This window comes from Streptomyces cyaneofuscatus (assembly GCF_042718795.1).
Lineage (GTDB): Bacteria > Actinomycetota > Actinomycetes > Streptomycetales > Streptomycetaceae > Streptomyces > Streptomyces cyaneofuscatus_A.
The window spans coordinates 1-43,783 of record NZ_JBHXOX010000046.1; the positions used below are offsets into that span (position 1 = coordinate 1).

General features: G+C 72.3%; 36 protein-coding genes, 2 pseudogenes and 2 riboswitches. Of the genes and pseudogenes, 21 read left to right on the plus strand and 17 right to left on the minus strand.

The genetic code is table 11. From position 1 onward, the window contains the following. The first annotated feature begins 130 nt into the window (after positions 1 to 130). Entirely contained in the window at positions 131 to 868 is a 738-nt protein-coding gene (locus ACFWRT_RS35380; RefSeq protein ID WP_380955226.1) for a glycoside hydrolase family 75 protein, read from the plus strand. Between the two features lie 18 nt (positions 869 to 886). Here the strand turns inward: ACFWRT_RS35380 and map are convergent, their stop codons facing one another. Beyond that, on the minus strand, positions 887 to 1,654 hold the full coding sequence (gene map / locus ACFWRT_RS35385) for a type I methionyl aminopeptidase (RefSeq protein ID WP_380955228.1): 768 nt from the start codon (positions 1,652 to 1,654) through the stop codon (positions 887 to 889). Between the two features lie 73 nt (positions 1,655 to 1,727). On the opposite strand from map, the gene ACFWRT_RS35390 reads away from it, so the two are divergent. From ACFWRT_RS35390 to ACFWRT_RS35400, 3 genes are all read left to right on the plus strand, one after another. Further along, positions 1,728 to 2,024, plus strand: a complete 297-nt coding sequence (locus tag ACFWRT_RS35390; RefSeq protein ID WP_380955229.1) for a helix-turn-helix domain-containing protein — start codon at positions 1,728 to 1,730, stop codon at positions 2,022 to 2,024. A 28-nt stretch (positions 2,025 to 2,052) separates the two neighbouring features. Beyond that, positions 2,053 to 2,433 carry a PPOX class F420-dependent oxidoreductase gene (locus ACFWRT_RS35395; protein WP_380955230.1) on the plus strand — a complete coding sequence of 127 codons (381 nt, stop codon included), beginning with the start codon at positions 2,053 to 2,055 and terminating at the stop codon, positions 2,431 to 2,433. A 206-nt stretch (positions 2,434 to 2,639) separates the two neighbouring features. Further along, the gene (locus ACFWRT_RS35400) at positions 2,640 to 3,986 is read left to right on the plus strand and encodes a hypothetical protein (RefSeq protein WP_380955232.1); all 1,347 of its coding nucleotides are present in this window, start codon (positions 2,640 to 2,642) and stop codon (positions 3,984 to 3,986) included. A gap of 27 nt (positions 3,987 to 4,013) precedes the next feature. On the opposite strand, the gene ACFWRT_RS35405 is transcribed toward ACFWRT_RS35400, so the two are convergent. Beyond that, complete coding sequence (locus ACFWRT_RS35405; protein WP_380955234.1) at positions 4,014 to 5,060, minus strand: aldo/keto reductase; 1,047 nt, start codon at positions 5,058 to 5,060, stop codon at positions 4,014 to 4,016. Between the two features lie 344 nt (positions 5,061 to 5,404). Here ACFWRT_RS35405 and ACFWRT_RS35410 point away from each other — a divergent pair, with 344 nt between their 5' ends. From ACFWRT_RS35410 to ACFWRT_RS35430, 5 genes are all read left to right on the plus strand, one after another. Continuing rightward, on the plus strand, positions 5,405 to 6,247 hold the full coding sequence (locus ACFWRT_RS35410) for a nitrilase-related carbon-nitrogen hydrolase (RefSeq protein ID WP_380955236.1): 843 nt from the start codon (positions 5,405 to 5,407) through the stop codon (positions 6,245 to 6,247). Beyond that, positions 6,244 to 7,527 carry an aspartate aminotransferase family protein gene (locus ACFWRT_RS35415; protein ID WP_380955238.1) on the plus strand — a complete coding sequence of 428 codons (1,284 nt, stop codon included), beginning with the start codon at positions 6,244 to 6,246 and terminating at the stop codon, positions 7,525 to 7,527. Before ACFWRT_RS35410 ends, ACFWRT_RS35415 begins: the two co-directional genes overlap by 4 nt. A gap of 212 nt (positions 7,528 to 7,739) precedes the next feature. After that, positions 7,740 to 9,140, plus strand: a complete 1,401-nt coding sequence (gene hydA / locus ACFWRT_RS35420) for a dihydropyrimidinase (RefSeq protein ID WP_380955240.1) — start codon at positions 7,740 to 7,742, stop codon at positions 9,138 to 9,140. Between the two features lie 10 nt (positions 9,141 to 9,150). Continuing rightward, positions 9,151 to 10,152, plus strand: a complete 1,002-nt coding sequence (locus tag ACFWRT_RS35425) for a TIGR03842 family LLM class F420-dependent oxidoreductase (RefSeq protein ID WP_380955241.1) — start codon at positions 9,151 to 9,153, stop codon at positions 10,150 to 10,152. Between the two features lie 75 nt (positions 10,153 to 10,227). Further along, positions 10,228 to 11,790, plus strand: coding sequence for an NCS1 family nucleobase:cation symporter-1 (locus tag ACFWRT_RS35430; protein ID WP_380955243.1), 1,563 nt, complete (start codon positions 10,228 to 10,230; stop codon positions 11,788 to 11,790). Positions 11,791 to 11,889: 99 nt separating this feature from the next. Here ACFWRT_RS35430 and ACFWRT_RS35435 read toward each other — a convergent pair whose 3' ends face one another. After that, on the minus strand, positions 11,890 to 12,651 hold the full coding sequence (locus ACFWRT_RS35435) for a hypothetical protein (protein ID WP_380955244.1): 762 nt from the start codon (positions 12,649 to 12,651) through the stop codon (positions 11,890 to 11,892). Positions 12,652 to 12,878: 227 nt separating this feature from the next. Here ACFWRT_RS35435 and ACFWRT_RS35440 point away from each other — a divergent pair, with 227 nt between their 5' ends. Continuing rightward, on the plus strand, positions 12,879 to 13,271 hold the full coding sequence (locus ACFWRT_RS35440) for a hypothetical protein (RefSeq protein ID WP_380955245.1): 393 nt from the start codon (positions 12,879 to 12,881) through the stop codon (positions 13,269 to 13,271). A 194-nt stretch (positions 13,272 to 13,465) separates the two neighbouring features. Further along, complete coding sequence (locus ACFWRT_RS35445; protein WP_380955246.1) at positions 13,466 to 15,007, plus strand: amidase; 1,542 nt, start codon at positions 13,466 to 13,468, stop codon at positions 15,005 to 15,007. 10 nt (positions 15,008 to 15,017) lie between these two features. Here the strand turns inward: ACFWRT_RS35445 and ACFWRT_RS35450 are convergent, their stop codons facing one another. Next, positions 15,018 to 15,356 carry a hypothetical protein gene (locus ACFWRT_RS35450; RefSeq protein WP_381121417.1) on the minus strand — a complete coding sequence of 113 codons (339 nt, stop codon included), beginning with the start codon at positions 15,354 to 15,356 and terminating at the stop codon, positions 15,018 to 15,020. On the opposite strand from ACFWRT_RS35450, the pseudogene ACFWRT_RS35455 reads away from it, so the two are divergent. The 5 genes and pseudogenes from ACFWRT_RS35455 to ACFWRT_RS35475 all read left to right on the plus strand — a co-directional run. Continuing rightward, positions 15,262 to 15,558 (plus strand): annotated as a pseudogene (locus ACFWRT_RS35455) (sensor histidine kinase); the annotation flags it as partial. The gene ACFWRT_RS35450 and the pseudogene ACFWRT_RS35455 overlap by 95 nt on opposite strands. A 2-nt stretch (positions 15,559 to 15,560) precedes the next feature. Beyond that, positions 15,561 to 15,782 (plus strand): annotated as a pseudogene (locus ACFWRT_RS35460) (response regulator transcription factor); the annotation flags it as partial. A gap of 105 nt (positions 15,783 to 15,887) precedes the next feature. Next, the gene (locus tag ACFWRT_RS35465; RefSeq protein WP_380955247.1) at positions 15,888 to 18,110 is read left to right on the plus strand and encodes an NADP-dependent isocitrate dehydrogenase; all 2,223 of its coding nucleotides are present in this window, start codon (positions 15,888 to 15,890) and stop codon (positions 18,108 to 18,110) included. A gap of 197 nt (positions 18,111 to 18,307) precedes the next feature. Next, entirely contained in the window at positions 18,308 to 19,903 is a 1,596-nt protein-coding gene (locus ACFWRT_RS35470; RefSeq protein ID WP_380955248.1) for a molybdopterin-dependent oxidoreductase, read from the plus strand. 71 nt (positions 19,904 to 19,974) lie between these two features. Then, positions 19,975 to 20,637 (plus strand): fasciclin domain-containing protein, encoded by a 663-nt coding sequence (locus ACFWRT_RS35475; protein WP_380955249.1) that lies wholly within the window; start codon positions 19,975 to 19,977, stop codon positions 20,635 to 20,637. 58 nt (positions 20,638 to 20,695) lie between these two features. Here ACFWRT_RS35475 and ACFWRT_RS35480 read toward each other — a convergent pair whose 3' ends face one another. The 6 genes from ACFWRT_RS35480 to ACFWRT_RS35505 all read right to left on the minus strand — a co-directional run bounded on the left by ACFWRT_RS35480 (position 20,696) and on the right by ACFWRT_RS35505 (position 28,159). Continuing rightward, positions 20,696 to 22,375: an FAD-dependent monooxygenase gene (locus ACFWRT_RS35480; protein ID WP_380955250.1), complete on the minus strand. Its 1,680-nt coding sequence runs from the start codon at positions 22,373 to 22,375 to the stop codon at positions 20,696 to 20,698. Between the two features lie 79 nt (positions 22,376 to 22,454). Then, positions 22,455 to 23,324, minus strand: a complete 870-nt coding sequence (locus ACFWRT_RS35485) for an oxygenase MpaB family protein (protein WP_380955251.1) — start codon at positions 23,322 to 23,324, stop codon at positions 22,455 to 22,457. Between the two features lie 64 nt (positions 23,325 to 23,388). After that, the gene (locus ACFWRT_RS35490) at positions 23,389 to 24,453 is read right to left on the minus strand and encodes a lipoate--protein ligase family protein (RefSeq protein WP_380955252.1); all 1,065 of its coding nucleotides are present in this window, start codon (positions 24,451 to 24,453) and stop codon (positions 23,389 to 23,391) included. A 95-nt stretch (positions 24,454 to 24,548) separates the two neighbouring features. Next, on the minus strand, positions 24,549 to 25,694 hold the full coding sequence (locus ACFWRT_RS35495; protein ID WP_380955253.1) for a bifunctional 2-methylcitrate synthase/citrate synthase: 1,146 nt from the start codon (positions 25,692 to 25,694) through the stop codon (positions 24,549 to 24,551). Between the two features lie 39 nt (positions 25,695 to 25,733). Beyond that, complete coding sequence (gene prpB, locus ACFWRT_RS35500) at positions 25,734 to 26,639, minus strand: methylisocitrate lyase (RefSeq protein WP_380955255.1); 906 nt, start codon at positions 26,637 to 26,639, stop codon at positions 25,734 to 25,736. Next, the gene (locus ACFWRT_RS35505) at positions 26,639 to 28,159 is read right to left on the minus strand and encodes an MmgE/PrpD family protein (RefSeq protein WP_380955257.1); all 1,521 of its coding nucleotides are present in this window, start codon (positions 28,157 to 28,159) and stop codon (positions 26,639 to 26,641) included. Before ACFWRT_RS35505 ends, prpB begins: the two co-directional genes overlap by 1 nt. Positions 28,160 to 28,374: 215 nt before the next feature. Here ACFWRT_RS35505 and ACFWRT_RS35510 point away from each other — a divergent pair, with 215 nt between their 5' ends. Then, positions 28,375 to 29,838 carry a short-chain fatty acyl-CoA regulator family protein gene (locus tag ACFWRT_RS35510; RefSeq protein WP_380955258.1) on the plus strand — a complete coding sequence of 488 codons (1,464 nt, stop codon included), beginning with the start codon at positions 28,375 to 28,377 and terminating at the stop codon, positions 29,836 to 29,838. On the opposite strand, the gene ACFWRT_RS35515 is transcribed toward ACFWRT_RS35510, so the two are convergent. The 5 genes from ACFWRT_RS35515 to ACFWRT_RS35535 are packed head-to-tail and all read right to left on the minus strand — an operon-like array spanning position 29,825 to position 35,298. Next, a complete protein-coding gene (locus ACFWRT_RS35515; RefSeq protein ID WP_380955259.1) occupies positions 29,825 to 30,634 on the minus strand; it encodes an enoyl-CoA hydratase in 810 nt (269 codons plus the stop codon). The two genes, ACFWRT_RS35510 and ACFWRT_RS35515, sit on opposite strands and share 14 nt — an antisense overlap. Beyond that, entirely contained in the window at positions 30,631 to 31,581 is a 951-nt protein-coding gene (gene mmsB / locus ACFWRT_RS35520; protein ID WP_380955260.1) for a 3-hydroxyisobutyrate dehydrogenase, read from the minus strand. Before mmsB ends, ACFWRT_RS35515 begins: the two co-directional genes overlap by 4 nt. Continuing rightward, complete coding sequence (locus ACFWRT_RS35525) at positions 31,578 to 32,648, minus strand: enoyl-CoA hydratase/isomerase family protein (RefSeq protein WP_380955261.1); 1,071 nt, start codon at positions 32,646 to 32,648, stop codon at positions 31,578 to 31,580. Before ACFWRT_RS35525 ends, mmsB begins: the two co-directional genes overlap by 4 nt. After that, positions 32,645 to 33,799, minus strand: a complete 1,155-nt coding sequence (locus ACFWRT_RS35530; protein WP_380955262.1) for an acyl-CoA dehydrogenase family protein — start codon at positions 33,797 to 33,799, stop codon at positions 32,645 to 32,647. The genes ACFWRT_RS35525 and ACFWRT_RS35530 overlap by 4 nt, the downstream gene beginning before the upstream one ends. Then, positions 33,796 to 35,298, minus strand: coding sequence for a CoA-acylating methylmalonate-semialdehyde dehydrogenase (locus ACFWRT_RS35535; protein ID WP_380955263.1), 1,503 nt, complete (start codon positions 35,296 to 35,298; stop codon positions 33,796 to 33,798). Before ACFWRT_RS35535 ends, ACFWRT_RS35530 begins: the two co-directional genes overlap by 4 nt. Positions 35,299 to 35,529: 231 nt before the next feature. Further along, positions 35,530 to 35,709: riboswitch (cobalamin riboswitch) on the minus strand. Positions 35,710 to 35,948: 239 nt separating this feature from the next. Here ACFWRT_RS35535 and cobF point away from each other — a divergent pair. Then, entirely contained in the window at positions 35,949 to 36,767 is an 819-nt protein-coding gene (gene cobF, locus ACFWRT_RS35540) for a precorrin-6A synthase (deacetylating) (protein WP_380955264.1), read from the plus strand. Positions 36,768 to 36,924: 157 nt separating this feature from the next. On the opposite strand, the gene ACFWRT_RS35545 is transcribed toward cobF, so the two are convergent. Then, positions 36,925 to 37,122: a hypothetical protein gene (locus ACFWRT_RS35545; RefSeq protein ID WP_015612446.1), complete on the minus strand. Its 198-nt coding sequence runs from the start codon at positions 37,120 to 37,122 to the stop codon at positions 36,925 to 36,927. A 461-nt stretch (positions 37,123 to 37,583) separates the two neighbouring features. Further along, a riboswitch (cobalamin riboswitch) is annotated at positions 37,584 to 37,773 on the plus strand. A gap of 173 nt (positions 37,774 to 37,946) precedes the next feature. Here ACFWRT_RS35545 and metE point away from each other — a divergent pair. The 3 genes from metE to ACFWRT_RS35560 all read left to right on the plus strand — a co-directional run bounded on the left by metE (position 37,947) and on the right by ACFWRT_RS35560 (position 43,454). Beyond that, positions 37,947 to 40,271, plus strand: coding sequence for a 5-methyltetrahydropteroyltriglutamate--homocysteine S-methyltransferase (metE, locus tag ACFWRT_RS35550; RefSeq protein ID WP_380955266.1), 2,325 nt, complete (start codon positions 37,947 to 37,949; stop codon positions 40,269 to 40,271). A 239-nt stretch (positions 40,272 to 40,510) separates the two neighbouring features. Next, the gene (locus ACFWRT_RS35555) at positions 40,511 to 42,019 is read left to right on the plus strand and encodes a pyridoxal phosphate-dependent decarboxylase family protein (protein WP_380955267.1); all 1,509 of its coding nucleotides are present in this window, start codon (positions 40,511 to 40,513) and stop codon (positions 42,017 to 42,019) included. Positions 42,020 to 42,068: 49 nt separating this feature from the next. Then, positions 42,069 to 43,454: a lysine N(6)-hydroxylase/L-ornithine N(5)-oxygenase family protein gene (locus ACFWRT_RS35560; RefSeq protein WP_380955269.1), complete on the plus strand. Its 1,386-nt coding sequence runs from the start codon at positions 42,069 to 42,071 to the stop codon at positions 43,452 to 43,454. Positions 43,455 to 43,531: 77 nt separating this feature from the next. Here ACFWRT_RS35560 and ACFWRT_RS35565 read toward each other — a convergent pair. Further along, positions 43,532 to 43,783 (minus strand): electron transfer flavoprotein subunit alpha/FixB family protein (locus ACFWRT_RS35565; protein ID WP_380955270.1); only part of this gene is annotated, 252 nt, incomplete at its 5' end.

Consider the following 43,783-nt stretch of genomic DNA (forward strand, 5'->3'; position numbering starts at 1 on the left):
GTCGTACGCGGTGCACACCGCGTACGACCGGTCCCGCCGCCGGGGGAGGGGAGAGCCGGAGATCCCGCGCCGGCAGCCGAGGAGGAGCCGCACGGGTCCCTCCGGTCGACTGGAAGGGCCGTCCCCCACGATGCGCACCCGAACGTTCGCTCTGACCGCCGCCACCTCGGCCGCCTGCGCCGCCGCCCTGCTCGGCCCGGCGGCCCTGCCCGCCACCGCCGACGTGCCCGTACCTGACACCCCGCCGGACACAGCCGTCGCGGACACGGCGGTCGGTGCGGATCTGCCGGTGAGCGCCGACGAGCTGCTCGCCGAGGTCCGTTCCTGCCGGCAGATCTCGCGGGGCAAGTACCGCACGGACGCCAACCGCGCCAAGGCCACCGTCCCCGTCTGCGGCACCACGGACGCCGTGTTCTGGAAGGCCGACATGGACATCGACTGCGACGGCCGCAGGACCAAGGCCTGCAACACGAAGACCGACCCCTACTTCCAGCCGCAGACCGCGTTCACGACCTCGCGCGGCAAGCCGCTGGACTCGGCCCGGCTGCCGTTCGTCGTGGTGCCCGCGCCGGGCCGGATCTGGGACTACCGGAAGTCCGGGCTGACCGGCGGCAGCGTCGTCGCCGTGATCCACCGGGGCCAGGTGCGGTACGCCGTCATCGGCGACACCGGGCCCGCCGCGATCATCGGCGAGGGCTCGTACGCACTGGCGGAGGAGCTGTCCATCGACCCGCACCCGACGACCGGCGGGGCCGCGTCCGGTGTCACGTACATCGCGTTCAAGGACTCCCGCAGCTCACCGATCGAGAGCCGCGCCACGGCGGAGCGCCGTGGCGAGGCGCTGGCGAGGGCGTTCGTCGGCCGCTGAGAACTGTCGCGGGAGTCCTCAGAGCGCGGTGAGGACGCGCGGGCCGGCGTCCGTGATGGCCACCGTGTGCTCGGCGTGCGCGGCCCGGCTGCCGTCGGTCGTCCGCAGCGTCCAGCCGTCCGGGTCGTGGCGGAACTCGTCGAGGCCGCCGGCCAGCAGCATGGGCTCGATCGCGAGGACCATCCCGTGGCGCAGCGGCATGCCGCGCCCGGGCCGTCCCTCGTTCGGCACGGAGGGGTCCTCGTGCATCGAACGGCCGATGCCGTGGCCGCCGTACCCGTCGAGGATGCCGTAGCCCGCCTTGCGGCAGACCGTGCCGATGGCATGGGCGATGTCGCCGATCCGGTTGCCGACGACCGCCGCCGCGATGCCCGCCTCCAGCGCGGTGGTGGCCGCGCCGATCAGTTCGGTGTCGGCGGGGCGGGCCTCACCGACGGTGAAGCTGACCGCCGCGTCGCCCGCCCAGCCGCCGAGGAGTGCGCCCGCGTCCACGCTGACCAGGTCCCCGTCGCGCAGCGGTTCGGCGGAGGGGATGCCGTGCACGACGGCGTCGTTCACGGAGACGCAGATGACGGCCGGGAACGGGGTCGGCGCGAAGTGCGGCTGGTAGTTCAGGAACGGCGAGGAGGCCCCCGCCTCGCGCAGCACCTCGCGGGCCGCCTCGTCCAGCTCGCGCGGGGTCACGCCGATCGCCGCGACCTCCTGGGCGCGGGCCAGGATCCGCGCGACGACGCGTCCGGACTCGCGCATGGCTTCGATGGATGTGTCTGTCTTGATGTGCACCATGCCCATTACTATACCGGTCGGAGCGGTATAGTAATGACGGTATAAGAATGGTGAACCGTAGTAGAGTGGGCTCATGGTCCGTACCCCTCTCACCCCTGAAGAGCGCCTCCGCGGCGAACGGCTCGGCCGGCTGCTCCGCGAGGCGCGTGGGGAGCGCAGCATGGTCGCCGTCGCGGCGAGCGCCGGGATCTCCGCCGAGACCCTCCGCAAGATCGAGACCGGCCGCGCCCCGACCCCCGCCTTCTTCACCGTTGCCGCGCTCGCCGGGGCGCTCGGCCTCTCCATGGACGAGCTGCTCGGCCGGTGCGCCCTGGAGCCTGCCGAGTGCGCCGAGTCCGGCGAACCCGTCGTCGTACCCCTGATCGCGTAACGGGCGTCCGATGCGTAGGGTCGCGTCCGTGACTCTCCAGGACTTCGCGCGCAGCGAATACGTCAGCCTGACCACCTACCGCAAGGACGGCACGCCCGTCGCCACGCCCGTATGGGCCGCGGCCGAGGGCGAGGTGCTCTACGTGTGGACCCGCTCCGACTCATGGAAGGTCAAGCGGCTCCGGAACAACACCGACGTGCTCGTCACCGTCTGCGATGTACGCGGCAGGATCGCCGAGGGCGCCCCGAGCGCCGAGGGCACCGCGCGCCTCCTCGACGCCGACGAGACCGGCGCGGTGCGCAAGCTGCTGGCCCGCAAGTACACCTGGAAGTTCTGGCTCGTCGACTGGCCCGCCACCGTCGCCCGCCGCGGCAAGCGCCCGCACACCGGGATCGCCGTCACCTTCTGACGGCGGGTCTTGTGGGCGCGCGACGTCGGCCCCGTGCACCCGCCGCAGCGCGGACGAAAGCTGCGCGTAGCCGCCCCGTAACACACCTGCGGTCGAATGCCTCCGGACCGGAAGGCTCCGGTCGACGGTCGGCGAGGGCGACGATTGCGGTGACGGTGCATCAGCATGCGGTGGATGTAGGAACGTTCGCGCAGTACCTACGCGAGATGACGGCACGGCTCGACCCCGGACGCGGGTGGTACGGGGTCTTCACCCGGCGCGACCCGGAGGGCATGCGATCCTGCCTGGAGGGTGTGGAGATACCGCCCTGGGATGTGGTGGAGTCACTGTTCGCCGATCTCGCCGCGCTTCACGGCACGTACTTCGCCGAGCAGGCGTCGGTACGGGCCGCCGCGCTGTACTCCGCCTCCGCGGCCGCCCACGACCGGCGGCCCGGTGGGCGCCAGGAGCTGGTGCACCGGCTGGCGTTGATGATCCGCGAGCAGGGCCGGGCGGCGGAACGGCTGCGCGCGGCCGGGGCGGGGGGTGTGGACCCGGCCGACCCGGATGCGCTCGCCTGGGCCCACGACGACCACCGGCGCGCCTCGGCCCGGTGCGCGGAGCTGCGGGGGCGGCTGGCGGCGGTGACGGTTCCGCATCCGCGCCTTGAGGTGGGCGCGGAGCGGGAGGTGGTGCCGGATTCCGTACCGAACCCTGTGCCGGAGCCCGCGCCTGTGTCAGGGGGCGCTGAAGTGCTGGGGCGGTCCAAGTCCCGGTCCCGGTCGCGTAGACCCGCCGCCGCTTTCGGTCCCGGTTCCGCCTCCGCTCCTGAGCCCGCGCCCCGGCGCAAGAAGCCGCGCGGTGCCCGGTTCGCCGGTCTCGATGTGGACGACGAGGAGGCGACCGCGTACGCCCCCTCGCCCGTGCCCGCCCTGCCCGCGCCCCCGTCGGAGGGCGGCTCCGCCCCGCGCGGCGCCCGCTTCGGCGGGGGGCCGGCGGAGGCGGCGGAGGCGGCCCCCGCCCCGGCCGCCCTGCCGGACCCCGGGGCCGGAGAGGCCGTCGCCGCAGCCGTCGGGCGGCTCGTCCGGCTGCGGGCGGAGGGGCGCAGCGGCGAGGCCCATGTGGTGCTCTGCGAGGTGGCGGCCTGGCCCGCGCCCCGGCTGCCGGTGCTGGCGGTCGCCCTGTACCGGGCCGGCCTGGCCGCCGACTGGACGACCCTGCTCTGGGAGGCGTCCTCGCTGCCGCCCGCCGGGTTCGCCGCGGCGGCGGGGGCGCTGGCCGCGGCGGGCCGGGACGAGGACTGCGGGCTGCTGCTCCGGCAGGGGGTGGCCAGGCCCGCCGCCGAGGTCGCCGAGGCGGTCCTCGCCCTGGACGGCGCCGGCCGCGAGGGCGAGGCGCGGGCGCTGCTCGGCGCCTTCGTCCGCGTACGTACGCCGCAGGAGGCGGCCGAACTGGCGGGCGGCGACGGGAACCGGGTCCTGCCGCACCTGCTGGCGGCGGCCCGCGAGGTGTCGGTGGAACGGGAGTGGGACCTGGTCCACGCGCTGCGGGTGGCGGGGGTGCCGGGGGTGTGAGGGGCGGGGGCGGCCGCCGGTGAGGGCTCAGAGCACCCCGAAGGTCGTCCGCCGATAGGTCGAGCGCCGGTCCTCGATGGCCGTCCAGCGGTCCCCGTACACCGTCTCGCGCACCGACTCGTCCCGCAGGAAGTCGTGCGGGAAGCCCAGCGGCACCCGGCTCACCGTGTCCAGCCGGTCCACGGCGTCCACGTCCAGCTCCACGTCCAGGCAGCCGAGGGCGTCGGTGAGCTGGTCCGGGGTGGAGGGGCCCAGGATCGGGACGACGTTGCCCGGCCGGGCGCGCAGCCAGGCGAGCGCCACGGCGGCCGGGCTCCAGCCGCCCTCCCGGGCGATCTCCACCACGGTCCGCACGGTCTCCCGCGCGCGCAGCTCCACTTCGTCCGGCCGACCCGCCGCCGCCTCCTCCTCCCGGCCACCCGTGAGGCGGCCCCGGGCGAGCGGACTCCAGGCGAACACGGCCTGGTCGAACGCGCGGGCCTGCGGGAGCAGTTCACGCTCCGGGGTGCGCTCCAGCAGGCTGTAGCGCAATTGCGAACCGGTGAACGGCGTCCAGCCGCGGAGCTCGGCGACCGTACTGGCCTGGGCGATCTCCCAGGCAGGCCAGTCGGACACCCCCACGTACAGCACCTTGCCCGTCCGGACGAGGTCGTCGAGGGCGCGCATGACCTCCTCGACCGGGGTGAAGTTGTCCCGGGCGTGCACCCAGAGGACATCCAGCCGGTCCGTCCGCAGCCGCCGCAGGCTCGCCTCCACGGACTGCACCAGGTTCTTGCGGTGGTTGCCCCCGGAGTTGACGTCGCCCGGCCGGGTCGCACAGGTGTACTTGCTGGCGAGGACGAGCGCGTCGCGGCGGTCGCCCAGCAGCTCGCCCAGGACCGTCTCGGAGGTGCCGCCCGCGTAGATGTCGGCCGTGTCCAGGAAATTGCCGCCCGCCTCCACGTAGGCGTCCAGGATCCGCCCGGAGGTCTCGCGTACCGCCGCGTGGCCGGATTCGTGCCGGCCCAGGGTCATGGCGCCCAGCGCGAGCTCGCTGACGCGCAGACCGGTCCTGCCGAAGAGTGTGCAGCGCATGTAAGGATCCTTTTCGCTCGACGACCGATGGCACGTGACGCCGGACGACGCCACATGACGCCAGGCGACGCCGGGTGATACCCACTGACGCCCGCAGGCTATGAGCTGGAGCGCACTTCAGGGCAACTCCCTCAGGATTCCGCGTGACGCGCCGCATATGCGCGGAACGATGCGTACCGTGGCCGTTGTGGACCGCTCGGGTGCGAAACATGATCGACTCAGCCGGTTCACGGCGATGGTCTTGCCCCGCCGGACGGAGGGGCTTACGTTCTCCATCCATGCACCGATCTACGTGCGTAGAAAACGCGTAGAGGCTCTCTGACGCCGCGTCGAAGGAGCAGCTCATGTCCCACGTCGTACGCGCCGCACTCGTCCAGGCGACCTGGACCGGCGACACCGAATCCATGATCGCCAAGCATGAGGACCATGCGCGCGAGGCCGCCCGGCAGGGGGCGAAGATCATCGGGTTCCAGGAGGTGTTCAACGCCCCCTACTTCTGCCAGGTCCAGGAGCCCGAGCACTACCGCTGGGCCGAACCGGTCCCGGACGGGCCGACCGTCCGCCGGATGCAGGACCTGGCCCGCGACACCGGCATGGTCATCGTCGTCCCGGTCTTCGAGGTCGAGCAGTCCGGCTTCTACTACAACACCGCCGCCGTGATCGACGCCGACGGCTCGTACCTCGGCAAGTACCGCAAGCACCACATCCCGCAGGTCAAGGGATTCTGGGAGAAGTACTACTTCAAGCCCGGGAACGCCGGCTGGCCGGTCTTCGACACCGCCGTCGGCAAGGTCGGCGTCTACATCTGCTACGACCGGCACTTCCCCGAGGGGTGGCGCCAACTCGGGCTCAACGGAGCCCAGTTGGTCTACAACCCGTCCGCCACCTCGCGCGGCCTCTCCGGCTACCTCTGGCAGCTCGAACAGCCCGCGTCCGCCGTCGCCAACGAGTACTTCGTCGCCGCGATCAACCGGGTCGGCCAGGAGGAGTACGGCGACAACGACTTCTACGGCACGAGCTACTTCGTCGACCCGCGCGGCCAGTTCGTCGGGGAGGTCGCCAGTGACAAGGAGGAGGAACTCCTCGTCCGCGACCTGGACTTCGGCCTGATCGAGGAGGTCCGCCAGCAGTGGGCCTTCTACCGGGACCGACGACCCGACGCCTACGACGGGCTGGTGGAGCCGTGAGCGGACTGCATGAGCGCCACCTCGCCGTCAGCCCCGAGTGGCTGGCCCTCTACTACCGCCACCCCATCGAACTCACCCATGGCGAGGGCCGGTACGTCTGGGACGCCGAGGGCAACCGCTACCTCGACTTCTTCGGCGGCATCCTCACCACCATGACCGCCCACGCCCTGCCCGAGGTCACCAAGGCCATCTCCGAGCAGGCCGGGCGGATCATCCACTCCTCCACGCTCTACCTCAACCGCCCCATGGTGGAGCTGGCCGAGCGGATCGCCACCCTCTCCGGCATCCCGGACGCCCGGGTCTTCTTCACCACCTCGGGCACCGAGGCGAACGACACCGCGCTGCTGCTCGCCACCGCGTACCGCAGGTCCAACCAGATCCTCGCGATGCGCAACAGCTACCACGGCCGCTCGTTCTCCGCCGTCTCCATCACCGGAAACCACGCCTGGTCGCCCACGACCCTCTCCCCGCTCCAGACGCTGTACGTCCACGGGGGCGTCCGAAGCCGGGGCCCGTACGCGGAGTTGAGCGACGAACGGTTCATCCGGGCGTGCGTCGCCGATCTGGAGGACCTCCTCGGCCACACCCGGGAGGCCGCGGCGCTCATCGCGGAACCCATCCAGGGCGTCGGCGGCTTCACCTCGCCGCCCGACGGACTCTTCGCCGCGTTCCGCGAAGTCCTGGACCGGCACGGCGTGTTGTGGATCTCCGACGAGGTGCAGACCGGGTGGGGACGGACCGGCGAGCACTTCTGGGGCTGGCAGGCGCACGCCGAGCACGGCCCGCCGGACATCCTCACCTTCGCCAAGGGCATCGGCAACGGCATGTCCATCGGCGGAGTCGTCGCCCGCGCGGAGGTGATGAACTGCCTGGACGCCAACTCCATCTCCACGTTCGGCGGTTCACCCGTCACCATGGCGGCCGGCCTGGCCAACCTCTCGTACCACCTGGAGCACGACCTCCAGGGCAACGCGCGGCGCGTGGGCGGGCTCCTCATCGAGCGGCTGCGGGGGATCGCGGCCGGATCCGCCGCCGTACGCGAAGTGCGCGGCCGGGGGCTGATGATCGGCATCGAGCTGGTGAAGCCCGGTACGGACGAGGCGCACCCGGAGGCGGCCGCGGCCGTCCTGGAGGCGGCGCGCGCGGGCGGGCTGCTCATCGGCAAGGGCGGCGGCCACAACACCAGCGTGCTGCGGATCGCCCCGCCCCTGACGTTGACCGTCGCCGAGGCGGAGGAGGGCGCGTCGGTCCTCGCCGACGCCTTGCACGCCGCCGACTGAACACCGTACGAGCGCCGACCCAACGACGTACGGGCGCTCACCGATCACCGTACGGGCGCTCACCGATCACCGTGCGAGCGCTCACCGATCACCGTGCGAGTGCCGAACCCAGCGCCGCGCGGGCGCTCCCTCAGCACCCGTACGAGCGCCGACCGAACAGCGTGCGGGGGCCCTGCGCAGGGCCCCCGTACCGCCCCAGCGAGGAGGTACCCATGAGCCGCACCGTCATCCGCGGTGGTCTGGTCGTCACCGCGTCCGACGAGATCCACGCCGACGTCCTCGTCGAGGGCGGGCGCGTCGCCGCACTCGCCGCACACGGCACCGACGCCGCGGAGAGCTGGAGCGCCGACCGCACCATCGACGCCACCGGCAAGTACGTCATCCCGGGCGGTGTGGACGGGCACACCCACATGGAGATGCCGTTCGGCGGGACGTACGCCGCCGACACCTTCGAGACCGGCACCCGGGCCGCCGCCTGGGGCGGTACCACCACCATCGTGGACTTCGCGATCCAGAGCGTGGGGAAGTCCCTGCGCGAAGGGCTCGACGCCTGGTACGCGAAGGCCGACGGCAACTGCGCCATCGACTACGCCTTCCACATGATCCTCGCCGACGTGAACCCCTCCTCGCTCAAGGAGATGGACCGCCTCGTCGCCGAAGGCGTCACGTCCTTCAAGCTGTTCATGGCGTACCCGGGTGTCTTCTACTCCGACGACGGCCAGATCCTGCGGGCCATGCAACAGGCCTCCGGCAACGGCGGGTTGATCATGATGCACGCCGAGAACGGCATCGCCATCGACGTCCTGGTCGAGCAGGCCCTCGCCGCCGGCCGCACCGACCCGCGCTACCACGGAGACGTCCGCAAGGTCGCCCTGGAGGCCGAGGCCACCCACCGCGCGATCCAGCTCGCCCGGGTCGCGGGATCACCCCTCTACGTCGTCCACGTCTCCGCCGACGAGGCCGTGGAGGAGATCGCCGCCGCCCGCCACAAGGGGCTGCCGGTCTTCGGCGAGACCTGTCCGCAGTACCTGTTCCTCTCCACCGACAACCTCGCCGAGCCCGACTTCGAGGGCGCCAAGTACGTCTGCTCCACCCCGCTGCGCCCCAAGGAGCACCAGGAGACCCTGTGGCGGGGCCTGCGGAACAACGAACTCCAGGTCGTCTCCACCGACCACTGCCCCTTCTGCTTCTCCGGCCAGAAGGAGATGGGCCGCGGCGACTTCTCCAAGATCCCCAACGGTATGCCGGGTGTCGAGCACCGCATGGACCTGCTGCACCAGGCCGTCGTGGACGGGCGCATCACCCGCCGCCGCTGGATCGAGATCGCCTGCGCCTCCCCGGCCCGGATGTTCGGCCTGTACCCGAAGAAGGGCACCATCGCCCCGGGTGCCGACGCGGACATCGTCATCTACGACCCGCACGCCGAGCAGACCCTCTCCGCCGAGACGCACCACATGAACGTCGACTACTCGGCGTACGAGGGCAAACGGATCACCGGCCAGGTCGAGACGGTCCTCTCGCGCGGCGAACTCGTGCTCGACGGACGGAAGTTCACCGGACGCGCCGGACACGGCATGTACACCCCGCGTGCCACCAGTCAGTACCTCGACTAGGAGATCCCGCATGGACTTCGGACTCGTCCTCCAGACCGACCCGCCCGCCTCCGCCGTCGTCGGCCTGATGCGCCGCGCCGAGCGCAACGGCTTCCGCTACGGCTGGACCTTCGACTCGGCGGTGCTCTGGCAGGAGCCGTTCGTCATCTACAGCCGCATCCTGGAGCACACCGACCGGATGACCGTCGGCCCGATGGTCACCAACCCGGGCACCCGCACCTGGGAGGTGACCGCCTCCACCTTCGCCACCCTCAACGACATGTACGGCAACCGCACGGTGTGCGGAATCGGGCGCGGCGACTCCGCGATGCGCGTCGCGGGCCGCCGGCCCAACACGCTGGCCCGGCTGGGCGAGGCCATCGACGTCATCCGGGACCTCGCCGAGGGCCGGGAGGCCACGGTCGACGGGCAGCCGGTGCAGATCCCGTGGGTGAAGGACGGGCGGCTGCCGGTGTGGATGGCGGCGTACGGGCCCAAGGCCCTCGCGCTGGCCGGCCAGAAGGCCGACGGCTTCATCCTCCAGCTCGCGGACCCCTTCCTCACCGAGTGGATGATCAAGGCGGTACGGGACGCGGCGTCCGACGCCGGCCGGGACCCGGACTCCGTCACCATCTGCGTCGCCGCGCCCGCCTACGTCGGCGACGACCTCGACCGCGCCCGTGAGCAGTGCCGCTGGTTCGGCGGGATGGTCGGCAACCACGTGGCCGACCTGGTCGCCCGCTACGGCGAACACTCGGGGATGGTGCCGGACGAGCTGACCGCGTACATCGCGGGCCGCTCCGGCTACGACTACAGCCACCACGGCCGCACCGGCAACCCGGACACCGCCTTCGTCCCCGACGAGATCGTCGACCGGTTCTGCCTGCTGGGACCCGCCGAGGCGCACATCGAGAAGCTCCGGGCGCTGCGGGACATGGGCGTCGACCAGTTCGCCGTGTACAACATGCACGACGCGCGCGAGGCGACCATCGACGCGTACGGGTCCACGATCATCCCCGCGTTGAACGCCTGAGGACCACACCACTTCAGAGGCCCCCGCCCGCACCGCCCCGCACGGCACCGCTCCCGAGCGAAGGGCTCAGCCGCCATGACCGCCACCGTCCCACCCACTCCACCCACCCCACCCCCGTCCCCGCACGACGCGATACCCGGAACGGGCGCCGCCACCGCCGCGACCGGCCGCGTCGAACTCGCCCACGGATACGTCCCCGACGACGCCCGCTTCGCCAACGACGACCTGCTCCCCGTCCCCGTGGAGCGGCGCACCTGGACGACGTACAACTTCGCGGCCCTGTGGATCGGGATGGCCCACAACATCCCGTCCTGGCTGCTCGCCTCCGGTCTGGTGGCGCTCGGCATGGACGGGAAACAGGCCGTGTTCACCATCGCGCTCGCCAACCTGATCGTGCTCGCCCCGATGCTGCTCACCGGGCACGCCGGACCCAAGTACGGCATCCCCTTCCCGGTCCTGGCCCGCGCCTCCTTCGGGCTGCGCGGCGCCAATCTGCCCGCCCTGATCCGGGCCGCCGTCGCCTGTGCCTGGTTCGGCATCCAGACCTGGATCGGCGGCGTCGGGATCTTCACCCTGCTCGGCAAGGTCTTCGGCGGCTGGGCGAACGCCGGGGAGATCGGCGGCCAGCCGTGGACGCTCTGGCTCTGCTTCACGCTCTTCTGGGCGCTCGAACTGGCCATCATCTACCGGGGGATGGACGCCCTGCGCCGGTTCGAGAACTGGGCGGCGCCCTTCGTCCTGGTCGGGGCCGTCGCCCTGCTCGTCTGGGTCGCGGTCAAGGCGGGCGGCTTCGGTCCGCTGCTGGACCAGCCGTCCGCGCTCGGCTGGGGCGCCGACTTCTGGCCGGTGTTCTTCCCGTCGCTGATGGGCATGATCGCCTTCTGGGCGACGCTCTCCCTCAACATCCCCGACTTCACCCGCTTCGGCGCGGGCCAACGTGCCCAGATCTGGGGGCAGTCGCTGGGTCTGCCGACCACGATGACCTTCTTCGCCCTGCTGTCGGTCTTCGTCACCTCCGGCTCGCAGGCGGTGTACGGGGTCGCCATCTGGGACCCGGTCCAGCTCGTCGCCCGCACGGACAACGTCTTCGGGCTCCTCTTCGGCCTGGTCACCGTGCTGATCGCGACGATCTCCGTGAACATCGCGGCGAACGTGGTCTCCCCGGCGTACGACCTGGCCAACCTCGCGCCGAGGTTCATCAGCTTCAAGGGCGGGGCGCTGATCACGGGCGTGGTCGGGGTCGTCATCATGCCGTGGAAGCTCACGGAGACGCCCGAGCTGTACATCTTCACCTGGCTGGGGCTGGTCGGCGGGCTGCTCGGTACGGTGGCGGGCATCCTGATCGCGGACTACTGGTTCGTCCGCCGCACCGTCCTGGACCTGGCCGACCTCTACCGGCCCGGCGGCCGCTACTGGTACCGGGGCGGCTGGAACTGGCGGGCGGTGGCGGCCTTCGCGGTGGGCGGCGTCCTGGCGGTGGGCGGCTCCCACTCGGCGCCCGGGAAGGGGCCCTTCCCGGCCGACGGGCTGATCCCGTTCCTCAAGCCGCTCGCCGACTACGGCTGGGCGGTCGGGCTCGCCTCCTCGCTGCTGCTGTACGTGGCACTGACCGGGCGGGAGCGCCGGGCAGGGGAGTGAGTGACATGCCGTCAGGCTCGGTCGGTGGCCGTCCTTTTCGGGGGCCGTCGGCCGGGCCTGTGGCGTACCCGCAGGTCCCACCACTTCGCTGGGCCGCGCTCACACCGGTTTGACGCTGCGGCCCAGCAGAGCCGTCACATCCACCGTCTCGGACGCCGCCGGAGTCTCGGAGGGCACCGGCCGGTCGAAGCCGGAGAAGGTCACGGTCCCCTCCTCGTCCGCCCCTCGCACGGTGATCCGCACCGGGTACGGCTCGCCCTCGGTGGCCACGTCCACCGTCAGCCGCTCGGTCCCCTGGGCGCGGGTCACCGGGATGACGGGCGCACCGTTCACCTCGGTCTCCCGGCCCTTCGTCAGCGTGCCGCGCTCGGTGGCGTCGGGGTTGTCCGCGATCAGCTCGCGGAAGGTGTCGAGATCGCACACCTCGGTCACCGTGATCAGCCGGGGATCGTCGGCCTTCGCCTTCATGTAGCGGCCGTCGAGGATCGCGTCGAAGGTGGAGCCGCCGATCGGGACATGGGTCTCCCAGAACGCCTTGTCCGGCTTCAGCCAGACATCGTCGGCGCGCTTCACGATCTCCACCGAGCCGTCCTCGCCCATGTCGACGCCGCCCGCGCAGTTGCCCGCCCGGTCGAGCGTGAGGTCGACGCTCATCCGGTCGCCGCTCCCGTCGAGATCGCCCCGGGCGCTCAGATGCAGGGAGGAGACCCCGAGCAGGGCGTCGCGCGAGCGGTCCGCGATCTGTTCGGCGGTGAGCGAGGAGATGTCGTCGTCAGCCTGCGCGACCGCGCCACCCGTCATGGTGAGAGCGACGGCCGCCGCGCCCGCCGCCGCCCGTGCGGTCCAACGGTGTCCGCTCACGTCGCCTCCTCGAAAAGGCCCCGGTCAGGGCGTGCGAACCGGAGTGACCAGCACATTCGAGCGTACGCCGGGAGCGGGGGCGCCGCCCGGCGCGCGTACGGAGAGTGAAGTGAGGCGGTGTTTTCGGCCACGGAGCGTGGGCAAAGCTGCGGTGATCCCGCCCGGGATCACGTACGGACGCACCACGAAGGTCACGTACGCGCAGGCACGTCCGACGAAGGAGAACCATGAACCTGTTCACGGGGACGAGGAACAAGGGTGGCGCGGCCACGGGGGCGCGGTCCCGGTCCGTCCTGCGGGCGCTCGCCGTCATGTCGACGGCGCTCGCGCTGGCGATCCCGGTCACCTCGGCGACCGCGACGCCGGCCGCCGCGCCGGCCGCGATTCCGCCCGGTCTCTCCTGCGACACCGGTAAGCACGCCATCGACGAGTACACGGGCTTCGCGCTCTGTCGCAACAACGGGAACCAGACGCAGGCCTTCTGGGTCCACCTGGTCTGCGGCTGGGCACCGGACGTCGACGGCAACCGCGTCACGCTGAGGCCCGGCCAGTCGGGCCAGTCCACCGCGCACTGCGGGAAGATCGGCACGGGCATCGGCGAGATCCACGTCCGCCCGTAACGCCAAGGCAACCCAGTAACGCCAAGGCAACCCAGTAAGACCACGGCAGCCCGTAACGCCACGGCAGCCGGAGCGGCCGTCCTGGCCGCAACGGTTGAGCGTGCCGCCTCCTCTCGTTACCCTCCAGTAAGTACGTGTGGGTACCGGCCGGGACGACCGGCCGACCCTGCGGCCACGAGGGAGGCGGCACGCCCATGTCCTCAGCGGAGCCCACCGAGCAGACCGGCCCGGCCGTACGGTCGCACCCAGAGCACGCTCAACGTCCCGAGCACCCCCAGCGTCCCGAGCACCCCCAGCGTCCCGAGCACCCCCAGCACTCCGAGCGCCCCGGCCACACCCCGCGTCCCGCCCCGGTGCCCGGCCTCGCGGAGAGCGCGCGGCTGCTCGCCGACTCCACCACCACCTCCACCGCACTCGTCGCCGCCGCCCTCGCCCGGATCGAGGCCGCGCAGCCCACCCTCAACGCCTTCCGCCACCTGCGGGCCGAAGCCGCCCTCGCGGAGGCCGCCGAGGCCGACCGGAGGCTCGCTGCGGGGGAGCGGCTGCCGCTCCTCGGCGTCCCGGTCGCCGTCAAGGACGACACCGATGTGGCGGGCCTGCCCACCCACTTCGGCTGCGACGGCGAACGGCCGCCGGTCACCACCGACAGCGAGGCGGTACGGAGGCTGCGCGCCGCCGGGGCCGTCATCGTCGGCAAGACCAACTCCTGCGAGCTGGGCCAGTGGCCGTTCACCGAGGGCCCCGCCTTCGGTGCCACCCGCAACCCCTGGAACACCGCCCACACCCCCGGCGGCTCCTCCGGCGGATCGGCCGCCGCCGTCGCGGCCGGGCTGGTCCCCGCGGCCCTCGGCTCGGACGGCGCCGGCTCCGTCCGCATCCCCGCCGCCTGGACCCACCTCGTCGGGATCAAGCCCCAGCGCGGTCGCGTCTCGGTCCACCCGCACCACGACGCCTTCCAGGGCCTCACGGTCAACGGCCCGCTCGCCCGTACGGTGGCCGACGCGGCGCTCCTGCTGGACGCGGCCGCCGGCGCGCACCCCGACGACTTCCACCGCCCGCCCGCCGTCCGCGCCTTCGACGCCGCCCGCCGGGACCCGGGCCGCCTCCGGATCGCCCTCGCCTGGCGGCCCCCGCTCACCCTCACCGGCGCCGGACCCGACCCCGAGGTACGCCGGGCCGTCACCGCCCTCGCCGAGACCCTGGCCCGCCTCGGCCACCACGTCGAGGAGGCCCGCCCCCGGTACGGGCTGATCGGCCTCACCTTCGTGCCCCGCGCCACGGCCGGCATCGCCGAGTTCGCCGCCCGCCACCCCGAACCGGCCCTCCTGGACCCCCGTACCCGCAGCGCCCTGCGGACCGGGACGCGGCTCGGCGGCCGGGTGGTGCGGGCGGCCCGGGCCCGTGAGGTGCGCCAGCACCGCCGGATCGGCGGCCTCTTCGACGCGTACGACGTCCTCCTCACCCCCACGACCGCCGCGCCCCCGCCCCGTATCGGCACCTTCGACCAGCTCAGCGCCTGGCGCACCGACGTCACCATGGCCGCCGCCTGCCCCTACGCCTGGCCGTGGAACGTCCTCGGCTGGCCCGGCATCAACGTCCCGGCCGGCTTCACCCGCTCCGGCCTCCCCGTCGGCGCCCAGTTCCTCGGCCCCTCCCGCGGTGAGGAGCGCCTGATCGCCCTGGCCGCCCAACTGGAGGACGACCTGCGCTGGTACGAGCACCGCCCGCCGGTCTGACGGACACCGCTCACGCCCTGGCCATCCCCGCCTCCACCCGCTCCACGGCGAGCATCGCGCCGAACGCCACCAGGTGTACGAGGCAGTGATCGGTGAATGGCTCCACCCGCCAGGCCGCCACGTCCTCGGCGGTGATCCGGTACGGGGCCCGGGCCGCGAGCAGCGCCAGCCGGGCCCCAGGCCGCTCCGCCCGGTCCGGGAGCCCGTCACCGCTCAGCGGCAGGGGCGTGATGCCGACGTCGCGGGTGATCTGTGCGTGGACGGCCTTCCCGGTTGTCGTCGCCGTGCACGCGGCCGCCCGCAGCAGCCACCGGGCGTATGGCATCACGGCCGGGGCGGTCTTCCTCACCGGATACCTCGCGGTCCTCCTCGCCTCTGCGGCCGGTGCCGGGGAGACCTCCGAGCGGATCCTGCTGCTGCTCGGCTGGTTCCTCTGCGCCGGCGTCACCGGTCCCATCGACAAGAACTGGCAGGCCTATCTGCGGCGGACGGAACAGCGAGCCCTGGACGCCGAACGAACCAAGGAGGAAGCCGCGTTGCGCCGGGCGGGGCCCGCCGTGAGCGGGAGGTCACCGCCTTGGCGGCCCGTGGTCTCAGCAACGAGGAGATCGCCGTCCACATGGTGGTCAGTCCGTACACCGCCAAAACCCATGTCAGCCGCGCGATGATCAAGCTCGGCGCCCGCGACAGGGCCAAGCTCGTGGTGTTCGCGTACGAGTCCGGGCTGGTCGAGCCCCGCTCACGGGCGGAGCGGGACGGGGTGGCCGGCCGGTGACGCACTCCGGGTGCCGGGAAGCGGTGCGGGGCCCTTGTGGAGCCACGGGCGGTGACGAGATATCTTGATGTCAAGCAATGTTGCAGACGTGGAGCGGAGCACCCGGTGACTGACTCGACCATCATCTATACGCACACCGACGAGGCCCCTGCCCTGGCGACCTACTCGTTCCTGCCCGTGATCGAGGCCTACGCCTCGACCGCAGGCGTCACGGTCGAGCGCCGTGACATCTCCCTCGCGGGCCGGATCATCGCCAGTTTCCCGGAGCGGCTGAAGGCCGAGCAGCGTATCGATGACGCACTCGCCGAGCTCGGCGAGCTGGCCAGGACCCCCGGCGCGAACATCATCAAGCTGCCGAACATCTCGGCGTCGATCCCGCAGCTCAAGGCCGCGATCGCCGAGCTCCAGGAGCAGGGCTACGCGCTCCCGGACTACCCGGACGACCCGCGCACCGACGAGGACAAGGACGTCCGCGCCCGGTACGACAAGGTCAAGGGCAGCGCCGTGAACCCGGTGCTGCGCGAGGGCAACTCCGACCGCCGCGCCCCCGCGTCCGTCAAGAACTACGCCAAGGCCCACCCGCACCGCATGGGCGCCTGGAGCGCCGACTCGAAGACGAACGTCGCCACCATGGGCGTCGACGACTTCCGCTCCACCGAGAAGTCCGCGGTCATCGCCGAGGACGGCTCGCTCCGCATCGAGCTGCACGGCGACGACGGCACCACCACCGTGCTGCGTGAGTCCGTACCCGTACTCAAGGGCGAGGTCGTCGACGCGGCCGTCATGCGCGTCGCCGCGCTGCGCGAGTTCTTCACCGCGCAGGTCGCCCGCGCCAAGGCCGAGGGCGTGCTCTTCTCCGTGCACCTCAAGGCCACCATGATGAAGGTCTCCGACCCGATCATCTTCGGCCACGCGGTCCGCGCCTTCTTCCCCAACACCTTCGCCAAGTACGGCGACCAGCTCGCCGCCGCCGGCCTGACCCCCAACGACGGCCTGGGCGGCATCCTCAAGGGCCTCGACTCGCTGTCGGGCGTCGGCGCCGAGATCCAGGCGTCCTTCGAGGCCGAGCTCGCCGAGGGCCCGGCCCTCGCGATGGTCGACTCCGACAAGGGCATCACCAACCTGCACGTCCCCAGCGACGTCATCGTCGACGCCTCCATGCCGGCCATGATCCGCACCTCCGGCCACATGTGGGGCCCGGACGGCAACGAGGCCGACACCATCGCCGTCCTCCCGGACAGCAGCTACGCCGGTGTCTACCAGGTCGTCATCGACGACTGCCGCGCCAACGGCGCCTTCGACCCCGCCACCATGGGCTCGGTGCCCAACGTCGGTCTGATGGCGCAGAAGGCCGAGGAGTACGGCAGCCACGACAAGACCTTCGAGATCCCCGCCACCGGCACCGTGCGCGTCGTCGACGCCGACGGCAACGCCCTGCTGGAGCAGGCCGTCGGCGCCGGAGACATCTTCCGGATGTGCCAGACCAAGGACGCGCCGATCCAGGACTGGGTCAAGCTCGCCGTCACCCGCGCCCGCGCCACCGGCAACCCGGCCGTGTTCTGGCTGGACGGGGACCGCGCCCACGACGCCAACCTGATCGCCAAGGTGACGACGTACCTCGCCGACCACGACACGGACGGCCTGGACATCACCGTCAAGTCGCCGGTCGAGGCCACCGCCTTCTCCCTGGAGCGCATCCGCCGCGGCGAGGACACCATCTCCGTCACCGGCAACGTGCTGCGTGACTACCTCACCGACCTCTTCCCGATCCTGGAGCTCGGCACCAGCGCGAAGATGCTCTCCGTCGTCCCGCTCATGAACGGCGGCGGCCTCTTCGAGACCGGCGCCGGCGGCTCGGCCCCCAAGCACGTCCAGCAGCTCGTCAAGGAGAACTACCTCCGCTGGGACAGCCTGGGCGAGTTCCTGGCCCTCGCGGTCAGCTTCGAGCACCTGGCCACCACCACGGACAACGCGCGGGCGCAGGTCCTCGCCGACACCCTGGACCGGGCGACCGGCACGTTCCTCAACGAGGACAAGTCCCCGAGCCGCCGCCTCGGCGGTATCGACAACCGCGGCAGCCACTTCTATCTGGCCCTGTACTGGGCCCAGGAGCTGGCGCAGCAGACCGACGACGCCAAGCTCGCCGAGGCGTTCGCGGCGCTCGCCAAGACGCTGGCCGAGCAGGAGGAGACCATCGTCGCCGAACTGGTCGCGGTGCAGGGCTCCCCGGCCGAGATCGGCGGCTACTACCAGCCCGACCCGGCCAAGGCCGAGGCGATCATGCGCCCGTCCGCCACGTTCAACAAGGCGATCGCGTCGCTCGCCTGACATGAGGTGAGGGTGGCGGCGTCCGCCCTCACTCCGCTCCGCCCCGGTAGGCCCTGTGCCTGCCGGGGCGGTTCGCGTCTCCGGGGTCCCGCGCACCTCTCCGGCCCCTCTAACCCACGTACGCCCCCGACGCACTGCGGACCCTCCAGTTTCACGTGATCGGGTGAACGACCAATCCGCCTCGCCCACGGCTCCGAATGACGACCGTGAGGATCACCCGGACAGCCCTGACCCGCGGAACGCTCGCAGCCCTGAGCGGACTGCTTGCGGGATTCGCCGCACTGACCGTCGCCGAACTCGTCTCGGCGGCCGTCAGGCCCGAGGCGAGCCCCGTGACAGCGGTCGGCGGAGCGGCCATCGACCGCACGCCCGCCCCGGTGAAGGATTTCGCGATCCGGAACTTCGGCGAGAACGACAAGCTCGTCCTGCAGCTCGGCATCGTCGTCACGCTCGCCCTCTTCGCCCTCGCCGTCGGCCTGTTGGCGCTGCGCCACCGCCGTACGGGCTCCGCCGTCGTCCTCGCCTTCGGCGTGGTCGGCGCCGCCTCGGCCGTCAGCCGCCCCGACTCCACCGGCGTGGTCGACGGACTTCCGTCGCTGGTCGGCGCGGTGGCCGGGGCGGTCCTCCTGTACGTCCTCATCGGCAGGCTCACCCAGCCGCGCCGGATCGCGGGAGAGGAGCAGGAGGCCCACGAGGAGAGCGGCTGGGACCGGCGCGGCTTCCTCATCGCCGCCACCGCCGCGGCCGCCGCCTCCACCGTGGCGGGAGCGGTCGGCCGGACCCTCAACGGCCGCAGCGCCCAGGACGCCGTCGCCTCCCGTGAGTCGGCCCGGCTCCCCGCCCCGGCCTCGCCCGCGAAGCCCATCCCGGCCGGAGCACAGCTGCGGGTGCCCGGCCTCCCCCCGTTCACCACCCCCAACAACAAGTTCTACCGCGTGGACACCGCCCTGGTGGTCCCCAAGGTCGACGCCAACTCCTGGCGGCTGCGCATCCACGGCAAGGGCGTGCGCCGGGACCTGGAGTTCAGCTACCAGGACCTGCTGGACCGGCCCCTGATCGAGCGCGAGATCACCCTCTGCTGCGTCTCCAACGAGGTCGGCGGCCCCTACATCGGCCACGCCAAGTGGATCGGCGTCCGCCTGTCCGACCTGCTCAAGGAGGCGGGCGTCAAGCCGCCGTCCAGGGGCGGCAAGGCGGACCAGATCATCGCCCGCTCGGTGGACGGGATGACGCTCGGCACCCCCGTCGAGGACGTCATGGACGGCCGGGACGCGATGCTCGCCGTCGGCATGAACGGCGAACCGCTCCCCTTCATCCACGGGTTCCCCGTCCGCATGCTCGTCCCCGGCCTGTACGGGTACGTCTCGGCCTGCAAGTGGATCGAGGAGATCGAGCTCACGACCTTCGACGACTACGACGCGTACTGGGTCAAGCGCAAGTGGGCCCGCAAGGCCCCCATCAAGACCCAGTCCCGCATCGACACCCCCAAGCCCTTCGGGCGCCCCGAGGCCGGCACGGTCATGGTCGCCGGAGTGGCCTGGGCCCAGCACCGCGGAATCGAGAAGGTCGAGATCCGCGTCGACGACGGCCCGTGGCGCCCGGCCCAACTGGCCGAGCAGGACACCGTCGACACCTGGCGCCAGTGGTCCTACCCCTGGAAGGCCACCCCCGGGGGCCACACCCTCACCGTCCGCGCCACGGACGGCACGGGCGAGGTCCAGACCGAGAAGCGCACCAAGACCGTCCCGGACGGTGCCAGTGGCTGGCACTCGGTGGTGGTCACCGTGGACTGACCCCGCCCGACAGGCCTCCCCGTAGCAGTACGTCATTCCGTTTCCCCTCACGAACGACTCAGGAGAATTCCATGAACGCCCTTCGCCACCGCCGCGCAGCCGTCGCCGTCGTCGCCGCCGTGATGCTCCCCCTCACGCTGACCGCCTGCTCCGACTCCGGCTCGGACAAGGCCTCCGACAGCTCCTCCGCCGCGGGCTCCACCCCCGAGGAGTCCACCCCCGAGGAGTCCGCGCCGGCCGCCGACGACGGCGCCACCATGGACAAGCCGTTCGGGCCGGCCTGCGCCGGCGTTCCGAAGGACGGTGCGGGCAGCTTCGACGGCATGGCCAAGGACCCGGTCGCCACCGCCGCGTCCAACAACCCGGCGCTCTCCACGCTGGTCGCCGCCGTTCAGAAGGCCGGTCTGGTCGACACCCTCAACAACGCCGAGAACATCACGGTGTTCGCCCCGACCAACGACGCCTTCGCCAAGATCCCGAAGGCCGACCTGGACGCGGTCCTCAATGACAAGGCCAAGCTCACCGAGATCCTCACCTACCACGTCGTGGGTCAGAAGCTCACCCCGCAGCAGCTCGAGAGCGGTACCTTCGACACCCTTCAGAAGAGCACGCTGACCACGGCCGGCTCCGGTGAGTCGTACAAGGTCAACGACAGCGCCAACGTGGTCTGCGGCAACGTGCCGACCGCCAACGCCACCGTCTACATCATCGACTCGGTGCTGATGCCGAAGTAACCGAAGACAGCCCCGCTGCGGGAGGACGGCCATCATTCCCGCGGCGGGGCTCCTGCCCTCACCGGCCGAAGACCCTTCCCAGCGCCTCCTTCAACTGCCCGACCGTGGGCGGCCGGAGGCAGGCGCCGAGGTAGCCGTCCGGACGTACGACGAACGCCCCGCCCTCCTCCACCCCGTACTGCCGTGCGAACTCGCCCCGGCTGTCGTGGTGATGCGGAAGTCCCGTCGCCTCGTCCGGCGGCGTGTCGGCGGGCAGGATCCGGCACGTGTCCATCCGGCCGTCGGTCACCTCCCGTGCCGCTGAAGCGAGATCGGCGGGCGTGTCGCCGGCCGGGTGGTGCCCGTACACCAGCAGGACGTGACCGCGCCCGCGCAGCAGGTCGAACAGGCGCACCGGGTATGCGGCGATGTCTCCCGTGAGGCCGCCGCAGTCCGGGGCCCGGTCGCCGGGCCGGAGCACGGCCTCGTCCCCGGGCGGCAGCGGCGTCACGAGCGGGCTCTCCCGGTAGTTCACCAGCAGTTGGGCCTCGCGGAGCAGCAGCGTCTCCGGGGCCTCCGGATCGGCCTGCACACCCTCGGCGGCATGGCGCACCGTCCGGCCCACCACCTCCTCGCCCACCGGGTGCCGCTCCGCGTCGTAGCTCGGCAACAGGCCCGCGTGGGCCCCGTCCCCGACCGCCGGGGCCAGCTTCCACGCCAGGTTGCAGGCGTCCTGGATCCCGGTGTTCATGCCCTGGGCGCCGGTCGGCGGATGGATGTGCGCCGCGTCCCCGGCGACGAACACCCGGCCCTCCCCGTACCGGTCCACCAGCCGGTGGCTGATCCGGAACACCGAGGACCAGCGCAGTGCGGACGCGGTGACCGGCTCCGGCGCCAGCCGGTCCAGGACCTTCTGGATGTCGGCGAGAGCGGGCGCCGTACCGCTTTCGAGGCCGTGGGCCACACCGTCACCGGAGGCCGGTCGGTCCGCCGACAGCTCCGGCGGCACCAGCATCGACATCCGGTAGCGGCCCTCGCCCGGCAACGGGATGCAGACCAGCAGGTCATCGATGGTGCCGTCCTCGCCCCGGTGCATCGACCGCACCCCGTACCCGGGCGGCAGCCCCCACCCCACCTCCACATCGGCCAGCATGTACTCCTCCGGGAACGCCCCGCCCTCGAAGGAGAGCCCGAGCGCCTTGCGGACCACGCTGTGCGCCCCGTCGCACCCCACCAGGAACCGGGACCGGACCTCCTCCTCCTCCACCACCGCGCCGCCGGACGACGACCTCAGCCGACTGGTCACCCCCGCCGGGTCCTGCGCGAACGCCACCAGCTCCGTCGAGCGCTCGATCCCGGTGCCGAACCCCCCGAGGAACTCTTCCAGGACGCGTTCCGTCTCGTACTGCGGCAGCGCGGCGAAGCCGTACGGCACCTCGGGCGGGAGGACCAGCTCGATCCGGCCCTGCTCGGCCCCGTTCACGTAACTGAGCTGTCCGCGCATCGGGACCGCCGCGTCCAGCACCTCCCGCACCAGCCCCATCCGGTCGAAGAGCTCCAGGGTGCGCGGCTGGACGCCCACCGCCTTGGCGTACGGCAGCCGGGCGGGCAGGCGGTCCACGATCCGGCAGGAGACGCCCGAGCGCCGCAGCTCGGCGGCGAGCGTCAGCCCGACCGGGCCGGCGCCCGCGATGAGTACGTCGGTCGATGCGCCGCTTGCCGTCGATGCGCTGCGTACCGTCGTTTCGCTGCGCGCCACCGGGGCCTCCCGCCGTGGGCCCCCCTGCGTACGGTCCCCTCCATCGTCCTGCCGCAGGCCGGCCTCGGCACCCGGAGGGTCAGGCGGGCGGGGGCGGCGGGGTCATCGCCCACCGGATGGTCCGGGTCAGGGCCTTCCCGGCAGGGCGTACGCAGACCTCCTCGACCCCCGGCACCCGGGGCAGCCGCAGCGGCTCCCGGGCCCACGGCGGGAGCGCGGCCACGGCGTTGGCGGCGAGTACGGCGTACGGGGGACGGGCCGCCCAGGGCAGCGGCGGGTGCAGAAGGATGAAGCGGGCCGCGTCCAGGGCCTCCTGGGTGGGGCGCAGCTCCGGGCGGTAGGCGGCGATCCGGGCGGCCAGCTCCGCCCGGTCGTGCGGCGGGTCGGGGATGCCGAGGGCGTGGGCCACGGTCGCCATGTCGTGGATGTACCCGTCACAGCCGGCACCGTCCAACGGCCGTGCCCCGTACCGCTGGTGGGCGCGGAGGAAGCTGTCCACCTCGGCGATGTGCACCCAGCACAGGAGGTGCGGATCGGCCGCGTGGTACGGCTCCCCGGAGGGGGCGGTCCCGCGTACCCGCTCGTGCACGGACCGTACGCGGTCCACCGCCTCCTGGGCGTGGTCGGCCGTGCCGAACGTGGTCACCGCCAGGAACGTACTGGTCCGCTGGAGCCGCCCCCACGGATCGCCCTTGAACCCGGAGTGGCCCGCGACGGCGGCCATGGCGAGGGGGTGCAGCGACTGGAGGAGCAGGGCGCGCAGCCCGCCGATGAACATGGACGCGTCCCCGTGCACCCGGCGCACCGGCCGGTCCGGGCCGAACCAGCGGGGGCCGGGCGTGTTGTGGATCCGGGCCCGGTTCTCCGGCCCGGAGGGCCCCGCCACCCGGGAGAACAGGGCCCGGCCGAGCCGTTCCCGTACCCCGGAGTCTGGCTGCGCTGTGTCCATGCCTCCCAGTATGCGGGGCCGAGGGACACCCCCTACGGCACCCGGGCCGTCGGTGGGACACCCCCTACGGCACCCGGGCCGTCCACTCCTCCGTCGCGAACTTCGTCCGTACGAGCTCCTCGGCGCGCGCCAGCTCCGCGTCCGTCACGCGGCCGTCCGTGAGGCCGTGGCGCTTGCGGAAGGAGTCGATCATCCGCTCGATCACGACCTGGCGGGGCAGGCCGGTCTGCCGGCGCAGCGGGTCGACGCGCTTCTTCGCCGACCGGGTGCCCTTGTCCGACATCTTCTCCTTGCCGATGCGGAGCACCTCCAGCATCTTGTCGGCGTCGATGTCGTACGCCATCGTCACGTGGTGCAGCACGGCCCCCGGCCCGCCGTCCGGCCCCACCACCCGCTTCTGGGCCGCCCCGGCGATCTTGCCGACCTCGGTGGCGATGTCGTTGAGCGGCTGGTACCAGGCCTTGATGCCCATGTCCGCCAGCGCTTCGAGGACCCAGTCGTCCAGATAGGCGTAACTGTCGGCGAAGGAGAGCCCCGAGACGAGGGACTGCGGCACGGCCAGCGAGTAGGTGATGGTGGAGCTCGGCTCGGCGAACATCGCGCCGCCGCCGGAGATCCGGCGTACGACGTTCACACCGTGCCGCTCCACGCCCGCCGGGTCGACCTCGTTGCGCAGCGACTGGAAGCTGCCGATGATCACGGCGGGGGAGTCCCACTCCCAGACCCGCAGCGTCGGCGGCCGCACCCCCGCCGCCACCTCGGCGGTGATCACCTCGTCCAGTGCCATGTGCAGCGCGGGCGACTGAGGCGCGTCATGGATCAACTGCCAGTCGTAGTCGCTCCACTCCGTGGCCTGCGCCAGCGCCCGGCGTACGGCGATGGCGACGCCCTCCGCACTCAGCCCGAGCATCACCGTGGAGTCGGGCAGCGCCGCCTCGATCCGGGCCCCGAGCCCGGCGGTGTCCGTGGTGGCCGGGGCGCCCTCCAGCGCCGCGTCGATCGCGAGGATCGCCTCGTCGGGTTCCAGGAAGAAGTCCCCGGCCACGCGGACGTTCCGCAGCGCCCCGCCCTCCACGTCCAGGTCCACCACGACCAGCTTGCCGCCGGGAACCTTGTACTCACCGTGCACAGCGCCGCCTCCTGCTCGGAATCTCGTCGCCCGGCTCGGTGATGAGCCGGACACATCCGGCTATAACGCGCGCCGGCGCTTCGATCATCCCCCGCTCATGTGTCGGTGCGCGCCGGGACCATGCGCTGGTCGGGTCCGTTGTAGACGCCGAGCGGGCGGATCAGCGCGTTGTGTTCGAGCTGCTCGCTGATGTGCGCGGTCCATCCGGTGATCCGGCTCATCACGAAGATCGGGGTGAAGGCCGCGATGTCGAACCCCATCAGGTGGTAGGCGAGCCCGGCCGGGTAGTCCAGGTTGGGGTGGATGCCCTTGCGGCTGATCATGGCGTGGCGGAGCGCGGCGTGCAGCGTGGCCAGCCGGGTCACGTCCGGGTCGCCGGCGCGCGCCACCAGCCGGTCGGTGGCCTCCTGCATGATCGGTACGCGGGAGTCGCCGTGCCGGTAGACGCGGTGGCCGAACCCCATGATCTTCCGCCGGTCGGCGAGTGCCGCGTCGAGCCACTCCTCCGCCCTGTCCGGGTCACCGATCTCGTTGAGCATGTGCATCACGGCCTCGTTGGCCCCGCCGTGCAGCGGCCCCTTCAGCGCCCCGATCGCCGCCGTCACCGCGCTGTAGAGGTCGGAGAGGGTGGAGGTGACGACCCGGGCGGTGAACGTCGAGGCGTTGAAGCTGTGTTCGGCGTAGAGGATCAGCGAGACCTCGAAGCAGCGCACCACCTCCGGATCCGGCACGCTCCCGAAGCACATCCGGAAGAAGTTCTCCGCGTACCCGAGCGACGGGTCCGGCGGGACCGGGGCGAGCCCGTGCCGGCGGCGGTGGTCGGCGGCGACCACGACCGGCAACTTGGCGAGCAGAGCCAGGGACTTGGCGTGGTGGGCGGCGGTGCTGTCGTCCTCCTCGGTCGGGTCCTCCGACCCGAAGAAGCTCACCGCCGTCCGCAGCACGTCCATCGGGTGGCAGGTCCGAGGCAGCCGGGCCAGCAGCTCGGCCGTGGTGCGGTCCAGCGGCCGCAGCGCCCGCTCGCGGGCGGCGAAGGCCGTCAGCTCGGCGGTGCCGGGCAGCTCGCCGTACCAGAGCAGGTACGCGACCTCCTCGAAGGAGCAGCGGGCGGCCAGGTCCTGAACCGGATAGCCGCGGTAGGTCAGGGAGTTGGTCTCCTGGATGACGGTGGAGATGGCGGTGGTGTCGACGGCGACCCCGGCGAGACCGCGGTGGATCTCGGGGGTGGCGGGTGCGGGCATGGTGAACCTCCGGGCGTACGTGGATGAGGGGCTTGGTGGTCAGGCGCCCGGCGGCAGCGTGAAGTCGAGGACCGCCGAGTCGAACGCGCCGTACTCCTCGTAACCGAGCACCTCGTACAGCCGCGAACGCGTCTGCATCCGTGCGAGCAGAGCCTGTTGGGTGCCGTCGGCGGCCAGGGCCGCCAGCCCGTCCTCCACCGCGCCCATCGCGAGGCGGAAGAGGGTGACGGGGTAGAGGGCGATGTTGTAGCCGAGGTTCTCCAGCGTCGCCACGTCGAGCAGCGGGCCCTTGCCGAACTCCGTCATGTTCGCCAGCAGAGGTACGTCGACGGCGGCCCGGAATGCCTCGAACTCGCCCTCGTCCGCGAGCGCTTCAGGGAATACGGCATCGGCGCCCGCGTCCACGTACGCCTTCGCGCGGTCGATGGCCGCCGTGAGCCCTTCGGGTCCACGGGCGTCCGTACGGGCCATGAGCAGGAAGTCCGGATCGCGGCGGGCGTCGACGGCGGCCCGTACTTTACGGACCATCTCCTCGGGCCCCACGAGCGTCTTGCCGTCCAGATGGCCGCACCGCTTGGGGTTGACCTGGTCCTCCAGATGCAGTCCGGCCAACCCCGCGTCCTCCATCAACTGGACCGTACGCGCCGCGTTCATGGGCTCACCGAACCCGGTGTCCGCGTCGATCAGGGCGGGGAGATCCGTGACCCGGGCGATCTGCTGCGCCCGCGCCGCGATCTCGGTGGAGGACGTCAACCCGATGTCGGGGAGGGCCAGTTCGGCGGCGAGGACCGCCCCGGACAGATACACCGCCTCGAACCCGGCCTCCTGGATCAGCCGTGCCGAGTACGGGTTGACCGCGCCCGGCATCCGCACCAGCCGCCCGGAGGCGAGTTGTTCGCGGAACGAGCGGCGGCGCTCGGCCGGTGTCGTACGCGTGTGCAGCATCAGAACAGCCCCTTCGGCAGCCCCGCGTCGAAGGCGGCGACCGCCGCCGTGTCCACGGCCGGGAACAGCGCGTCGAGCCCGTCCGCCGACAGCTCCGCGAGCCCCTCGGCCGCCGCCAGGAAGCGGTCCTGGTCCCCGGCGGCGACGATGCCCTCCGCGAGCGTACGGAACTTCGCCACGTACTCCGCACGGTCGAACGGCCGCGCCCCCGCCGGGTGCGCGTCGGCCACCGCCAGCTCGTCCTCGATCACCGTGCCGTCCACCAGGGTGACCACCGCCCGCCCGCCGAAGGCCCGCCGCTCCGGGTCCGGGTCGTGGTAGCGGCGGGTCCACTCCGGGTCCTCCACCGTGGAGATCCGCTGCCACAGCTCGACCGTGCCCGGCCGCTGCGCCCGCTCCGGGGCGTAGGACCGCTCGTGGTGCCAGGCCCCGTCCTCCAGCGCCACCGCGAAGATGTACGGCACCGAGTGGTCCAGCGTCTCGCGGCTCGCCGTCGGGTCGTACTTCTGCGGGTCACCCGAACCGGAACCGATCACCTGGTGCGTGTGGTGGCTCGTGTGCAGGACGATCGAGCGGATCTTCTCCGTCGGGCCCGTCCGCTCCCGCAGCCGCCGCGCCAGGTCGATGACCGCCTGCGCCTGGTACTCGGCGGAGTGCTCTTTCGTGTACGTGTCCAGGATCGCCCGCCGCGCCTCGCCCGGCTCCGGCAGCCCCACCGTGTACGCCGCGTCAGGCCCGTCCAGCATCCGGGCGAGGAACCCGTCCTCACCCTCGTACACCGGCGACGGCGACCCCTCGCCGCGCATCGCCCGGTCCACCGCCTCGATCGCCGCCTTGCCCGCGAACGCCGGGGCGAACGCCTTCCAGCTCGAGATCTCGCCCTTGCGGGACTGCCGGGTCGCCGTCGTCGTGTGCACCGCCTGCTGGACCGCCTGGTACGTGGTCCCCGTGTCCAGCCCCAGCAGCGCCCCGAGCCCGCACGCGGTGGCGGCGCTCAGGTGGGCCACATGGTCGATGCGGTGCTCGTGCAGGCAGATGGCCCGCACCAGCGCCACATGGATCTCGTACGCGGCGACGATCCCGCGCAGCAGCTCGGCGCCGGTGCGCCCGGTGTGCTGGGCCACGGCGAGCAGCGGCGGGATGTTGTCACCCGGATGCGAATAATCCGCCGCCAGGAACGTGTCGTGGAAGTCCAGCTCCCGTACGGCCGTGCCGTTCGCCCAGGCCGCCCACTCGGGGGAGACCCTGACTTCGGGGGCCGCGCCGAACACGGCCGCTCCCGGGGCGGCGCGGTGCGCCAGGGCCTGGCTCCGGGCGACCGCGACCGGCCGGCGCAGCAGGGACGCCACGGCGACGGAAGCGTTGTCGACGACCCGGTTGACGGCCATCGCGGCCGCCTGCGGATCGAGGGCGGAGGCGTCCGGGGTGCCGGTGGCGACGGCCGCCAGCTTCCAGGCGAGCTGCTCCTCGCGGGGCAGCCGGGCGGCGCTGGGGTGGACGCGGACGTGGTGGTCGATCACGGGGCTCCTCGCAACGTCGGGTGGTGCGTTACGAGAGGAGCTTTCCCCGCCGCGCCCGCCGATGCGACCGGTCCACTGTGCACAATCCGTACAGCCCTGAGCTGCGAATCTGCGAATCTTGCGAAAGATGCGGATGCTACTTTCGCAGAACGCATCGGAGCGCCTCGGAGCGCCCCGGGGTGGAGGACAGGGGCGGGTGAGAGGAGCCGCGTGCCATGGGACGGCCGTCCGGACGCAGGATCTACGCCCACGCCAAGCTGCGGCGGCTGCGCCGCGAGCGCGGGATGAACCAGGTCGAGCTGGCCCGCGCGCTCGGCCTCTCCACCAGCTACCTGAACCAGATCGAGCACAGCCACCGCCCGCTCACCGCGCCGGTGCTGCTGCGGATCGCGGAGGTCTTCGGCGTCGGCCCGGAGTTCTTCTCCGAGGCCGACGAGGAGCGCCTCGCCACCGACCTCCGCGCCGCGCTCGGCGACGAGGCCTGCGGGACCCAGGTGCCGCTGGAGGAGGCCGCGGAGGTGGCCCGCGACCATCCAGAGGTGGCCCGCGCGCTGGTCGCCCTGCACCACCGCTACCGGGACGCCGCCGAACGCGTCGTCGCCCTCGCCCCGCCGCAGGACGGCGAGGCCCTGCTGACCGCCGAACCGCACGACGAGGTACGGGACTTCTTCTACGCCCACCACAACCACTTCGGCGCCCTCGACGCCCTCGCCGAACGCGCGGCGACCGACCTCGGCACGGGCTCGGCGGGCCGCACCGCCGACGCCCTGAAAGAACGCCTCGCCACCGGCCACGGCATCACCGTCGTCGTGGCCGACCCCGAACGGGCCGCCGACGCGCGAAGGTTCGACCCCGGCAGCGGCCTCCTGCTGCTCTCGCCCTGGCTCAGCGAGGCCCAGCGCGCTTTCCAGCTCGCCACCCAACTCGCCCTGCTGGAGCACGGATCGCTGCTCGACACCCTGGTCGCCGGCGGCGGACTCGCCTCCGAGCAGGCCGCCGGACTTGCCAGGATCGGCCTCGCCAACTACTTCGCCGGTGCCCTGCTCATGCCGTACACCGCGTTCCACCGGGCCGCCGAGGAGTTGCGGTACGACATCGAGCTGCTCCAGGCCCGCTTCGGCGTCGGCTTCGAGACCGTCTGCCACCGGCTCTCCACCCTCCAGCGGACCGGCGACCGGGGCGTGCCGTTCTCGTTCCTGCGCGTCGACCGGGCGGGCAACATCTCCAAGCGGCAGTCCGCCAGCGACTTCCACTTCTCCCGGCTCGGCGGCACCTGCCCGCTCTGGACGGTGTACGAGGCGTTCTCCGCGCCCGGCCGCATCCTCACCCAGGTCGCCGAAATGCCGGACGGCAAAAGGTACTTCTGGGTGGCCCGGACCGTGACGCGCGGCGGATTCGGGCACCGCGCGCCCCGGGCCGACTTCGCCGTGGCGCTCGGCTGCGAGCTGCGCCACGCCCACCGCCTGGTGTACGCCGAGGGCCTGGCCCTGGACGACCCCCGGTCGGTCACCCCCATCGGGCTCGGCTGCCGGATCTGCGAACGGCAGGACTGCGCCCAGCGGGCCCGGCCCCCGGCCGGGGGCCGGCTGGACGTCGACCCCGACCGGCGCACCCATGTGCCGTACCCGGTGGTCGCCGACGGCCGGTCCGCACCGCCTTCGGGGGTCAGCGGTGGGTGAACTCCGCGGCCCGCTTCTCGGTGAACGCCTTCATGCCCTCCTTCTGGTCGGCGGTCGCGAACACCGCGTGGAACAGGCGGCGTTCGAAGCGGACGCCCTCGGCGAGGGTGGTCTCGAAGGCCCGGTTCACCGCCTCCTTCGCCATCATCGCGACGGGCGCCGACATGCCGCAGACCGTGTCCGCGACGGCCAGCGCCTCGGTCAGCAGATCCGCGTCCTGGACGATCCTGGACACCAGACCGGCCCGCTCCGCCTCCTCCGCGTCCATGTTCCGGCCGGTGAGGCAGAGGTCCATCGCCTTGGCCTTGCCGACCGCGCGGGTCAGCCGCTGGGAGCCGCCGATGCCGGGGATCACCCCGAGCCGGATCTCCGGCTGCCCGAAGACGGCGGTGTCCGAGGCGATGACCAGGTCGCAGAGCATGGCCAACTCGCAGCCCCCGCCCAGGGCGTAGCCCCGTACGGCGGCGATCGTCGGCGTCCGGAGCTGGCCGAGCCGGTCCCAGGCGGCGAACCAGTCGCTGAGGTACATGTCCATGTAGCTCTGCGGCTGCATCTCCTTGATGTCCGCCCCGGCCGCGAACGCCTTGCTCCCGCTGCCGGTGATGACGATGCAGCCGACGTCCGGGTCCCGGTCCAGGGCCTCGGTCGCCTCGACCGTCTCGCGCATGACGTCCAGGCTGAGCGCGTTGAGCGCCTTGGGGCGGTTCAGGGTGAGCAGGGCGGTACGTTCCCGGCGCTCGACCAGGATGGTCCCGTACGGGCCCGGGACGGAGGCGCTCTCACGGTACTCGCTCACGCGGTGGTGCCCTTCTCTGTGTCAGCGGTGGCCGTCGATGCGGCATCGGTGGTGGCCGCCGAAGCGGCCCGGATGGCCCGGACGATCCCGGAGAAGTCCTGCTCCGCCCCCGCCCCTTCGGCGAACCGGGCGTACAACTCGGCCGCTCGCAGACCGAGTTCGGCGTCGATGCCGCCCGCGCGCAGGGCGTTGGCGGCGAGCCCCAGGTCCTTGGCCATCAGCGGCGCGGCGAACCCGGGGCGGTAGTCGCGGTTGGCCGGGCTGGTCGGGACCGGGCCGGGGACCGGGCAGTTGACGGTGAGCGCCCAGCACTGGCCGGAGGCCGCCGACGCCACGTCGTACAGCGCCTGGTCCGAGAGGCCCAGGCTCTCCGCGAGGACGAACGCCTCGCTGACGGCGATCATCGACACGCCGAGGATCATGTTGTTGCAGATCTTCGCCGCCTGCCCGGCTCCGGCCCCGCCGCAGTGCACCGCCTTCCTGCCCATCACGGCCAGCAGCGGCTCGGCCTCCGCGAAAGCGGCTTCCTCACCCCCGGCCATGAAGGTGAGCGTGCCCGCCTCGGCCCCCACCACCCCGCCGGAGACCGGGGCGTCCAGCGAGCGGTGACCGGTCGCCGCCGCTGCCGCGTGCGCGGCGCGGGAGTCGGCCACGTCGATGGTCGAGCAGTCGACGAACAGGGTGCCGGGACGGGCGGCTTCGAGCAGCCCCTCCGGCCCGTACAGGGAGAGGACATGGCGTCCGGCGGGCAGCATGGTGATCACCACATCGGCCACCGAGGCCGCGTCGGCGGCGGACTTCGCCCGCTCGACCCCGCTCTCCACGGCGGCCGCCAGAGAGGACTCGACGAGATCGTGGCCGAGCACCCGGTGCCCGGCGCGGACGAGGTTGGCGGCCATCGGGCCGCCCATGTGGCCGAGGCCGATGAAGGCGACAGTCGTGGTCACCAGGGCACCTCCTGCGGTGAGTCGTCCACGGCGAGGCAGAGTTCCTCGTCCCCGGTCGGAGCGAAGTACCGGGCCACGTCCGTGCCCGAGACCTCCACGAGCGTGCCGGGCGACCAACGAGGCGTCCGGTCCTTGTCGATCACCTGGGCGCGGATGCCCTCCACCAGGTCGGGGGAGGTCAGGGCCGCGTACGAGACGCGGTACTCCTGCTCCAGCACCCTTTCCAGCGGCCCGAGTTCGCGCGCCCGGCGCAGCGCGGCGAGGGTGACCTTCAGCGCGGTCGGGGACCGGCCGAGGATCGAGGCCGCCGCCTCACCGGCCGCCGGGGCGTCCGACGCGAGCAGCCGCGCCACGATCTCCTCGACCGTGTCGGCGGCGTAACAGGGGTCGATCCAGGAGCGATGGGCCTCCAGGGTGCCGGGAGGAGCGTCCCGGACGTGGCGGTGCAGCACCTCGGCGGGCGCGTCCGTCCGCAGCTCGGCCAGGAACGCGGGCAGACCGTCCACCGGTACGAAGTGGTCGGCCAGCCCGCACAGCAGCGCGTCCCGGGCCCCCACCACCGCACCCGTCAGGGCGAGATGGGTGCCCAGCTCGCCGGGGGCCAGCGCCAGCAGATAGGTGCCGCCGACGTCCGGCACGAAGCCGATCCCGGTCTCCGGCATCGCGACCTTGGACCGCTCGGTGACGATCCGGACGCTGCCGTGCGCCGAGATCCCGACCCCGCCGCCCATCACGATGCCGTCCATCACCGCCACGTACGGCTTCGGATAGCGGGCGATACGGGCGTTCAGCCGGTACTCGTCGCGCCAGAAGGCTGCCGACGCCTTGCCGCCGACGCGCGCGTCCTCGTAGATGGACCGGATGTCGCCGCCCGCGCACAGGCCGCGCTCCCCGGCCCCGGTGATGACGACGGCTGCCACCTCCGGGTCGTGCTCCCACCGGTCCAGGGCCGCCGCGACGGTCTCCACCATCGCGTGGGTGAGCGCGTTGAGCGCCTTCGGCCGGTTGAGGGTCACCACCCCCGTACGCCCTTCGGTGTGCACCCGTACGAGCTGCTCCTCGGTCATCGCAGGGCTCCCGTCAGGCTCCTGGCCACCATGACGCGCATGATCTCGTTGGTCCCTTCCAGGATCTGGTGGACCCGCAGGTCCCGCACGATCTTCTCGATGCCGTACTCGGCCAGATAGCCGTAGCCGCCGTGGAGTTGGAGCGCCCGGTCCGCCACGGAGTAGCCGGTGTCGGTGGCGAAGCGCTTGGCCATCGCGCACAACTCCGGTGCCCCGCCCACCTTCCGGTCCAGCGCCTCGGCGGCCTGCCGCACCAGTGCTCGGGCGGCGGCGAGTTCGGTCGCCATGTCGGCCAGCCGGAACTGGAGCGCCTGCGCGTTCAGCAACGGCCCGCCGAACGCCTCCCGGTCCGCGAGGTGGGCCAGCGAGCGGTCCAGCGCGCTCTGCGCACCGCCCAGCGAGCAGGCGGCGATGCCGAGCCGGCCGCCGTTGAGGCCGTTCATCGCGATGCGGAAGCCCTCGCCCTCGGCGCCGAGCAGCCGGTCCGCCGGGATGCGCACCCCGTCCAGCATCACCTGCCGGGTGGGCTGCGCGTTCCACCCCATCTTCCTCTCGTTGGCCCCGAACGAGAGCCCCGCGTCGTCCCGTTCGACGAGGAACGCGGAGATCCCGCCGGGCCCGTCCTCGCCGGTGCGGGCCAGCACGATGTAGAGGTGCGTGGCACCCGCCCCGGAGATGAACTGCTTGGTCCCCGTGAGCACGTAGTGGTCGCCGTCGCGCACCGCACGGGTGCGCAGCGCGGCCGCGTCGGAGCCCGCGCCCGGCTCGGTCAGGCAGTAACTGCCCAGTTGCTCCATGGTGCAGAGCTCCGGGAGATACCGGCCGCGCTGGACCTCGGTGCCGTAATGGTCGACCATCCAGGCGACCATGTTGTGGATCGAGAGGTAGCCCGCCACCGACGGGCAGCCGGTGGCCAGGGCCTCGAAGACGAGGACCCCGTCGGAGCGGGACAGCCCGGAGCCGCCCAGGTCCTCCCGTACGTACACACCTCCGAGGCCGAGCCCCGCCGCCTTCCGCAGGACGTCGACGGGGAAGTGCTTGTCCTGGTCCCAGGCCACGGCGTGCGGGGCCAGGTGTTCCTGGGCGAAGTCGAGTGTGGTCTCGACGACCGCGAGCTGGTCGTCGCTGAGCAGGGTGGTCACGGCAGTCATCCCATGGTCGGAATCGTGAAGCTCGCGCCGTCCCGGATCCCGGAGGCGGGCCAGCGCGAAGTGACGGTCTTGGTACGGGTGTAGAAGCGGATGGCGTCAGGACCGTGCTGGTTCAGGTCCCCGAAGCCGGATCGCTTCCAGCCGCCGAACGTGTGGTAGGCCACCGGCACGGGGATCGGCACGTTGACGCCGACCATGCCCGTGTCGACCCGGCGGGTGAAGTCGCGGGCGATGTCGCCGTCCCGGGTGAAGAGGGCGACGCCGTTGCCGTACGGGTGCTCCGAAGGCAGCCGCAGCGCCTCCTCGTAGTCCGCCGCACGCACCACGGAGACCACCGGGCCGAAGATCTCCTCCTGGTAGATCCGCATGTCCGGGGTGACCCGGTCGAAGAGCGAGGCACCCGCGAAGAACCCGTCCTCGTGGCCCTCCAGGGTGAAGTCCCGTCCGTCCACGACCAGTTCGGCGCCTTCCTCCACACCGAGGTCGACATAGCCGCGTACCCGGTCCACCGCGTCGCGGCCCACCAGCGGCCCGAAGTCGGCGTCCGGGTCGTCCGAGCGGCCGATCCGCAGCTCGGCGATCCGCTCGGTGAGCCTGGCCACCAGGGCGTCGGCGGTCTCCTCACCGACCGGCACGGCCACCGAGATCGCCATGCACCGCTCGCCCGCCGAGCCGTAACCGGCGCCGATCAGCGCGTCCACCGCCTGGTCCAGGTCGGCGTCCGGCATCACGATCATGTGGTTCTTCGCCCCGCCGAAACACTGCGCCCGCTTGCCGTGGGCGGCGGCCGTCGCGTAGATGTGCGCGGCGATCGGCGTCGAGCCGACGAAGCCGAGCGCCTTGACGCGCGGGTCCTCCAGCAGGGTGTCCACGGCCTCCTTGCCGCCGTTGACGACGTTGAGGACCCCGGGCGGAAGACCGGCCTCCAGGAAGAGTTCGGCGAGCCGCAGCGGCACCGACGGGTCCCGCTCGGATGGCTTGAGGATGAAGGCGTTTCCGCAGGCCAGGGCGGGTGCGGCCTTCCAGAGCGGGATCATCGCGGGGAAGTTGAACGGGGTGATGCCCGCCACCACGCCGAGCGGCCGGCGCAGCGAGTGGACGTCGATCCCGGCGCCCGCGTTGTCGCTGAACTCGCCCTTCAGCAGGTGCGGCACCCCGGCGGCGAACTCCACCACGTCCAGGCCGCGCGCGAGGTCGCCGTGCGCGTCGGCCACGGTCTTACCGTGCTCGGAGGAGAGCAGCCGGGCCAGGGAGTCCTTCTCCTTCTCCACGAGCTGGAGGAAGCGGAGCAGGACGCGGGCCCGGCGCTGCGGGTTCCACTCGCCCCACTCGACCTGCGCCTGCGCCGCGTCGGCGATGGCCGCCTCGGTCTCGGACCGGCCGGCCAGCGGCACCCGGGCCTGGACCCGGCCGGTGTTGGGGTCGTACACATCGCCGTACGTGCCCGAGGTGCCGGGCGTGTGCTTGCCGCCGATGAAATGGGTGAGTTCGCGGACCATGGAAACCTGCTCTCGTCGGTGAGATCGTCAGGAGAGATCCGGGGATGGCGCACGGGCCCCACCACCCACGGCGCACCGGTCGGGTGCGCGCGGGGCGTGACAGGGCTCGCCGTCAGGGGGGACGCGAAGGGCGGGAGCCGTCAGGGGGCGGGGAGAACCGCTCGCCGGGACGGGCCTGCGGGGCCGTGGGTGCGGACCGGTGCCATGCGTGTCTGCTCCATCCTCGTGGAAACACGGAACAATCCCGTGGCCGGTATCCTGACTCCCGGATCAGCGCGCGCCCTCATGCCTTCCCGACGGCTTCTGCACCGTCAGTGGCGTGTCCTGCGAGGACGAAACTCCCCGGTCACAGTGGCGGGACCGCGCCGGAATCGCACCGGCTTCCCTGACACCACGGGCCTTGAGGGTGCCCGGCTGCACGCCGGTCACCCCGCTGCTCACGAACATATAGTTGGACGTCCTAGTAAGTCCACCCCGCCTCGCCCCGGCTTCCCGCCGCCTCGCCCCGGCTTCCCTCCCCCGTCTCGCCCCGGCTTCCCCCGTCGCCTCGCCCGGCCCGCCTCCGCCTCGCCCGGCCCGCCTCCGCCTCGCCCGGCCTCCTCCCCGGCCCGGCGCGATCGCGCGCCCCGCTCCTGGCATGATCGGCCGACATGAGCGACGCACCACGGCACATCCTCGTCATCGGCATGGGCGCCGGCGACCCCGACCACCTGACCCTCGCCGCGGTGAAGGCCATGCGCAGGGCGCAGGTCTTCTTCGTGCTCGGCAAGGGCCGGGAGAAGGAGTCCCTGACCCGGCTGCGGCGGAACATCCTGGCCGAGCACCTCACCGGCCCCTACCGGGTCGTGGAGGCCGAGGACCCCTGGCGGGACCGTACCCAGGACGACCGGGGGCGCTACACCACGGCGGTGCACGACTGGCGCCACCGCCGCGCCGACATCTGCGAGCGCCTGATCATCGAGGAGCTGGCACCGGGGGAGACCGTCGCGTTCCTGGTGTGGGGCGACCCGTCCCTGTACGACAGCACCCTGGCGATCCTGGAAGACATCCGGGACCGGGGAACGGTGGAATTCGGCCATGAGGTGATCCCCGGGATCAGCAGCGTCTCCGCGCTCGCCGCCCGCCACCGCACCTCCCTGAACCAGGTCGGCCGCCCCATCCACATCACCCCCGGGCGGCGGCTCGCCGAGGGGTTCCCGGACGACGACGGCGACATCGTGGTGATGCTCGACGGCCACGAGAGCTTCACCCATCTGACGGGCAGGGGGCTGTGGATCTACTGGGGCGCCTACATCGGCACCCCGGACGAGCTCCTGGTCTCCGGACCGCTCGACGAGGTCGCCGAGCGGATCAGCCGGGTGCGCGCCGAGGCCCGCGAACGGCACGGCTGGATCATGGACACGTATCTGCTGCGCCACCTGCCGGAAGGCGACGACCCCACGGCGGGCACGCGCGGCACCGGCAGGTGACGGGCCCCGGCCCGCGAGCGGGAGCCCGGACAGGTGGACGGGGCCCGGACAGGTGAGCGGGCTACGTGACGCAGGGTGGCGGCTGACGTGACGAAGGGCGGCGGGTCGCGTCGAGGCGCGGGCGGCCGCCGCACCTCGTCGTCGGACCGGCCGGAGGTCAGCTCCGGGACTCGTGCGCCCGGATCACTCCGAGCCCATGGCCGAGGCTCGGGCACTCGGCAGTCAGGTCGTTCCCGCGCACCAGATAGTCGTGCACGCGTCCGTCGGCGGGCCGCTCGACGGCCCGGTACAGCGTGCCGTTCACGGTGATCGTCCAGTCGTCGCCGTCCTGGGCCCACCCGACTGTCTTCTTCATATGGCGCTTCCCTCACTCGTCGCCGCCGCGGGTCGGCGGCCGTGTATTGGCAAGAAGAACGGCCTGTGACGCTCAGTGGTTCCGGCTCGCCTACGCCATTTGGTTACATCTGCGTCACCGTGCCACCACGACCTGACCGGAAGTCAGCGAACCGGCGGCGAAAGGCGGAACAAGGTGAGGAAGGCCGGCGGTCATGGCCTGCCCGGGACCGGATCGTGCCAGGATGCCGGATCCGGTCCCGGACAGTGATGCAGGAGCGCCCGCTCCGCGCCCCTGTGCCGACTATTCGGCGCCACCTGCCGGGTCGGATTGGTGCGAGGGCCGTTCCGCTGCCCTCTGTCACCCGTTCGGGGGATGTTCCACCACAGTTCGGAACGCGCCCGGATGCCGTGTCTCACATCACGGTCCGAAGTGTGAACAACGGTGTGCGCCCGGCGGTCGTCCGCTTAGGGTGGCCGGTGCAGCTGGTTCGCCCTGTCCGCCAGGCAGGGTGTCGTAAGAGGGAACCCGGTGGGAATCCGGGACTGCCCCGCAGCGGTGAGTGGGAACGACCGCCGTCATACGCACTGGGCCCGGCCGGGTCTGGGAAGCGACGGCCAGTAGGTGTCTGCCCCGGCAGGCGTGCCCGCGAGTCCGAAGACCTGCCCGCTGCCCGCACGCGACCGTTCGCGTGCGGAGTTCCCGGTGACCTCGTGGGCGGGTCGGCGTAACCGTCGGGTGGACGGACACGGTCAGCGTGTCGCGTTCCGCCTGATTCCGTCACCCCTTCGCGTCCGCGTCCCGTCCCGGGATCAGCTGGAGACATGCTCGCGAAGGAGAGTCACGTGACAGCGAAGCCCGCAGCCGCGGCAGCACGGGCCACCGTGTACGGCTACCCCCGCCAGGGTCAGAACCGTGAACTGAAGAAGGCCATCGAGGGCTACTGGAAGGGCCGCGTCGACGCGGACACCCTCCGGCGGACCGCCGCCGAACTGCGCAGGGGAACCTGGCAGCAGCTCGCCGAGGCCGGAGTCCACGAGGTGCCGACCGGTGATTTCTCGTACTACGACCACGTCCTGGACACCAGTGTCATGGTCGGCGCTGTCCCCGAGCGGCACCGCGAGGCGGTCCGAGCCGACGCCCTCGACGGCTACTTCGCCATGGCCCGCGGCACACGGGACGTGGCCCCGCTCGAAATGACCAAGTGGTTCGACACCAACTACCACTACCTGGTGCCCGAGTTGGGCCCGGACACGGTGTTCACCGCCGACTCCGCCAAGCAGGTCGCCGAGCTGAAGGAGGCCCTGGCGCTGGGCCACACCCCGCGCCCGGTCCTCGTCGGGCCCGTCACCTACCTCCTGCTCGCCAAGGCGGCCCCCGGGGTCGCCGCCGACTTCGAACCGCTGACCCTGCTGGACCGGCTCCTGCCCGTGTACGCCGAAGTCCTCGCGGACCTGCGGGCGGCGGGCGCCGAGTGGGTGCAGCTGGATGAGCCCGCGCTCGTCCAGGACCGCACCCCGGCCGAGCTGAACGCCGCCGCCCGCGCCTACCGCGAACTCGGCGGTCTCGCGGACCGGTCCAAGCTGCTCGTCGCCTCCTACTTCGGCCGGCTCGGCGAGGCCCTGCCGGTGCTCGCCAAGTCCCCGGTGGAGGGGCTCGCGCTGGACTTCACCGAGTCCGGCGCCGCGAACCTCGCCGACCTCGCGGCGGCCGGCGGACTGCCCGGCAAGCGCCTCGTCGCGGGCGTCGTCAACGGCCGCAACATCTGGATCAACGACTACGAGAAGTCGCTCGCCACCCTCGGCACGCTCCTCGGCCTCGCGGATCACGTCGACGTCTCCGCTTCCAGCTCCCTCCTGCACGTCCCGCTGGACGCCACGGCCGAACACGACATCGACCCGCAGGTCGCCCGCTGGCTGGCCTTCGCCCAGCAGAAGACCCAGGAGATCGTCATCCTGGCGCGCGGCCTGGCCTCCGGCACCGAGGCCATCGCCGCCGAACTCGCCGCCAACCGGGCCGACCTGGCCTCCCGCACCGACGCCGTCATCACCCGCGACCCGGCCGTCCGGGCCCGTACGGCTGCCATCACCGACGCCGACGGCCGCCGCTCCCAGCCGTACGCCGAGCGGACCCTCGCCCAGCGCGCCCACCTCGGGCTGCCGCTCCTGCCGACCACCACGATCGGCTCGTTCCCGCAGACCACCGAACTCCGCACCGCGCGCGCCGACCTGCGCGCGGGCCGGATCGACGAGGCCGGGTACGAGGAGCGGATCAAGGACGAGATCCGTGAGGTCCTCTCCTTCCAGGAGAAGGCCGGGATCGACGTCCTGGTCCACGGCGAGCCCGAACGCAACGACATGGTCCAGTACTTCGCCGAGCAGCTCACCGGCTACCTCGCCACGCAGCACGGCTGGGTCCAGTCGTACGGCACCCGCTACGTCCGCCCGCCGGTCCTCGCCGGGGACATCTCGCGCCCCGAGCCGATGACCGTGCGCTGGACGGCGTACGCGCAGTCGCTGACCGAGCGCCCCGTCAAGGGCATGCTCACCGGCCCGGTCACCATGCTCGCCTGGTCCTTCGTCCGCGACGACCAGCCGCTCGGCGAGACCGCCCGCCAGGTGGCGCTCGCCCTGCGCGACGAGGTGAACGACCTGGAGGCGAACGGCACTTCGGTGATCCAGGTCGACGAGCCCGCCCTGCGCGAGACGCTGCCGCTGCGGGCCGACGAGCACGCCGCGTACCTTCAGTGGGCGACGGAGTCCTTCCGCCTCGCCACCTCCGGGGTGCGGCCGGACACCCAGATCCACACCCACATGTGCTACGCGGAGTTCGGCGACATCGTCCAGGCCATCGACGACCTCGACGCCGACGTCATCAGCCTGGAGGCGGCCCGCTCCCACATGCAGGTCGCCCGCGAACTGGCCGCCCACGGCTACCCGCGTGAGGCCGGACCCGGCGTCTACGACATCCACTCCCCGCGCATCCCGAGCACGGAAGAGGCAGCGGCCCTGCTGCGCAAGGGACTTGAGGCCATCCCGGCCGAGCGGCTGTGGGTGAACCCCGACTGCGGCCTGAAGACCCGGGGGTGGCCCGAGACCCGGACCTCCCTGGAGAACCTGGTCGCCGCCGCGCGGGAGATCCGCGCGGAGCTGCCCACCGAAGCGGCGTGATCCGACCCGGTACGGGAGCGGCCACCGCCGCTCCCGTACCGGGCGCGTGACCCCGACTCTGTGCGGGAGCAGGTCGGTTCGGATGCCCGGTCGGCCGGAGTGCGTTCTTCCCCAACGGGAGAGTTAGGTTAGCCTAACCAGCGAATCCCGGTTGTGGATCTTGCACTCCGATCGAAGGGCTTCGCCATGGAGCGTGCTCAGGGCCTGCTGTCCGCCGAACTCCCTTTGCGACGTGCGGCGTGAGCGCCGGTACGGGAGCCGCTCTCGCGGGCGGCGTCGACGGACCCGGTCACCTGCGCGCCCTGACCACCGTGGTCCTGGACACCCTGGAGACCGCCGCCCGGGCCCGGGGCGGACCGCTGCCCGCCGGCGGCCCGGACGCCGTGGCCCGGCGGACCGCCGCCCTGGCCGCACCGGTGCTGCCCGAGGAGGGCGTCGGGTCCGAGGCCGCGCTCGCGGATCTGGTACGGGCGGTCGCCGAGGGGGCCGCCGATCCGGCCGACCCCGCGTGCGTCGCCCATCTGCACTGCCCGCCGCTGGCCGTGGCGGCCGCGGCGGAGCTGGCGGGGGCGGCGCTCAACCCGTCGATGGACTCCTGGGACCAGGCGCCCGCCGCCGGGGTCATCGAGGAGCTGACCACCGCCGCCCTGGCCCGGCTCGTCCACCCGGAAGCCCCCGCACCCAACGCCCTCATCACCAGCGGCGGCACCGAGTCCAACCTGGTCGCCCTGCTCCTCGCCCGCGAACGGGCGGCGTCCGCGCCCCTGCGCGTGGTGACCGGTGCCAACGCGCACCACAGCGTGCACCGGGCCGCCTGGATGCTCGGCCTGCCCGCCCCTGCCGTCGTCGCGTGCCACGACGGCCGCATCGACCCCGCCGCCCTCGACCGCGCCCTCGACGGGCTCGGCGGCGGACCGGTCCTGGTCGTCGCCACCGCCGGGACCACCGACGAGGGGCGCATCGACCCGCTCCCCGAGATCGCCCGGATCGCGGAACGGTACGGTGCCGAACTCCACGTCGACGCGGCTTACGGCGGGCCCCTGTTGTTCAGCGAGCGCCTGGCGCCTCAGCTCGCGGGGCTCGATCAGGCCGTCTCCGTAACGCTCGACCTGCACAAGCTCGGCTGGCAGCCGGTCGCCGCCGGAGTGCTCGCCGTCGCGGACACCGCCCTGCTCGCCCCACTCTCCCTGCGCACCGACTACCTCAACGCCGACGACGACACCGAGGCCGGCCTCCCCGACCTGCTCGGCCGCTCGGTCCGTACGACCCGGCGCCCCGACGCGCTGAAGATGGCGGTCACCTTCCGGGCGCTGGGCCGCCGGGGGCTGAGCGAACTGGTCGAGCACTGCGTACGTACGGCGGAGGAGTTCGGCCGGGCCGTCGACGCCCGGCCCGCACTGCGCCGCCGGCCCGGCGCGATCGGGATCAGCACCGTGCTGTTCCGGCCGGTGGTGGCCGACGAGTTGGAGGCGGAGGCCGGGGACGCCGTCGTCGCAGAGGTCCGCCGCACGCTGCTCATGGACGGCCGGGCCGTCCTCGGGCGGGCGGTGGCCGAGGACGGCGACGGCAGGCGCCGACTCTGGCTCAAGGCCACGTTGCTGCACCCCGCCGCCGCGAGCGCCGTCCTGCTGCCGCTGCTCGACCTGGTGACGGAGGCGGCGGAGCGGGCGGCGGCGGGCGGAGACGGCGACAGCCGTTCCGGCGCCGGCGGTACCGGCGCCCCGGCGGCGGAAAGGCTGTCGCCATGACGTTCGCCATGACGTTGCCGACGCGCACGCATCCCGTGGGAGGAACCCGATGACGCCCGGACCGCGAACCCCGCCCCTCGATCTGCTGGGGGTGGGCGCAGGGCCCTTCAACCTCTCGCTCGCCGCACTCGCCGACGGCGTACCCGGCCTGCGCAGCGCCTTCCACGAACAGCGCACCGCCTTCCACTGGCACCCCGGCCTGCTCATCGAGGGAGCGATCCTCCAAGTCCCCTTCCTGGCGGACCTGGTGAGCCTGGTGGATCCCATCAGCCCTTGGTGCTACCTCAATTACCTCAAGACGCGGCGCAGGCTCTTCCCGTTCTACTTCGCCGAGCGCTTCCATATCCACCGCTCCGAGTTCGACAACTACCTGCGCTGGGTGAGCACCGAACTGCCCTCCACCCACTTCGGCCAGCGCGTCGATGCCATCGCCTGGGACGCGGGGCAGAGCGCGTTCGCCGTCGACTTCACCCGGCTCGGCCCGGACGGCGAGAGCCTCGGGGGCGGGCTCACCCACGCCCGTAACCTCGCCCTCGGCGTCGGTACGGCGCCCCATGTCCCCGAGCCGCTGAGGGCCCTGGAGGCGGACCCCGTACCCCTCGTCCTGCACTCCGCCGACTACCTGGCCCAGCGGGACCGGCTGCTCGCGGCCCGGCATGTCACGGTCGTCGGCTCGGGGCAGTCGGGCGCCGAAGTCCTGCTGGACCTGCTGCGGTTGAGGCCGGAGGGAGCGGAGGGGCTCACCTGGCTCGCCCGTACCCCGGCCTTCGCGCCCATGGAGTACAGCAAGATCGGCCTGGAGCAGTTCACCCCGGACTACACGCGCTACTTCCACGGGCTCCCGCAGGCCACCCGGGACCGGTTGCTGCCCAGCCAGTGGCAGCTCTACAAGGGGGTCAGCGGGGACACCCTCGGGGACATCCACGACGAGTTGTACCGGCGCAGCCTCGGCGGCGGCTGGCCCGACGTGACCCTCACGCCCGGCATCGAGGTCACCGGCGCCACCGTCACGGGGAGCGGCCGCATCGAACTGGCCGTGGAGCACGGCCAGCAGGAGGCCCTGGGAAGGCTGACCACGGACGCGGTGGTCCTCGCCACCGGGTACCGGGAGCGACCCGTCGATACGCTGCTCGCCGCCCTGGACCCGTACATCGTCCGCGACGACGCCGGGCGCCCGCAGGTCGACGAGGCCCAACGGCTGGTCCTGGCACCGGAGATCGACGGCTCGGTCTTCGTGCAGAACGCGGAACGGCATACGCACGGGGTCGGCGCCCCCGATCTGGGCCTGGCGGCCTGGCGCTCCGCCGTCATCATCAACGCGCTGACGGGCAAGGAGACTTACCCGCTGCCGGACCGGACCGCCTTCACGACGTTCGGACTCGGTGCGGACGACCGGGGTGGCGTACCGAGCCGCATAGCCGAAGAGCGGCGGTAGTACGGCGCTGGGCCGCGCGGTGGGGTGCACCGTGCGGCCCAGGGGGGTGTTGCTCGTGGTGTTGCTGCTGGGGTTGTTCAGCCCTTGCGGGTGTTGATCTCTTCGGTGAGCTGGGGGACGACGGTGAAGAGGTCGCCGACGACGCCGTAGTCGACGAGGTCGAAGATCGGGGCCTCGGCGTCCTTGTTGACCGCGACGATGGTCTTCGACGTCTGCATCCCGGCCCGGTGCTGTATCGCGCCGGAGATACCGGAGGCGATGTAGAGCTGGGGGGAGACGGACTTGCCGGTCTGGCCGACCTGGGAGGTGTGCGGGTACCAGCCCGCGTC

Bases quoted from the DNA above. Each gene is read 5' to 3' on its own strand.
- ACFWRT_RS35475 (WP_380955249.1), top strand. From the start codon at position 19,975: ATGAACGCCCTTCGCCACCGCCGCGCAGCCGTCGCCGTCGTCGCCGCC.
- ACFWRT_RS35410 (WP_380955236.1), top strand. From the start codon at position 5,405: ATGTCCCACGTCGTACGCGCCGCACTCGTCCAGGCGACCTGGACCGGC.
- hydA (WP_380955240.1), top strand. From the start codon at position 7,740: ATGAGCCGCACCGTCATCCGCGGTGGTCTGGTCGTCACCGCGTCCGAC.
- ACFWRT_RS35430 (WP_380955243.1), top strand. From the start codon at position 10,228: ATGACCGCCACCGTCCCACCCACTCCACCCACCCCACCCCCGTCCCCG.
- ACFWRT_RS35525 (WP_380955261.1), bottom strand. From the start codon at position 32,648: ATGACCGAGGAGCAGCTCGTACGGGTGCACACCGAAGGGCGTACGGGG.
- ACFWRT_RS35510 (WP_380955258.1), top strand. From the start codon at position 28,375: ATGGGACGGCCGTCCGGACGCAGGATCTACGCCCACGCCAAGCTGCGG.
- prpB (WP_380955255.1), bottom strand. From the start codon at position 26,639: ATGCTGCACACGCGTACGACACCGGCCGAGCGCCGCCGCTCGTTCCGC.
- ACFWRT_RS35530 (WP_380955262.1), bottom strand. From the start codon at position 33,799: ATGACTGCCGTGACCACCCTGCTCAGCGACGACCAGCTCGCGGTCGTC.
- ACFWRT_RS35535 (WP_380955263.1), bottom strand. From the start codon at position 35,298: ATGGTCCGCGAACTCACCCATTTCATCGGCGGCAAGCACACGCCCGGC.
- ACFWRT_RS35400 (WP_380955232.1), top strand. From the start codon at position 2,640: ATGACGGCACGGCTCGACCCCGGACGCGGGTGGTACGGGGTCTTCACC.
- ACFWRT_RS35390 (WP_380955229.1), top strand. From the start codon at position 1,728: ATGGTCCGTACCCCTCTCACCCCTGAAGAGCGCCTCCGCGGCGAACGG.
- ACFWRT_RS35545 (WP_015612446.1), bottom strand. From the start codon at position 37,122: ATGAAGAAGACAGTCGGGTGGGCCCAGGACGGCGACGACTGGACGATC.
- ACFWRT_RS35440 (WP_380955245.1), top strand. From the start codon at position 12,879: ATGAACCTGTTCACGGGGACGAGGAACAAGGGTGGCGCGGCCACGGGG.
- ACFWRT_RS35485 (WP_380955251.1), bottom strand. From the start codon at position 23,324: ATGGACACAGCGCAGCCAGACTCCGGGGTACGGGAACGGCTCGGCCGG.
- ACFWRT_RS35425 (WP_380955241.1), top strand. From the start codon at position 9,151: ATGGACTTCGGACTCGTCCTCCAGACCGACCCGCCCGCCTCCGCCGTC.
- ACFWRT_RS35470 (WP_380955248.1), top strand. From the start codon at position 18,308: ATGACGACCGTGAGGATCACCCGGACAGCCCTGACCCGCGGAACGCTC.
- ACFWRT_RS35380 (WP_380955226.1), top strand. From the start codon at position 131: ATGCGCACCCGAACGTTCGCTCTGACCGCCGCCACCTCGGCCGCCTGC.
- ACFWRT_RS35560 (WP_380955269.1), top strand. From the start codon at position 42,069: ATGACGCCCGGACCGCGAACCCCGCCCCTCGATCTGCTGGGGGTGGGC.
- ACFWRT_RS35495 (WP_380955253.1), bottom strand. From the start codon at position 25,694: ATGCCCGCACCCGCCACCCCCGAGATCCACCGCGGTCTCGCCGGGGTC.
- cobF (WP_380955264.1), top strand. From the start codon at position 35,949: ATGAGCGACGCACCACGGCACATCCTCGTCATCGGCATGGGCGCCGGC.
- map (WP_380955228.1), bottom strand. From the start codon at position 1,654: ATGGTGCACATCAAGACAGACACATCCATCGAAGCCATGCGCGAGTCC.
- ACFWRT_RS35405 (WP_380955234.1), bottom strand. From the start codon at position 5,060: ATGCGCTGCACACTCTTCGGCAGGACCGGTCTGCGCGTCAGCGAGCTC.
- ACFWRT_RS35445 (WP_380955246.1), top strand. From the start codon at position 13,466: ATGTCCTCAGCGGAGCCCACCGAGCAGACCGGCCCGGCCGTACGGTCG.